The sequence below is a fragment of the Pseudomonas sp. ACN8 genome (assembly GCF_002303925.1).
Taxonomy (GTDB): Bacteria; Pseudomonadota; Gammaproteobacteria; order Pseudomonadales; family Pseudomonadaceae; genus Aquipseudomonas.
Window position 1 is genome coordinate 113,735 of the sequence record NZ_MRCS01000004.1, and the last position, 57,671, is coordinate 171,405.

Consider the following 57,671-nt stretch of genomic DNA (forward strand, 5'->3'; position numbering starts at 1 on the left):
GTGAATCAGGATCTTGCCGTCGGCACCGACGATGAACGCATGGCCGTGACCGCCGAAGTTCAGCGAATTGATGATCGCGCTGACGCTGGACAGATCGATGTCGGCACCGGCGACGCCGATCATCTGGCCCTGATGCTGCACGGGAGTGGCGACGGTGATCACCAGCTTGCCGGAGGAGGCGGCAATGTACGGCTCGGTGACGATGGTCTGTTGTGCGCTATTGGCCGCCTTGTACCAGCCACGGGCGCGCGGGTCGTAGTCCGCCGCGCGGTTGCCCGCCGGGACCGAGAACATCACGCCGTCGGCGCCACCGAAGTAACTCAGCTGGAAGTTGCCGGTGTAGGCGGGCAGGTCGATGATCCGTTTCAGGCCAGCGGGAGCATTGCCGTCGGCGTTGATCTGTTGGGCCATCGACTGCAGCAATTGCATGCGGCTTTCCAGCCAGGTCTGGATGTTGCTGGTGGTCAGGCTGCCGAGTTCCTGCATCGAGGCTTCGGTACTGGTGCGCAAGGTTTCGCGTTGGCGATAGTCGTTGAACAGGATGAAACAAGCGAATGCGACGGCCACTACGAGGGCGGCAGCCAGCAATATCTTGTGGCTGAACTTCATGTTTCTGGTCATGGATGAGCTACCGCAGAGGGGCTGTTCTACAAAATGGGAGGGCAAATGCCACCGACGTGGCTTTGCGTTGCATTTATGTCGACTGAACAGCGCCAAAGATTAGGCGCAATCTCTGAAAAACGACGAAATGCCCGGTAAACAGGCAAAGTGGCTGATTTTCGGCAAAAGGTAGACGAGTGGCCCGATAAATAGCCTGCCGGGCAGGGAACCTGACAGGGGTTTTCTCTTCTAAGCTTCAGCTTGGCAGCCATGCCAATCCCCTACGCCCCCGGAGTTTCACCATGTCGTTGCGTTCCATCGCCCTGCTTTCGTTCTGCGTATTGCTCGCTGCCTGCAGCAAGGTCAATCAGGAAAACTACTCGAAGCTCTCCGCCGGCATGGCCAAGGCCGATGTGGAGACCCTGTTGGGCAAACCCGCCGATTGTTCAGGCGCGCTCGGCATGTCCAGCTGCACCTGGGGCGACAAGAACAGCTTTATCAGCGTGCAGTTCGCCGGTGACAAAGTGCTGATGTTTTCCGGCCAAGGCCTGAAGTAAACCGGGGCGATCGCCCACGGGAGAAAAATAATGAAGCGGTTATTGATCATCCTTTTTGCCGGCCTGGTGTTGGCTGGCTGTGCCACATCTGGCCAGGACCCATTGGCCCCCAAGACGGTCAATAGCGTCAACCTCAAGCGCTACCAGGGCACCTGGTACGAGCTGGCTCGTATGCCGATGTACTTCCAGCGCGACTGCGCGCAATCCGAAGCCCATTACACGCTCAAGCCTGACGGCAATGTCGCGGTGTTGAACCGCTGCCTGACGGCACAGTGGCAATGGGAAGAGGTCAAGGGCACGGCCTATCCACAGGTGCCGGGCAAGAGCGACAAGTTGTGGGTCGAATTCGACACCTGGTTCTCCAGGCTGATCCCGGGTACGGCGAAGGGTGAATACTGGGTGCTGTATGTCAGCGATGACTACAAGACCGCCATTGTCGGTGATCCGAGCCGGAAGTATTTGTGGCTGTTGTCGCGCACACCAACCGTGAACGGTGTCGTGCGTGAGGAACTGCTGAGCAAGGCACGTCAGCAGGGTTATGACACCACGCGGCTGATCTGGCGGGCGTCGGAACAGCAGATGGCCGAGACGTCCAACTAACAACGCATGACCCTGTAGGAGCGAGCCTGCTCGCGATGGAGTGTCAGACACAGCGATGTCGACTGATACACCATCGCGAGCAGGCTCGCTCCTACAGGGTTTTTGCGTTAGTTCAGAAGATCGCGCAGGACCTGAGTGAAGGCGCGGCTGCTTTCTTCCTCATCAGCATGCCGCCCGTCACGCACCACCCACTGGCCATTGACCAACACATCCCGCACCTGGCGATCGCCACCGGCAAACAACCAGCGGTTTAGAATCCCGTCGCCGCTGGCCGTTGCCAGGTACGGGTCGTTGCCATCGAGCACCAGCCAGTCAGCGCGCTTGCCGACTGCCAGGGTGCCAATCGGCTGGCCCAATGCCTGGGCGCCGCCATCCAGCGCGGCATCAAACAGTGTGCGGCCGACCATCGGCTGATCCGCGCCATACAAACGATTACGCCGCTGGTCACGCAGACGCTGGCCGTATTCCAGCCAACGCAATTCTTCCACCACGCTCAACGACACATGGCTGTCGGAACCAATACCCATGCGACCGCCCTGGGCGAGGAAATCCACCGCCGGGAAAATCCCGTCGCCCAGGTTGGCTTCGGTGGTCAGGCACAGGCCGGCAATGGCGCGGCTCCTGGCCATCGACGTGACTTCTTCCGGGTTGGCATGAGTCGCGTGGACCAGGCACCAGCGCTGATCGACGTCGACGTTTTCGTACAGCCATTGCAGCGGACGACGACCGCTCCAGGTCAGGCAGTCGTCGACTTCTTTCTGTTGCTCGGCGATATGGATGTGCACCGGGCATTGCTTGTCGCTGGCCGCCAGCACTTCGCTGATCTGTTGCGGCGTGACCGCGCGCAGCGAGTGAAAACACAGGCCCAGGGCTTGCGCCGGTTGCTGCGCCAGCACCGGTTGCAGGCGCGATTGCAGCTTGAGGTAGTTTTCGGTGCTGTTGATAAAACGACGCTGACCGTCGTTCGGCGCTTGGCCGCCGAAACCGGAGTGGCTGTAGAGCACCGGCAGCAGGGTCAGGCCGATACCGGCGGAACCTGCGGCCTGGCTGATACGCAGGGCCAGTTCGGCCGGGTCCGCGTAAGGCTGGCCATTGGTGTCATGGTGTACGTAATGAAATTCCGCCACCGATGTGTAACCGGCCTTGAGCATTTCGATGTACAGCTGACGAGCGATGACGCCGAGTTGTTCCGGGCTGATTTTTCCGACGAGGCGATACATCAGGTCGCGCCAGGTCCAGAAACTGTCGTTCGGATTGCCCGCCACTTCCGCCAGCCCGGCCATGGCCCGCTGGAAGGCGTGGGAGTGCAGGTTCGGCATGCCAGGCAGCAGCGGACCGCTTAACCGTTCGGCGTCATCTGCGTTGGAATCGGCCTGGATATGGGTCAATACGCCGTCGGCGTTGACCTCAAGACGTACATTGTTGGCCCATCCACTAGGCAGCAGCGCGCGTTCGGCAAAGAAGGCGGACATGGTTCAGCACCCCATCGTGTGTTATTTGTATATACATATACAGACGTTTGCCTGCCCGGTAAACTCCGGCAAGCTAGCAACCCTATCCAAACGACCAAGGATTAACCGTGCCGACTCCGCCTCCAGTCTCTCCGTTGGCCGCGAACATGGGCGACAGTCCGGCGCCCCTGTACGCCCGCGTCAAACAAATGATCACCCAGCAAATCGACAGTGGAAACTGGCCGCCGCACTACCGCGTTCCGTCGGAAAGCGAGCTGGTCAGCCAGTTGGGCTTCAGCCGCATGACCATCAACCGCGCCCTGCGCGAGATGACCGCCGATGGCCTGTTGGTGCGCATGCAAGGCGTCGGTACGTTCGTCGCCGAGCCGAAAAGCCAGTCAGCCCTGTTTGAAGTGCACAACATCGCCGACGAAATCGCCTCTCGCGGTCATCGCCATACCTGCAAGGTCATCACCCTTGAAGAAGAGGCCGCCGGCTCCGAGCGCGCCCTGGCCCTGGACATGCGCGAAGGGCAGAAGGTGTTCCATTCGCTGATCGTGCATTTCGAAAACGATATTCCGGTGCAAATCGAAGACCGTTTCGTCAACGCGCTGGTGGCACCGGACTACCTCAAACAGGACTTCACCCTGCAAACGCCATACGCCTATCTGAACCAGGTCGCGCCGCTGACCGAAGGCGAGCACGTGGTCGAGGCGATCCTGGCCGAGGCGTCCGAATGCAAATTGCTGCAGATTGAAAAAGGCGAACCGTGCCTGCTGATCCGTCGCCGCACCTGGTCCGGTCGTCAGCCGGTGACCGCCGCCCGCTTGATCCACCCCGGTTCCCGTCATCGTCTGGAAGGTCGGTTCCATAAATGAGCAGTCTGAAAGTTCTACGCGCCAAAGATTACCCGCGCATGCCCTGGAAAAACGGCGGCGGCAGCACCGAAGAAATCACCCGCGATGCCGGCACCGGCCTGGATGGCTTTGGCTGGCGCCTGTCGATTGCCGACATAGGCGAGTCGGGCGGGTTTTCCACCTTCGCCGGTTACGAGCGGGTGATCACCGTGTTGCAGGGCGACGGCATGTCGCTGTCGGTTGACGGCCAGGTTACGCGGCCACTGTTACCGCTGGACCCGTTTGCCTTCAGCGGTGAAAGCAAGGTTTCCTGCACATTGCTCGGCGGTCCGATTCGCGATTTCAACCTGATTTACGCGCCGCAGCGTTACGCTGCGCGGTTGCAGTGGTTGAGCGGCGAGCAGCGGTTCTTCAGCTCGGCGGATACGGTGCTGGTATTCAGTATTAGTGAAGCGCTGGAAGTGAAGGTCGGTGACAACGCTTCGCAACTGGGTCGGCATGATTGCCTGCAACTGGACGGTAACACCGGGCTGCTGGAAGTCTCCAGCAATGGCGCCTGCTGCGTGATCGAACTGACAACGCGCTGATCTCCTGTAGGAGCGAGCTTGCTCGCGATGGTCGTGAACGATAACGCGTAAAACCAGATGCCCTGCGGCGCCCATGTGTTTTTCGCGAGCAAGCTCGCTCCTACAGGGTTGGGTTTGCTCGCGATGTCGTTTCCCTTCCAAATTACGTTTCCCACAGCGCACCACGTTGTTACCGAACGCCCCAGCGTGGCGCAAAACCACGCTCAAGTAACAAAATCTCCTCGCCACAAAAATCCCCCTCAAAAAATTTCATCTTCGCCACAACCCTTGTTTCAGGCGCTCTCCAGCCATTTCCGAATTTTTCTTGAATGCTCATCCAACAAGTTGGCCGCTTGATTGCATATGCTTGTATGTACAAGTAAAGACGTATGCGTATGAGTCACGAAGACTCAACCATCGTCCACTGATTCGCCGGTGTGCACTGATGCCCATTGGCTTGCTCGCCCACTGCCTGGGTTGGTTTGGATTGATTGCTGAGGAGTCTTTTTCGTGACTGACATTAAACGTACCAAGTTTCGTGACGTTGAAATCCGTGCCGCACGCGGTAACAAGCTGACCGCCAAGAGCTGGCTGACCGAAGCGCCGCTGCGCATGCTGATGAACAACCTCGACCCGGAAGTCGCCGAGAACCCTAAAGAACTGGTGGTTTACGGTGGTATCGGTCGCGCTGCACGTAACTGGGAATGCTACGACAAGATCGTCGAAAGCCTGACCAACCTGAACGACGACGAGACCTTGCTGGTGCAGTCCGGCAAGCCGGTCGGCGTGTTCAAGACCCACAGCAATGCCCCGCGCGTACTGATCGCCAACTCCAACCTGGTTCCACACTGGGCGAGCTGGGAACACTTCAACGAACTGGACGCCAAAGGCCTGGCCATGTACGGCCAGATGACCGCCGGCAGCTGGATCTACATCGGTAGCCAGGGCATCGTCCAAGGCACCTACGAAACCTTCGTCGAAGCCGGTCGCCAACACTACAACGATGACCTCAAGGGCAAGTGGGTACTGACCGCTGGCCTTGGCGGCATGGGTGGCGCCCAGCCTCTGGCTGCAACCCTGGCCGGCGCTTGCTCGCTGAACATCGAATGCCAGCAGATCAGCATCGATTTCCGTCTGAAAAGCCGCTACGTCGATGAGCAGGCTACCGACCTCGACGACGCTCTGGCCCGCATCGCCAAGTACACCAAAGAAGGCAAGGCGATTTCCATCGCACTGCTGGGCAACGCCGCTGAAATCCTGCCGGAACTGGTCAAGCGTGGCGTACGCCCGGACATGGTTACCGACCAGACCAGCGCCCACGACCCGCTCAACGGGTACCTGCCGGCCGGCTGGACCTGGGACGAATACCGCGCTCGCGCCAAGACCGAGCCAGCCGCTGTGGTAAAGGCCGCCAAGCAATCGATGGCCGTGCACGTCAAAGCGATGCTCGAGTTCCAGAAAATGGGCGTACCGACCTTCGACTACGGCAACAATATCCGTCAGATGGCGCAGGAAGAAGGCGTGGAAAACGCATTCGACTTCCCGGGTTTCGTACCGGCCTACATCCGTCCGCTGTTCTGCCGTGGCATCGGCCCGTTCCGTTGGGCTGCACTGTCGGGCAACGCTGAAGACATCTACAAGACCGACGCCAAGGTCAAGGAACTGATCCCGGACGACGCCCACCTGCACAACTGGTTGGACATGGCCCGCGAGCGCATCAGCTTCCAGGGTCTGCCGGCACGAATCTGCTGGGTTGGCCTGGGCCTGCGCGCCAAGCTGGGCCTGGCGTTCAACGAAATGGTACGCAGCGGCGAGTTGTCCGCGCCCATCGTGATCGGCCGCGACCACCTGGACTCCGGTTCGGTATCGAGCCCGAACCGCGAAACCGAATCGATGCAAGACGGTTCCGACGCCGTTTCCGACTGGCCACTGCTCAACGCCTTGCTCAACACCGCGAGCGGCGCGACCTGGGTTTCCCTGCACCACGGCGGCGGCGTCGGCATGGGCTTCTCCCAGCACTCGGGCATGGTGATCGTCTGCGACGGTACTGACGAAGCGGCCGAGCGTATCGCTCGCGTGCTGCACAACGACCCGGCCACTGGCGTTATGCGTCACGCCGATGCCGGTTACCAGATCGCCATCGACTGCGCCAAGGAACAAGGGCTGAACCTGCCGATGATTACCGGCAAGTAACACCTGATCTGTGGGAGCTGCTTTTATGTGAGAGCGAGTTCGCTCGCTCTCACTGGCCACGCAGCGGCATTACGCAATACCAGACCGTTTGATCCTGCCGTTTCGAGCAGGACGCTGTCACCGAACAAAAGCTGAATGTCGGTCGCGCTGCGGCGCAGGCCTGATTGGACGTGGACAGGGCTGGATGCCTCTTGACTGCCGTAAGCCAATTCATGATTAGGAGCGTCACAACAATGAAATCGAACAAGACCCTGCTGACCACATTGCTTTCCATGGGCCTGCTGGCCAGCGCTGGCGCCACTCAGGCGGCGGGTTGGTGCGAGTCGGGCAAACCGGTGAAGTTCGCCGGTTTGAACTGGGAAAGCGCCATGCTGCTGACCGATGTGATGCAAGTCGTGTTGGAGAAAGGCTACGACTGCAAGACTGACAGCCTGCCGGGCAACTCCATCACCATGGAAAACGCCTTGGGCAGCAACGATATTCAAGTGTTTGCCGAAGAATGGGTCGGCCGCAGCGAAGTCTGGAACAAGGCCGAGAAGGCCGGCAAGGTCGTCGGTGTCGGCGCGCCGGTGGTTGGCGCGATCGAAGGCTGGTACGTGCCGCGCTACGTGATCGAAGGCGACGCCAAGCGCAAGCTGGAAGCCAAGGCCCCGGACCTGAAAAACATTGCTGACCTGGGCAAATACTCGGCGATCTTCAAGGACGCCGAAGAGCCGTCCAAGGGCCGTTTCTACAACTGCCCGGCCGGTTGGACCTGTGAGCTGGACAACAGCGAAATGCTGAAAAGCTACGGCCTGGAAAGCACCTACACCAACTTCCGCCCAGGCACCGGCCCGGCACTGGATGCCGCCGTGCTGTCGAGCTACAAGCGTGGCGAGCCGATCCTGTTCTACTACTGGTCGCCAACCCCGCTGATGGGCCAGATCGACGTGGTCAAACTCGAAGAGAAACCAGGCGTGAACAAGACCGTGACCATCAAGGTCGGCCTGTCCAAGACCTTCCACGACGAAGCACCGGAACTGGTGGCCGTGCTGGAAAAGGTCAACGTGCCAATCGACCTGCTGAACCAGAACCTTGGGCGCATGACCAAAGAGCGGATCGAGTCGCCAAAACTGGCCAAGATCTTCCTGAAGGAACATCCTGAAGTCTGGCACGCATGGGTGAGCGAAGACGCAGCCAAGAAAATCGACGCGGCCTTGTAGGTTGGGCTTTTCCGGCTGTCGGCAACGGCAGTCGGACGCTTGATCGCAACCCCTTGATTGAGAGTCTCTTATGTTTCCCGAAAGCTTTACCTTTTCCATCGCCGACTGGGTCAACGGTTGGGTCGATTCGCTGGTCACCAACTACGGCGACGTTTTTCGCAGCATCTCCGACACCCTGTTGTGGGCCATCGTCAATCTCGAAAGCCTGCTGCGCGCTGCACCCTGGTGGCTGATGCTGGCGATCGTGGCCGGTGTGGCCTGGCATGCGACCCGCAAGGTCGTGACCACTGGCGTCATCGTCGGTCTGCTGTTTCTGGTGGGTGCGGTCGGCCTCTGGGACAAGCTGATGCAGACCCTGGCGCTGATGATGGTGGCGACGATCATTTCGGTGTTGATCGGCATTCCGCTGGGCATTCTCTCGGCGCGCAGCAATCGCCTGCGTTCGATATTGATGCCGTTGCTGGACATCATGCAGACCATGCCGAGCTTCGTGTACCTGATCCCGGTGCTGATGCTGTTTGGCCTGGGCAAGGTCCCGGCGATTTTCGCCACGGTGATCTACGCCGCGCCGCCACTGATCCGCTTGACCGATCTGGGCATTCGCCAGGTTGACGGCGAAGTGATGGAAGCGATCAACGCCTTCGGTGCCAACCGCTGGCAGCAACTGTTCGGCGTGCAACTGCCTCTGGCCCTGCCGAGCATCATGGCCGGGATCAACCAGACCACCATGATGGCCCTGTCGATGGTGGTGATTGCCTCGATGATCGGTGCCCGTGGCCTGGGTGAAGACGTGCTGGTGGGGATTCAGACCCTCAACGTCGGACGTGGCCTTGAAGCCGGTCTGGCGATCGTGATTCTGGCCGTGGTGATCGACCGCATTACACAAGCGTACGGTCGCGCACGGCATGAGGTGAGCAAATGAACAACGCAACCGTGAGCAAGATCGAAGTCAAGAACGTCTTCAAGATTTTCGGCAACCGTTCCAAGGATGCGCTGGCCATGATCGGCCAGGGCAAGACCAAGGATCAGGTGCTGGCCGAGACCGGCTGCGTGGTCGGCGTGAACGACCTGTCCCTGAGCATCGGCAGCGGCGAGATCTTCGTGATCATGGGCCTGTCGGGTTCCGGCAAGTCGACCCTGGTCCGCCACTTCAACCGCCTGATCGACCCGACCAGCGGCGCGATCCTGGTGGACGGCGTGGACATCCTGCAATACGACATGGAAGCCCTGCGCGAATTTCGTCGGCGCAAGATCAGCATGGTGTTCCAGAGCTTCGGCCTGTTGCCGCACAAGAGCGTGCTGGACAACGTCGCCTACGGCCTGAAAATCCGTGGCGAAACCAAAGCCATGTGCGCCGAGCGTGCGCTGCACTGGATCAACACCGTGGGCCTCAAGGGCTACGAAAACAAATACCCGCACCAGCTCTCCGGCGGCATGCGTCAACGTGTGGGCCTGGCCCGCGCCCTGGCGGCGGACACCGACATCATCCTGATGGACGAGGCCTTCAGCGCCCTCGACCCGCTGATCCGCGCCGAAATGCAGGACCAGTTGCTGGAACTGCAAAAGACCCTGCACAAGACCATCGTTTTCATCACCCACGACCTCGACGAAGCCGTGCGCATCGGCAACCGCATTGCGATCCTCAAGGATGGCCGCCTGATCCAGGTCGGCACGCCGAAAGAGATCCTGCATTCGCCGGCGGATGAATATGTCGACCGCTTTGTGCAGCGTCGGGCGGCGGTGGTTTGAGAGATTTGCAGTGAGTGAGCTGGCCCCTTCGCGAGCAGGCTCGCTCCCACAGGGAAATGCATTCCAATGTGGGAGCGAGCCTGCTCGCGAAGGCGGCGGTGAAGCTGCATCAATATTTGGATGAGGTTGAAGATGTCCCAGGCTGAAAAAATCGTTATCACCGAAGCGCAGGTCACTTGGCAGGACGTGGTCGCCGTGGCCCGCGATGGCGCACAGCTTGAGCTGTCGGCACCGATCTGGGCGCGCATCGAAAACGCGCAGGCCATCGTCCAGCGCATCGTCACCAGCGGCGAACGTGCCTACGGCATCAACACCGGCCTGGGTGCGCTGTGCAACGTCTCGCTGCAGGACGAACAACTCAGCCAGTTGTCACGCAACACCTTGCTCAGCCACGCCTGTGGCGTTGGCGCGCCACTGACCAACGAGCAGACCCGCTCGATCATGTGCGCCGCCGTGGTCAACTACAGCCACGGCAAATCCGGCCTGCACCGTCAGGTCGTCGAAGCCCTGCTGGCGCTGCTCAACCGTGGCATCACCCCGCAAGTGCCGTCCCAGGGTTCCGTGGGCTACCTGACCCACATGGCACACATCGGCATCGCGCTGCTGGGTGTCGGCAATGTCAGCTATCGCGGCCAGATCGTTTCTGCGCAGCAAGCGTTGGCCGAAGAAGGCCTGCAACCGGTCAGGCTCGGGGCCAAGGACGGTTTGTGCCTGGTCAACGGTACGCCGTGCATGACCGGCCTGAGCTGCCTGGCGATTGCCGATGCCGCGCGCCTGCTGGAGTGGGCCGACGTGATCGGTGCCATGAGCTTCGAAGCCCAGCGCGGGCAGATCGACGCGTTCGATGCCGAGATCATCGCGCTCAAGCCGCACCCTGGCATGCAGCAGGTCGGGATCAACCTGCGGGCCTTGCTCGACGGCAGCGAAGTGATCGCCAAGAGCAAAGGCATTCGTACGCAAGACGCCCTGAGCATTCGCTCGATTCCGCAGGTGCACGGCGCCGCTCGCGACCAATTGGTACACGCGACCCAACAGATCGAAACCGAACTCAACGGCGCCACCGACAACCCGTTGGTGCTGGGCACCGCGGACAATTACCGCGTGGTGTCCCAGGCCAACCCCCACGGCCAGTCCGTGGCAATGGCGGCGGACCTGCTGGCGATTGCCATGGCGGAAATCGGCTCCATCGCCGAGCGTCGCCTGGACCGCTTGATCAATCCGCACGTCAGCGGCCTGCCGGCCTTCCTGGTGGCCAACCCGGGTGTCAACTCCGGGATGATGATCGTGCAATACGTGGCCGCTTCGCTGTGCGCGGAGAATCGTCAACTGGCGCAACCGGCGGTGCTGGATAACTACGTGACGTCGGGTTTGCAGGAAGACCACCTGAGCCTGGGCACCAACGCCGCGCTGAAGCTGCACCGCGCGCTGGAAAACTGCACGCAGATCCTCGCCATCGAGTACCTGTTGGCGGCCCAGGCGTTCGAGTTCCTCAAAGAACAACGCTTCGGCGCGGGCACCGATACTGCCTGGCGTCTGCTGCGCGAGCATGTTGCCCCCTACGACCAGGATCGCTGGTTGGCACCGGACATTGCCGCCGCTGCTGCGGTATTGAAAGACCCGATTTTGCTGCACAACGCTTTTCCAGAACTGAACTGACTTCCACAACACCAGCGTGCCAAGGCGCGTCTCCCCAAAAGGCAGACGCGACGGACAACGGACATCTCCGGAGCGTCTGGTGAGTTAATAACAACTCTCAAAAGGAGCACAAAATGACTGCGCTAAACCTGATTCCCGGCCAACTGACCCTCGCCCAACTGCGTGACGTCTACCAGCAGCCGGTGAAACTGACCCTCGACCACAGCGCCTCGGCCCAGATCGAAGCCAGTGTTGCCTGCGTGGAACAGATCCTCGCCGAGAACCGCACCGCCTACGGCATCAATACCGGTTTCGGCCTGCTGGCCTCGACCCGCATCGCCAGCGAAGACCTGGAAAACCTGCAGCGCTCGCTGGTGCTGTCCCACGCCGCCGGTGTCGGCCAGCCGATCAGCGATGACCTGGTGCGTTTGATCATGGTGCTCAAGGTCAACAGCCTGAGCCGTGGTTTCTCCGGCATCCGCCGAGTGGTGATCGACGCGCTGATCGCCCTGATCAACGCTGAGGTGTACCCGCACATTCCATTGAAAGGTTCGGTCGGTGCTTCCGGTGACCTGGCGCCTCTGGCCCACATGTCGCTGGTGCTGCTGGGCGAAGGCAAGGCGCGTTACAAAGGCGAGTGGATGGAAGCCACCGAAGCGCTGAAAGTTGCGGGTCTGACCCCGCTGACCCTGGCTGCGAAAGAAGGCCTGGCGCTGCTCAACGGCACTCAGGTGTCCACTGCTTTTGCCCTGCGTGGCCTGTTCGAAGGCGAAGACCTGTTCGCCGGTGCCTTGGCACTGGGCGGCCTGACCGTTGAAGCGGTCCTGGGCTCGCGCTCGCCGTTCGACGCACGCATCCACGCTGCCCGTGGCCAGAAAGGCCAGATCGACGCCGCCGCCGCTTACCGCGACCTGCTGGGCGAGCGCAGCGAAGTCTCCGACTCCCACGAAAACTGCGAGAAGGTCCAGGACCCGTACTCTCTGCGCTGCCAGCCACAAGTCATGGGCGCCTGCCTGACTCAGTTCCGTCAGGCGGCCGAAGTGCTGGCGATCGAAGCCAACGCCGTTTCCGACAACCCGTTGGTGTTCGCCGCTGAAGGCGACGTGATCTCCGGTGGCAACTTCCACGCCGAGCCGGTGGCCATGGCCGCTGACAACATGGCGCTGGCCATCGCTGAAATCGGTTCCCTGAGCGAGCGCCGTATCTCGCTGATGATGGACAAGCACATGTCGCAACTGCCGCCGTTCCTGGTGGCCAACGGTGGCGTGAACTCCGGCTTCATGATCGCCCAGGTGACCGCGGCGGCACTGGCCAGCGAGAACAAGGCCCTGTCCCATCCGCATTCGGTGGACAGCCTGCCGACTTCCGCCAACCAGGAAGACCACGTATCGATGGCGCCAGCGGCTGGCAAGCGTCTGTGGGAAATGGCCGAGAACACCCGTGGGATTCTCGCCGTGGAATGGCTGGCGGCCGTTCAGGGCCTGGACCTGCGCAATGGCTTGAAGACCTCGCCGAAACTGGAAAAGGCCCGTGCCATCTTGCGTGCTGACGTGCCGTTCTACGAGAAAGACCGCTTCTTCGCGCCGGACATCAATGCGGCGTCTGAATTGTTGGCCTCGCGTTGCCTGAACGAGCTGGTGACGGCGAAGTTGTTGCCTAGCCTGTAATGACCCCTTCGCGAGCAAGCCCGCTCCCACATGGATCGTACTGAACCTGTAGGAGCTGGCTTGCCAGCGATTCGATTTTGCGTCGAATAACAATAATTAGGGACGAGAAATGCAACAGGCAGAAAAAGGTTTGAAACGCGGGCTCTCTGCCCGACATATTCGCTTCATGGCGCTGGGGTCGGCGATCGGCACCGGGCTGTTTTATGGTTCCGCCTCGGCCATTCAAATGGCCGGGCCCGCGGTATTGCTCGCTTACCTGATCGGTGGCGCGGCGGTGTTCATGGTCATGCGCGCCCTCGGTGAGATGGCGGTGCATAACCCGGTGACCGGCTCGTTCGGCCAGTACGCCAGCACTTACCTGGGGCCGATGGCGGGCTTTGTCCTCGGTTGGACCTACGCATTTGAAATGGTCATCGTCGGCATGGCCGACGTCACGGCGTTCGGTATCTACATGGGCTTCTGGTTCCCGGAAGTCTCCCGCTGGATCTGGGTGCTGGGTGTCGTTTCCATCGTCGGCGGCCTGAACCTGTGCAACGTCAAAGTCTTCGGTGAAATGGAGTTCTGGCTGTCGCTGCTCAAGGTCGCGGCTATCATCGCGATGATCCTGGGTGGTTTCGGCATCATGTGGTTCGGCATCAGCTCGGCCCCCGGCCAAGCGACCGACATCAGCAACCTCTGGAGCCATGGCGGCTTCATGCCCAATGGCATGAGCGGTCTGATTGCTTCGTTCGCGGTGGTGATGTTTGCGTTTGGCGGTATTGAAATCATCGGCGTAACGGCAGGTGAAGCCAAGGACCCGCAGCACGTGCTGCCCCGGGCGATCAATGCTGTTCCGTTGCGGATCCTGCTGTTCTACGTGCTGACGATGCTGGTGTTGATGTCGATCTTTCCATGGCAGCAGATCGGCAGCCAGGGCAGCCCGTTCGTGCAGATTTTCGACAAGCTGGGGATCAGCTCGGCGGCCACCATCCTCAATATCGTGGTGATCACGGCGGCGATTTCGGCGATCAACAGTGACATCTTCGGCGCTGGCCGCATGATGTTCGGTCTGGCCCAGCAAGGGCATGCACCCAAGGGCTTCGCCCGCCTGTCGCGCAATGGCGTGCCATGGATGACGGTCGTGGTGATGAGTGCCGCACTGTTGCTGGGCGTTTTGCTGAACTACCTGATCCCGGAAAACGTGTTCCTGTTGATCGCTTCCATCGCGACCTTTGCCACTGTGTGGGTCTGGCTGATGATTCTGGTGACCCAAGTGGCGATGCGCCGGTCCATGAGCGCCGAGCAGGTTGCACAACTGAAATTCCCGGTACCGTTCTGGCCCTATGCGCCGGCGGCGGCGATTGCCTTCATGCTGTTCATTTTCGGCGTGCTGGGCTATTTCCCGGACACCCAGGCGGCGCTGATCGTCGGCGTGGTCTGGATCGTGTTGCTGGTGCTGGCTTACCTGACATGGGTGAAACCGGCGGCGGGCCAGGCTGCCCTGGTGACACAGGACCCTGTTTTTTCTCATCGATAACCTAATGGAGGCCAAGGATGAAAACGCTCTGGCAACACTGTCACGTCGCAACCATGGCACAAGGCGTCTACTCGATCATCGAGGACGCGGCCATCGTGACGTCAGGAGCGCACATTGAGTGGATCGGCCCGCGCGGTGAGTTGCCGGCGGGCGAGTACCCGGCCGTCAATGATTTGAACGGGGCCTGGGTCACACCGGGCCTGATCGACTGCCACACCCACACGGTGTTCGGCGGAAACCGCAGCGGTGAATTCGAGCAGCGCCTGCAAGGCGTCAGCTATGCGGAAATCGCCGCCAGCGGTGGCGGCATCGCCAGCACCGTGCGCGCCACCCGCGCGGCCAGCGAAGATGAATTGTTCGCCAGTGCCGCCAAACGCCTGAAAAGCCTGATGCGTGATGGCGTCACCAGCATCGAAATCAAGTCAGGCTACGGCCTGGACCTGGCCAACGAACGCAAGATGCTGCGCGTGGCCCGTCGCCTCGGCGCCGAATTGCCGGTCAGCGTGCGCAGCACCTGCCTGGCGGCTCACGCTTTGCCGCCGGAGTACAAGGATCGCGCTGACGACTACATCGATCACATCTGCGCCGAGATGCTCCCGGCTCTGGCCGCCGAAGGGCTGGTGGATGCGGTGGACGCATTTTGTGAATACCTGGCGTTCTCGCCTGCACAGGTCGAGCGCGTCTTCATCACAGCCCAGGAACTGGGGTTGCCGGTGAAACTGCACGCGGAGCAATTGTCGTCGCTGCATGGTTCGAGCCTGGCGGCGCGTTATCACGCGCTGTCTGCCGATCACCTGGAATTCATGACCGAGGATGACGCCATTGCCATGGCTGAATCCGGCACGGTCGCGGTGCTGTTGCCCGGTGCCTTTTACTTCCTGCGTGAAACCCAGTTGCCACCGATGGACGCCCTGCGCAAGCACGGCGTGAAAATCGCCATCGCCAGCGACCTCAACCCGGGCACCTCGCCGGCGCTGTCGTTGCGCTTGATGCTGAACATGGCCTGCACCTGTTTCCGCATGACCCCGGAAGAAGCCTTGGCTGGCGCGACGATTCACGCCGCCACCGCGCTGGGCATGGCCGACACCCATGGTTCGCTGGAAGTCGGCAAGGTCGCGGATTTCGTCGCCTGGCAAATCGATCGTCCGGCCGACCTGTGTTACTGGCTGGGCGGCGACCTGGAAAAACGCGTCGTGCGCCACGGCGTCGAATCAAGTCTGTAGGAGATCTGTTGTGGATAAGGTTCTGAACTTCAAACAAGGCCGCGTACCGCTGCTGATCAGCATGCCCCACGCCGGCGTGCGCCTGACTCCGGCGGTCGAAGCCGGATTGATCCCTGACGCGAAAAGCCTGCCGGACACCGACTGGCACATCCCGCAGTTGTACGATTTCGCCGCCGAGCTGGGCGCCAGCACCCTGGCCGCCGAGTATTCGCGGTTCGTCATCGATCTGAACCGGCCATCCGACGACAAGCCGCTGTACGTGGGCGCGACCACTGGCCTGTACCCGGCCACGCTGTTCGACGGTATACCGTTGTTCCGTGAAGGGTTGGAGCCTTCTGCCGATGAGCGTGCGACTTATCTGGAGCAGATCTGGACGCCGTATCACAGCACCTTGCAGCAGGAACTGGCGCGGATGAAGGCCGAGTTCGGCTACGCGTTGCTGTTCGACGCGCATTCGATCCGCTCGATCATCCCGCACCTGTTCGACGGCAAACTGCCGGACTTCAACCTCGGCACCTTCAATGGCGCCAGTTGCGATCCACAGCTTGCGACGCGACTGGAAGCGATCTGTGCGCTTCACGACAACTACACTCACGTACTCAACGGGCGCTTCAAGGGCGGCCACATCACCCGCCATTACGGCAACCCGGCCGAGAACATCCATGCGGTGCAACTGGAGCTGGGGCAGTGCACCTACATGGAAGAGTTCGAGCCGTTCCGTTATCGCCCGGATCTGGCGGAGCCGACGCGGGTGGTGTTGAAGGAGTTGCTGCAAGGGTTGTTGGCCTGGGGCGAGAAGCACTACGGGCATTAAGGCTTGGTGCGGTCTCTGTAGGAGCGAGCTTGCTCGCGAAAAACGTCAGGTCAACGTATGCATTCAGGCAGCCCGCGTCATCGTTGTCCTCCATCGCGAGCAAGCTCGCTCCTACAAGTCGCCACCGTGCAAAACACGGTCGCCACAGTTCGCTTCTACCACTCGTCTGCTGCGTAATGTTCTGGCCACGGTGCACAAAGACACCGCCCCGACAATAATCCGCTGCCGCACGAGAATGCTATCCATGACAAGCCCCAAAGGTCTGTTCACCCGCTGTCTCTCAATCTTCTGCGGTACCGCGCTGTTGAGCGCCGGCGCCATGGCCGCGGACGATGCCTCCTGCAAAACCGTGCGTATGGGCGTGGTCAACTGGACCGACGTGATCGCCACCAGTGGCATGGCCGATGTGCTGCTCAACGGTCTGGGCTACGAAAGCAAGCAGACCAGCGCCGTGCAGCAAATCATCTTCGCCGGCATCCGCGACAAGCGCCTGGACATCTTCCTCGGTTACTGGAAACCGGCGATGGATAAAAACATCGCCCCCTTCGTGGCTGCCAATCAGGTCAAGGTCATGGACAAACCGAGCCTGGCCGACGCCCAGGCCACCCTCGCGGTCCCTGACTATGTGGCAGCGGCGGGCTTGAAAACCTTTGCCGACATCGCCAGGTTCAAGGATCAACTCGGCGGCAAGATCTACGGCATCGAGCCGGGCAGCGGCGCCAACACCACGATCAAGACCATGATCGAAACCAATCACTTCGGCCTGAAGGATTTCAAACTGATCGAGTCCGGTGAGGCCGGGATGCTGGCGGCCGTGCAGCGGGCGGTGAATCGCAAGGAGTTCGTGGTGTTCGTCGGCTGGACCCCGCACCCGATGAACATCAACATGAAGATCGACTATCTGACCGGCAGTGAAGACGTGTACGGGCCGAATGAAGGCGCGGCGACCGTTTCCACCGTGACTGCGCCGGATTACGCCCAGCGCTGCCCGAACGTCAATCGCCTGCTGGAAAACCTGACCTTCACCGCCGCCCAGGAAAGCCAGTTGATGGTGCCGATCATGGAGCGCCAGACGGCTCAGGATGTCGCGAAGAAATGGCTGCGTGACCATCCGGAAGACTTGCAGCGCTGGCTGGCGGGTGTCAGCAGTTTCGATGGCAAGGATGGCATGGCGACGGTTCAGGCCAGCCTGAAGAACTGACCCTCGTCTGATCTGTGCAAGACCTGTGGGAGCGAGCCTGCTCGCGAAGGCGGTTTGACAGTCAACATTGATGTTGGATGTGCCGGCCTCTTCGCGAGCAGGCTCGCTCCCACAGGGTGGGGTCCCACACATTTCCCTGAACGAGCACCAGGCTCATGGCTCCTTACCCGCTTTCCAGGCAAATGACAGCATTCGTCGACAAAACCCTGAGTTTCAACAGCACCGACAGCAGCATCACCGGGTTGCGCCAGGCCTACAGCGAGATGTGCCGGGCGTTTACCCCGGCACGCCCCGCCGGGTTGCATGTGGCCGATTTCGAGTTGGCTGGTGTCGCTGTTCGTTCCTATCAACCACCAGCCAGCGGTGCGTCGTGCATCGTTTACCTGCATGGCGGCGGCTGGGTGGTGGGGGACCTCGATTCCCACGATTTCATCTGCGCCGAATGGGCATCGGCACTCGGTGTGCGGGTGATCGCCGTCGATTACCGCCGGGCACCGGAGCATCCGTTTCCCGCCGCGTTCGATGATTGCCTGAAGGTCTGGCGAGCACTGCGCACCGGGCCGTTTCAACTCGATCCTGCGCGTACGCTGGTGGCCGGCGACAGTGCCGGTGGCAACCTCGCGGCGGCGTTGTGCCTGGCGCTACGCGATGCCGGTGAGCCGGTGCCGTGCGCGCAGGTGTTGATCTATCCGGGGTTGGGCGGCGATCACCGCCTGCCGTCGCGCAGTGAGTGCATCGACGCGCCATTACTCGGCAGCAGTGACGTCGATTGCTATCACGCGCTTTACCTGCAAGGCACCCGCCATCCGGACGCCTACGCCATGCCATTGCTCGCCACGGACTTCAGCGGATTGCCACCTGCATTGATCGCCGTGGCGCAATTCGACCCGTTGCGTGACGACGGCGTGCTGTATGCCGAGCGACTGAATGCCGCGGGCGTTGCTGCCACGCTGTATGTCGGCGCGGGTTTGGTCCATGGCTGTTTGCGGGCCCGCGGGCAGGCGGCCGAGGTCGATGCACTGTACGAAACCCTGTTTGGTTATCTTGCGGAAAAACTCTGACTCCGCACGGGCATGCTCATTGACGTAAATCGGGTTTATGATGCCGGACGGCAGAATAATAGAAAGTCCCCCCAGGGATGACCTCGACCCCTTACGGAGTGCGCAATGCAGACTTTGTACCCGCAGATCAAACCCTACGCCCGGCACGATCTGGCCGTCGATGCGACCCACACCCTGTACGTCGACGAAAGCGGTTCACCGGAAGGTTTGCCGGTGGTGTTCATCCACGGCGGCCCCGGTGCCGGATGTGATGCCCAGAGTCGTTGCTTCTTCGATCCCAACCTCTATCGCATTGTCACCTTCGATCAGCGTGGCTGTGGTCGCTCCACCCCCCACGCGAGCCTGGAAAACAACACCACCTGGGATCTGGTCGCCGACCTCGAGAGGATTCGCCAGCACCTGGGCATCGACAAATGGGTGCTGTTTGGCGGCTCCTGGGGGTCGACCCTGGCACTGGCCTACGCGCAAACCCATCCTGAGCGGGTACATGGTCTGATCCTGCGTGGGATCTTTCTCTGCCGTCCGCAGGAAATCGAATGGTTCTACCAGGCCGGCGCCAGCCGTCTGTTCCCCGATTACTGGCAGGACTACATCGCGCCGATCCCGCTGGACGAGCGCGGTGACTTGCTCACCGCGTTTCACAAACGCCTGGTCGGCAACGACCAGATCGCCCAGATGCACGCGGCCAAGGCTTGGTCCACCTGGGAGGGCCGCACCGCGACCCTGCGTCCCAACCCGCTGGTAGTCGACCGTTTCTCCGAGCCGCAACGTGCGCTGTCGATTGCCCGCATCGAATGCCACTACTTCACCAATCACGCCTTCCTGGAGCAGAACCAGTTGATCCGCGACATGGGCAAGATCGCCCATTTGCCTGGTGTGATCATCCATGGTCGATATGACGTGATCTGCCCGCTGGATAACGCCTGGGAATTGCATCAGGCCTGGCCGAACAGCGAACTGCAGGTCATCCGCGATGCCGGTCATGCCGCTTCCGAGCCTGGCATCACCGACGCGCTGGTACGCGCCGCCGATCAGATGGCCCGGCGTCTGCTCGATCTGCCGCCTGAAGAAGCATGAAGGGCCTGCTGCAGCGTGTGCGCGGCGCGCGAGTCGAGGTCGGGGGCGAGATTGTGGGTGCCGTCGATCAGGGATTGCTGGTCCTGGTAGCCGTCGAGCCCGACGATACGCGGGCCAGCGCCGACAAACTTCTTAATAAACTGCTTAACTATCGGGTATTCAGTGACGCCGAGGGCAAGATGAATCTGTCCCTGGCGGATGTGGGCGGCGGGCTGCTGCTGGTCTCTCAGTTCACCCTGGCTGCCGATACCAAAAGCGGGCTGCGTCCGGGTTTCTCGACTGCGGCCCCTCCAGCGCTGGGCGAGGAGCTGTTCGACTATCTATTAAGCAAAGCGAAACAGGTGCATGGCACTGTGGCATCAGGTAGATTCGGCGCGGATATGCAGGTGCACCTGGTCAATGATGGCCCGGTAACCTTCCTGTTACAGACCTGAAAGCGTTTGAAACAAGTTTTTACGCTCATTTCGACTGAAAACAGGGTTTTTTCGCGATAAATACTTTGTTACCCCTGATGCGTTGTAACGCGGCCTACTAGATAATCCCGCGCTACGGGGATCAGCGTTCGTTGGTCCATTTTGACTTAGGTAGAGACTTGACCGTATCCGATTGGGGAATCATTTCGCCCCAGCGGAGTCGGAACAATGCTCGCCAACTTGGCAAGAGTGGTTTGCAAGGGCGGTTTTTTCATACCGTAGACCGTGCAGACCCTTTAACTGGCCGTTGGTTTTTTGATCTGTTTTCGGCGAGGGTTGCTCGTGATTGTTAGTCCCTGTAACGCACCAAAATTGTCTGCCAAACGGTTACGCAGCGCCCTGGTAGCGGGCTCTGCACTGCTCTGCCTGCTCAGCGCCGGTCAGCTTTGGGCATTCAGTCTGGATGATGTATCGGTCAAGGCAAAAGAGCTGGCCGCGCAGAAATACGAAGCGCCGCGCAGTAACCTGCCGAACGAGTTCCGCGACATGAAATTCGCGGACTATCAGAAAATTCGTTTTCTGACGGAAAAAGCCGAGTGGGCTGATCAGAAGACGCCGTTCAAGCTGTCCTTCTATCACCAGGGCATGCATTTCGATACGCCGGTGAAAATCAACGAAATCACCGCGAACACCGTCGAAGAGATCAAATACGATCCGAGTCGTTTCGATTTCGGCGACATGCAGTTCGATCCCAAGGCCACTGAACAACTGGGTTATGCCGGTTTCCGTGTGCTGTACCCGATCAACAAGGCCGACAAGCAAGACGAAATCATGACCATGCTTGGCGCGAGCTACTTCCGCGTCGTCGGCAAGGGGCACGTCTATGGTTTGTCCGCTCGCGGCATGGCGCTGGATACCGCCTTGCCGTCCGGCGAAGAATTCCCGCGTTTTCGCGAATTCTGGATTCAGCAGCCCAAGCCAGGCGACAAGCACCTGGTGATCTTCGCCCTGCTGGACTCTCCTCGTGCCACCGGCGCCTACCGCCTGACCCTGCGTCCGGGCAGCGACACCATCGTCGACGTCAAGGCGCAGATGTTCCTGCGTGACAAGGTCGGCAAACTGGGTATCGCCCCGTTGACCAGCATGTACCTGTTCGGCGCCAACCAGCCGTCGAAAGTACTGAACTATCGTCGCGAGCTGCACGACTCCAGCGGCCTGGCGATCCATGCCGGCAACGGCGAGTGGATCTGGCGTCCGCTGAACAATCCGAAACACCTGGCCGTGAGCAACTTCAGCGTGGAAAACCCGCGCGGCTTCGGTCTGCTGCAACGTGGCCGCGACTTCAGCCACTACGAAGACCTCGACGACCGGTACGACAAGCGCCCAAGCGCCTGGATCGAGCCGAAGGGTGACTGGGGCAAGGGCACTGTTGACCTGGTCGAGATTCCGACCGCTGACGAAACCAACGACAACATCGTTGCCTTCTGGAACCCGGAAAAACTGCCGGAACCTGGCCAGCCGCTCGATGTCGCTTATCGTATGCACTGGACCATGGATGAAACCTCGATTCACGCGCCGGACAGCGCCTGGGTCAAACAGACCCTGCGTTCCACCGGTGACGTCAAGCAATCCAACCTGATTCGTCAACCGGACGGCAGCGTTGCCTACCTGGTGGATTTCGAAGGCCCGTCCCTGGCGGCATTGCCGGCCGATACGGAAGTTCGCAGCCAGGTCAGCGTGGGCGACAACGCCGAGCTGGTGGAAAACAGCGTGCGTTACAACCCTGAAACCAAGGGCTGGCGCCTGACCCTGCGGATGAAGATCAAGGATCCGAGCAAGTCCACCGAGATGCGTGCCGCTCTGGTGCAGAACATCGTGCCGGCGGACCTGGCCAAGACTTCGATTCCGTCGTCGAACTCGTCGGTTGCCAAGGCCGACAAGGTTGCCGCCAAGCAACAAGAGAAAGCGGACAAGGAAGCCAGGCAAGCGGAGGCCAAGCAGGCCGAAGCCAAGCCTGTTGCAGATGCCAAGGACCAGGCCAATAAAGACGCCAAGCAGCCTGTCGCTGCCGACGCGGCCCCAGCCACACCGGAATCGGCGCCGACTGAAGAAGTCCTGACCGAGACCTGGAGCTATCAGTTGCCTGCCGATGAGTAACTCTCAAGTACGGCCAGAAACTCTTTCCGAGTATCTGGCGCATCTGCCGATGACCGACCAGCAGCGCGCGGAACTCGCGGGCTGCCAGTCTTTCAGCGAATTGCATGAACGCCTTTCATCGTCGACGTTCGACGCCCCGACCGAAGCCGCCCAGGCTTCGGTGGGCAAACGCCTGACCCTGAGCACTGCCGAAGAGCTACAGGACGCGGAAATGCTGGTGCTCGACGCCAACGGCCGGGTCTGCCTCAAGGCGACCCCGCCGATCCGGCGGACCAAGGTCGTGCCGGAGCCGTGGCGCACCAACATTCTGGTGCGTGGCTGGCGCCGGATGACCGGTCGTACCAACCCGCCGAAGCCGCCGAAGGACGAGCGTGTATTGCCGGCCGCGCGCTGGCGTACCGTGGGTTCGATCCGTCGCTACATTCTGTTGCTGCTGATGCTCGGCCAGACCATCGTTGCCGGCTGGTACATGAAAGGCATCATGCCGTACCAGGGCTGGTCGTTCGTCGACCTCAACGAAGTGCTGCACCAACCGCTGCTGCAAACCGCCACGCAAGTGCTGCCGTATGCGTTGCAGACCAGCATCCTGATCCTGTTCGGGATTCTGTTCTGCTGGGTATCGGCCGGTTTCTGGACCGCGCTGATGGGCTTCCTGGAGTTGCTGACCGGCCACGATAAATACCGTATCTCCGGCAAAAGTGCCGGCAACGAGCCGATTCCGAAGGATGCGCGCACCGCTCTTGTGATGCCGATCTGCAACGAAGACGTGCCACGGGTATTCGCCGGCCTGCGGGCGACCTTCGAGTCGGTGGCGGCCACGGGTGACCTGGACCGCTTCGACTTCTTCGTCCTCAGCGACAGTAACGACGCCGATATTTGCGTCGCCGAGCAACAGGCCTGGCTGGACGTCTGCCGTGAAGCCGGGGGCTTCGGCAAGATTTTCTATCGCCGCCGTCGTCGTCGCGTAAAACGTAAAAGCGGCAACCTCGACGACTTCTGCCGTCGCTGGGGCGGTGACTACAAATACATGGTCGTACTCGACGCCGACTCCGTGATGAGTGGCGAGTGCCTGACCAGTCTGGTGCGTCTGATGGAAGCCACGCCGGACGCCGGGATCATCCAGACCGCGCCACGGGCGTCGGGCATGGATACCCTGTATGCGCGCATGCAGCAGTTCGCCACTCGCGTGTATGGCCCGCTGTTCACTGCCGGCCTGCACTTCTGGCAACTGGGCGAATCGCACTACTGGGGCCACAACGCGATCATCCGCATGAAGCCGTTCATCGACCACTGCGCCCTGGCGCCGTTGCCGGGTAAAGGCGCGTTCTCCGGCTCGATCCTGTCCCACGACTTCGTAGAGGCTGCGTTGATGCGCCGTGCTGGCTGGGGCGTGTGGATTGCCTACGACTTGCCGGGCAGCTATGAAGAACTGCCGCCAAACCTGCTGGACGAACTCAAGCGTGACCGTCGCTGGTGCCACGGTAACCTGATGAACTTCCGCCTGTTCCTGGTCAAGGGCATGCACCCGGTGCACCGCGCGGTGTTCCTGACCGGCGTGATGTCCTACCTGTCGGCACCGTTGTGGTTCTTCTTCCTGGTGCTGTCGACCGCGCTGCTGGCGGTCAACACGCTGATGGAGCCACAGTACTTCCTCGAACCGCGCCAGCTCTATCCGCTGTGGCCTCAATGGCATCCGGACAAGGCGATTGCGCTGTTCTCGACCACCATCGTGCTGCTGTTCCTGCCGAAGCTGTTGAGCATCATCCTGATCTGGGCCAAGGGCGCGAAAGAGTTCGGCGGCAAGTTCAAGGTGACCCTGTCGATGCTGCTGGAGATGTTGTTCTCCATGCTGCTGGCGCCGGTGCGGATGATCTTCCACACCCGTTTCGTGCTTGCCGCGTTCCTCGGCTGGGCCGCGACCTGGAACTCGCCGCAACGTGACGACGACTCCACGCCGTGGAGCGAAGCGGTCAAGCGCCACGGCCCGCAAACCCTGCTGGGCTTCTTCTGGGCCTTGCTGGTGATCTGGCTGAACCCGAGCTTCCTGTGGTGGCTGGTGCCGATTGTCGGCTCGTTGATTCTGTCGATTCCGGTGTCGGTGATCTCCAGCCGTGTCGGCCTTGGCCTGAAGTCCCGCGACGAGAGCCTGTTCCTGATCCCGGAGGAATACAATCCGCCGCAAGCCTTGCTGGCCACCGACCAATACACCCACGAAAACCGTTACCACGCATTGAACGACGGCTTCGTCCGTTCGGTGGTCGACCCACAGCAGAACGCCCTGGCATGCTCGCTGGCGACCTCCCGGCACAATCAGGCTGAGCCGATTGAGTGGCTGCGGATCGAGCGGGTGCGGCACGCGATGAAGGTTGGACCTGAGGGCCTGACCAACAACGAGCGCGTGCAACTGTTGAGCGACCCGGTGGCACTGGCGCGACTGCATGAGCAAGTCTGGAGCGAGGGTCACCCTGAGTGGCTGGGCGCCTGGCGCAAGTCGGTCAAGGCCGACCCCCATGCGCCACTGTTGCCGCTCAAACCGTTGAGCGTGCAGCCTCAGTTGGCGTAATGAAAAAACCCGCGAAAGCGGGTTTTTTTATGGCTTCAAAGTTATACCGCGCCGTTCCAATCGCGAGCAAGCTCGCTCCCACGGAGCCTGTGCCTGGCACAGGTGTTGTGTTCGAGCAGGTCAGTGTGTGAGCGAGCCTGCTCGCGATGAGGTGCCACTCAAACCCTGAACTTGCCCACCAGCATCTGCAAATGCGTTCCCAACCGTGCCAACTCAACGCTGGAAGCCGCGGTCTCTTCACTCGCCGCCGACGTCTGATCCGACACATCCCGCACATTCAGCACGCTGCGGTTGATCTCTTCAGCCACGGCGCTCTGTTGCTCGGCAGCCGCGGCGATCTGCTGGTTCATCGCCTGGATCGCCGACACCGTGCGGGTGATGCTTTCCAGTGAGCCACCGGCGCGGCGGGTCAACTCTACGCTGCTGTCGGTCAGGCTACGGCTGTTGTCCATGATGGTCGCCACTTGCTGGGTGCCGTTTTGCAGGCCGACGATCAGCTCTTCGATCTCTTCGGTGGACTTCTGGGTGCGCTGGGCCAGGCTGCGGACTTCGTCGGCGACCACGGCAAAACCACGTCCGGCTTCACCGGCGCGGGCTGCTTCGATGGCGGCGTTGAGCGCCAACAGGTTGGTTTGCTGGGCCACGGACTTGATGACGTCGAGCACGCTGCCGATCTTGTCGCTTTCGCGCTGGAGTTCGCCCATGGCTTCGGTGGAGTGGCCGACTTCCTTGGCCAGGCGTTCGATCTGGGCGATGGCTTCACCGACCACTTTGTCACCCTCACGGGCCTGCTGGTCGGCGGCGACGGCGGCTTCGGAAGCTTCTTCGGCGTTGCGCGCAACTTCCTGCACGGTAGCGGCCATTTCGTTCATGGCGGTGGCGACCTGATCGGTCTCGACCTTCTGGCTGTTGACTCCGGCGCTGGTCTGCTCGGTGACGGCAGACAACTCTTCGGCGGCGCTGGCGATCTGCGTGACGCCATCGCTGATGCCGCCGATCAGTTCGCGCAAGCCTTGGGTCATGCTCTGCATGGCACGCTGCAACTGGCCGAGTTCGTCGCGGCGCTGCGACGTCAGGTTGTGGGTCAGGTCGCCACTGGCGACGCGCTGGGCCACGACCAGGGTCTGGTTCAATGGAATGATGATCTGCCGGGTGATCGCCCAGGCGGCCAGCAAGCCGAAGGCGATGGCCAGAGCGGTGGCGAGGGTCAGCATGTTCTTGGCGTGGGCGGCGTCGGTGTCGCGCACGACGGTTTGCGAGACGGTGAGTTTCTGGCTCATGTCCACCAGGATGTCGCCTTGGGCAGACATGCGTGCCAGGGCCTTGGCGCTGGCCACCTGGGAGTCGCGGAACTGGCTGACGGCGGCACGGTAGGCCTTCAGTGAATCAGTCGCCTGTTGCAGGTTGGCGATGTGTTCTTCGGGCAGTCTGGCCGGTAGGCTCTCGAGGTTCTTCAGGGCGTTGTCGATCGCGTCGAGGGCCGGCTGTTCGGCCTCGCTCTTGCCGCTGTAGGTGTAGCCGCGCACCTGGAAGCGCGCTTGCTGGATCAGTTTGCTCAGGTCGATCACGCTGTTGAACGCCGCCACGCTGTCGCCTTGCAGCATGGATTTTTCCACCTCGGCGACACGGGCCACGGCATTGTCGGCGGTGGCGCCGAGTTTGCTGCGGGCGTCTTCACGCTGGGCGCCGGCCTGGGTCATGTCGCTGAAGGCACGACGGTATTCGGCGACAGCGGCCAGTTGTTGATCGACCATGGTCGTATCGGCCGGTTGCTCGATCAGGCCGCGGGCGGTCTGCAGGCCGCTTTCGAGCTTGCCCAACAGATCGTTGACGGCGCCGGGGCCTTGTTCACCGCGACGCATCTCATAATCCAGGCGTGCAATGCGCAGGTCCTTGGTCAGGTCGTTGAGACTGGCGATGAACCCCAGTTTATCGCCACGGCTGGTCACGCCGCTCAGGCCGTTCCAACCGGTGAAGGTGATCAGCAGGGTGAGTAACAGCACCAGGCCGAAGCCAATTCCCAGTTTGCGTTTGACGCTGACGTTTCCCAGATTCTCGGCTAGCCATTGGTACATGCTGAAACTCCCTGGACCACAATTTGGTTTTATGGGGGATGTATCGGCAGGGGTGCGAGGTTCTGTAGGCGCTGCCCGATATATGGGCGGATGATGAAGTGTAGGAGCGAGCCTGCTCGCGATGGCGGCGGATCAGCCGACATTGATGTGGCTGGTACACCGCCATCGCGAGCAGGCTCGCTCCTACAGGGTAAATGTGTGATCTCAGAAAAGTCGTGCGAGCAGCGCGGTCACGGCGGTTTCGACGCGCAGGATGCGCTCGCCCAGTTGCACCGGTTGCAGGCCGGACTTGCCCAGCAGGTCGATCTCGTAGGGAATCCAGCCGCCTTCGGGGCCGATGGCCAGAGTCACCGGTTCGCTGAGCGCGCGAGGGCAGGGCGGGTAATTGCCCGGATGCCCCACCAGGCCGAGGGTGCCATCGGTCATCGCCGGCAGACGGTCTTCGACGAAGGGCTTGAAACGCTTCTCGATCACGACTTGCGGCAGCACGCTGTCCCGGGCCTGTTCGAGGCCGAGGATCAACTGCTCGCGGATCGCCTCAGGCTCCAGGAAGGGGGTCTGCCAGAAGCTCTTCTCGACGCGATAGCTGTTGACCAGGACGATACGCGGCACACCCATGGCCGCCACGGTCTGGAACACCCTACGCAGCATTTTGGGGCGTGGCAGGGCCAATATCAGGGTCAATGGCAGCTTGGCTGGTGGTGGCTGGTCGAGGATGACGCGCAATTCCGCTTCGTCGGCGTCCAGGCGCAGCACTTGGGCCGAACCCATCAAGCCGCCGATCCGCCCGACGCGCATGCTGTCACCGACTTCGCAGCGGTGGACTTCCTGCATGTGCGTCAACCGGCGATCACGCAGGATCACCCGGTCGGCCGCAATGAAATCGGCCTCTTCAAGGAGCAGCAGGTTCACGCTTGGGTCGCTGGCGGCTGGTCGTTGTGATCGTCAGCCGGCTGATCGTCCGGATGCTCGCCACGCTTGCTGATCAGGCTGCCAAACAGGATGCCGACTTCAAACAGCATCCACATCGGTATGGCCAGCAGGGTCTGCGAGAAGATGTCCGGCGGGGTCAGGATCATGCCGACCACGAAGCAGCCGATGATCACGTACGGGCGGATCTTCTTCAGGTATTTGACGTCGACCACGCCGATCCACACCAGCAGCACCACGGCCACCGGGATTTCAAACGCCACGCCAAAGGCGAAGAACAGCGTCATGACGAAATCAAGGTAGCTGGTGATGTCGGTCATCATTTCCACGCCGGCCGGGGTGGCGGAGGCGAAGAACTTGAAGATCAGCGGGAACACCAGGAAATAGGCGAACGCCATGCCGGCGTAGAACAGAAAGATGCTGGAGACCAGCAAGGGCACGGCGATGCGCTTTTCATGCTTGTACAGGCCCGGGGCGATGAAACCCCAGATCTGGTGCAGGATCACCGGGATGGCCAGGAACAGCGAGACCATCATCGTCAGCTTCAGCGGCGTCAGGAACGGCGACGACACGTCGGTGGCAATCATCGTCGCGCCGGCGGGCAGGTACGCGCGCAGCGGCGTGGAGACGAAGGTGTAGATCTGCTGGGTGAAGGCGAACAGCCCGGCAAAGATGATGAAGATCGCCGCTACGCAGCGCAGCAGGCGGGTACGCAACTCGGTGAGGTGCGAAACCAGCGGCATGTGCTGGTCGTTTTCAGGGAGATCGCTCATGGGGCTCGCGGCGGCAAAGTGGTGTCATTAGGCGCCGGCGTTGTCGGCGCGGTGACTGGAGCAACCGGAGTGGCTGCAACAACAGGCGCAGGTTCGACAGGCGCTACAACGGGAGCAGGTGTCGGGTCGACGGCAGCGGCAGGCGCATGAATCGTCTGCGCACCCACATGCTCCACCGGCGTCGGCTCCTGCTGGGTCGGCGTGAAGATTTTCCGCGCCTCCTGCTCAAGCGACAGGATGTGTTCGTTGTGCAGTTGCCGACGAATTTCGTCGGCACCGATTTCACGTTCAACTTCCTGTTTTATCGCGTTGAAGCTGCGCTTCAGTCGCCCGACCCACAGGCCGGCGGTGCGCGCAGCGCCCGGCAAGCGCTCGGGGCCCAGCACCAGCAGGGCGACGAGGCCGACGAGCAGCAGTTCAGAGAAGCTGATACCAAACATTAGTCAGTGCTCACACGTCTTTGCGGATCGGCTCTTCGACTTTCTGTGCCTGCACGTCGATGGTGTGCGGCTGGTTCACGGATGCCTGTGGCTGTACCGGTGGAACCGGTTGGGCCGGGGTCGCATTCGGATCGGCCGGTTTTTCGTCGTCGTTCATGGCTTTCTTGAAGCCCTTGATCGACTCGCCGACGTCGGTGCCGAGGTTTTTCAGTTTCTTGGTGCCGAACACCAGTACCACGACCACCAGGATGACGATCCAGTGTTTCCAGTCAAAAATGCCCATGCTGCTGCTCCTCTCTAATCGTTATTCAGGCGGACGGTCGCGAGGCTTTCTCGGCGTGTCCGGAGAGACCGAAACGACGGTCCAGTTCATCGAGTACAGCCTGTGGATGCTGCCCCAATTGGGCGAGCATGACCATGCTGTGGAACCACAGATCGGCGGTTTCGTAGATCACATCGCTGCAGTCGCCGCTGACGGCGGCGTCCTTGGCGGCAATGATGGTCTCGACCGACTCTTCGCCGACTTTTTCCAGAATCTTGTTCAAGCCCTTGTGGTACAGGCTGGCGACATACGAGCTATCGGCGGCGGCGCCTTTGCGCTCTTCGAGTACCTCAGCGAGGCGGGTGAGAGTGTCACTCATGTTTGTGCCCTGCGGAATAGATGGCGTGCGGATCTTTCAGAACCGGGTCGACGGTTGTCCAGTCGCCGTTCTCATAGATGCGGTAGAAGCAGCTCTGGCGGCCGGTATGGCAGGCGATGTCGCCGATCTGCTCGACCATCAGGATGATGACGTCGGCGTCACAGTCCAGGCGCATCTCGTGCAGGGTCTGCACATGGCCGGATTCTTCGCCCTTGCGCCACAGCTTGCCACGGGAACGCGACCAGTAAATGGCGCGGTTTTCGGCAGCGGTCAGTTCCAGTGCTTCGCGGTTCATCCAGGCCATCATCAGGACGCGCCCGGTCTTGTGATCCTGGGCGATGGCCGGCACCAGGCCGTCAGCGTCCCACTTGATCTCGTCCAGCCAGTTTTTCATCTTCGACTCCGACAGCGGGCTCGACACTTCAATAGCCGAGCTCAGGCGTTGAAACAGTGTGCCAGTCGTTCACACAACTGGCTATCGGCGCACGACCAGATACAAGCCGACCGCCATCATGATTCCCGCCGGCCAATAGGCCAGCTGGTTCAGCGGACCACCCGCGGCAAGGACGGCGCCACCGGCCAGGTGGGCCGTACCGAGCAGGCGCAGGAACCAGTCGTCTCGGCGTCGGTGCCACGATGGCGGCGGGTTAAGGGCATGGGGTTGGGACATGCGCTCGAGCAGGTCGCGGGCCATGTTGGCCAGGTGCGGGATCTGCTCGAACTGGCTGTGCACGTTGCCGAGCAGGGCTTTGGGGCTGACCCGCTCGCGCATCCAGCGCTCGAGGAACGGTTGCGCGGTGTTCCACAGATCGAGGTCCGGGTACAGCTGGCGGCCCAGGCCTTCGATGTTCAGCAGGGTTTTTTGCAGCAGGACCAGCTGTGGCTGCACTTCCATGTTGAAGCGCCGCGCGGTCTGGAACAGGCGCATCAGCACCTGGCCGAAGGAAATATCTTTTAACGGTTTTTCGAAGATCGGCTCGCACACGGTACGGATCGCCGCTTCGAACTCGTTGAGTTTGGTTTCCGCCGGTACCCAGCCCGAATCGATGTGCAACTGCGCCACGCGACGGTAATCGCGCTTGAAGAAGGCGAACAGGTTGCGCGCCAGGTAATCCTGGTCTTCCGGGGTCAGGCTGCCGACGATGCCGCAGTCGATCGCAATGTACTGTGGGCTCCACGGATTCACGGTGCTGACGAAAATGTTGCCGGGGTGCATGTCGGCGTGGAAGAAGCTGTCGCGGAACACCTGGGTGAAGAAAATCTCCACGCCACGCTCGGCGAGCATTTTCATGTCGGTGCGCTGGTCCGCCAGGGTCGCCAGATCGGTGACCTGGATGCCGTAGATGCGTTCCATCACCAGCACTTTCGGCCGGCACCAGTCCCAATACACTTGCGGCACGTACAGCAGCGGCGAGCCATCGAAGTTGCGTTTCAACTGGCTGGCGTTGGCCGCCTCGCGCAGCAGGTCGAGTTCGTCGTAGATGGTTTTTTCGTAGTCGCTGACCACGTCCACCGGGTGCAGCAAACGCGCATCGGCCGAGAGTTTTTCGGCGGCGCGGGCGAGGATGAACAGCCACGCCAGGTCCTGGGCGATCACCGGCTTGAGGCCCGGGCGGATCACCTTGACCACCACTTCCTCACCGGTTTTCAGTTGCGCGGCATGCACCTGCGCCACCGAGGCCGAGGCCAGCGGTTCGACGTCGAAACGACTGAACACTTCGCTGATTTTCTTGCCCAGCTGTTCTTCGATCAGCTTGACCGAAACCTGCGAGTCGAACGGCGGCACGCGGTCCTGCAGCTTCATCAGTTCGTCGGCGATGTCTTCGGGCAGCAGGTCGCGGCGGGTGGACAGGATCTGCCCGAACTTGATGAAGATCGGCCCCAGGTCCTGCAACGCCAGGCGCAAGCGCGCGCCACGGCTCAGGTCCAGGGGCTTGCGCGGGAACCAGCGCCATGGCAAGGCATAACGCAGCGCCCGCAAGAACCAGGGCAGCGGCAGGGCGAACAGCAGGTCATCGAGGCGGTAGCGGATCACGACGCGCTGGATGCGCAACAAACGGCGGACGGCAAGCAGCTTCATGCGTTATCGCTTGGGTCGAGGGATCGGGAAAGGCGCTCGAAACGCGCCTCGAGACGTTCCAGATCGAGCTTGATCTGGTCCAGTTCACTGAATCGGGCTTCGGCTTCGCGCTGACCGACGAGGGTGCGCGATTCTTCGGCCAGGTACTCGCCCAGATTCTGGCCCAGGCTGGCAAAGCCTTGCTGATACCAGCGGGCGCGGCTGCGCAGGTGGCCGCCGACCAGTTGCGTGGCTACCGGGCCGAGCCAGCGCGACAGCTCGTACTCCCAGTCCAGTTCGAGGTCCTGGAGGATCGCCGCCAGTTCCAGCAGCACGCCGCTGTCGCCATCGAGTTCGACTTCAGGTGCGTGCAGGACGGAAGTCTTGTCCCGGCTCATCGCCAGTTTCAGCAGGCTCGAGGCCGGCGCACGCAAGGTGCAGTCGGCGCCGGTTTCCCACTGCGAGGCGAGCATCAAACCTTCGTCGCTGGCCAGGATGAACAGTTGCAGCGCCGGGCTGCGGCAATCGACGGCGATCACTTTGCCGGTCAAGTGCGCCAGCCGCGGCAGCGCCGTGCTGTCGAGGCGCAGCACCCGGTTCAGGCCGAGTTCAACGCTGGCGAGCAGGCCGGCGAGCAGCATCAGGGCTTGATGCCGCGGTGCAGGGCAACGATGCCTGCGGTCATGTTGTGATAGGTCACGCGGTCGAAACCGGCCTCGACCATCATCGACTTCAGGGTTTCCTGGTTCGGGTGCATGCGGATCGATTCGGCCAGGTAGCGATAGCTTTCCGAGTCGTTGGTGATCAGCTTGCCCATCAGCGGCATGAAGGCGAACGAGTAGGCGTCGTAGGCCTTGGACATCAGCGCGTTGGTCGGCTTGGAGAACTCCAGCACCAACAAGCGGCCGCCAGGCTTGAGCACGCGCAGCATCGAGCGCAGGGCGTCTTCTTTGTGGGTCACGTTGCGCAGGCCGAAGGCGATGGTCACGCAATCGAAATGGTTGTCCGGGAACGGCAGTTTTTCCGCGTCGGCCTGGACGAACTCGACGTTGCCGGCCACACCCAGATCCAGCAGGCGATCACGACCGACCTTGAGCATGGATTCGTTGATGTCGGCCAACACGACCTGGCCGGTCGGGCCTACCAGATGCGAGAACTTGCGGGTCAGGTCGCCGGTACCGCCGGCGATGTCCAGCACGCGGTTACCGGTGCGCACACCCGACAGTTCGATCGCGAAACGCTTCCACAGACGGTGCATGCCGCCCGACAGAAGGTCGTTCATCAGGTCGTACTTGGCGGCTACCGAGTGGAAAACCTCAGCGACTTTTTCCGCTTTCTGGCTTTCCGGAACGTTTTTGAAGCCGAAGTGAGTGGTGGGTTCGGCATCGCTGCCTTTGCGCTGATCAGTCATATCGCTGTCACCAAAAGAGAATGCGCGACATTCTAATCCCCAAGGCATGCTTTGTCTTGGCAAGGCTGAAGGTAAGATGGGCAACCATCGGGACGTTTTGACGCAGCAGAGGTCAAGATGCCTCGGGAAAGCATCCATAAAGCAGGAGTCATTCGATGGCCCGTATTAGTGTTGAACGTGCCCATGGCCTGGGTAAGGAAGCGGCTCGCGAGAAGGCCGACAAGCTGGCGCAGAAACTTTCCGATCAGTATGGCCTGGAGCCGCAGTGGTCCGGCGACACCCTGAACCTCAAGCGCTCGGGTGTGAAGGGCGCGGTGCATGTCAGCGAGGATTCGATCAGGGTCGACGTGGAGCTGGGCCTGATGATGTCGGCCATGAGCGGCATGATCAAAGCGGAAATCGAGAAGGCGCTGGACAAGGCGTTGGTCTGATTTCCTGCTGAAATACGGTCCCCCTGTGGGAGCCAGCCTGCTGGCGATAGCATCCTGTCAGTCAGCTTTTTTGTTACTGACACACCGCTATCGCCAGCAGGCTGGCTCCCACATTTGTTTTGTGGTGCACCCGACGGTTCATGTCATTTGTTAGGGTGCCGTTTCTAATTTTTCTCCCTACTTTGTGCCAGAGCCCGACACTTACCCGGGCAGTTCCTCAAACCTTCTGCGCGTGAGGTGCACCATGGCCAAAGTTATTTTGAAGAAAAAAATCGACCCGTCGACCGGCACGCTGGGCGACGTCAAATCCTATGCCCGCAAGATCTGGCTGGCGGGCCTGGGTGCCTACACCAAGGTCGGCCAAGAGGGCAGCGAATACTTTCAAGAGCTGATCAAGGCGGGTCAGGTTGTTGAAAAGAAAGGCAAAAAGGTAGTTGCCGAGAAACTTGAAGCGGCCAATGCCGAGATCGATGAAGCCAAGAGTGAAGTCAGCACTTTCAAAGGCCGTGTCGAAGTTCAACTCGACAAGGTCGAGAAGGCGTTCGACACGCGTGTCGCAAGTGCCTTGAATCGTATCGGCATTCCGTCTAAACATGACGTTGAGACACTCTCTGCTAAGCTCGATGAGCTGACGGCATTGCTCGAACGTGTCGCGCGTAAATCTTAAGGAGAACGGGATGGCTGTTAAAAAGAAAACCGAAAAAGAAGGCAGCTCGTGGATCGGGAAGGTTGAAGATTACTCCCGAAAAATCTGGCTGGCTGGTTTAGGCGTGTACTCGAAGATCGACACTGACGGCAGCAAACTCTTCGATGCATTGGTCAAGGACGGCGAGAAAGCCGAGAAGCTCACCAAGAGCGCTGTTGGCAAGACTGTCGACGCCGCCAAGGACTCCGCTTCTTCGGCCAAATCGCGCATCAGCGGCGTGAAAGATCGCGCACTGGGCAAGTGGGATGAGCTGGAAGGTGCTTTTGACAAGCGTCTGAACAGCGCCATTTCGCGTCTGGGCGTACCAAGCCGCAACGAAGTCAAGGCACTGCACAGCAAGGTCGAAACACTGACCAAGCAAATCGAAAAACTGACCGGTGCCAAGGTTGCGCCTGTTGCGGCGAAAACCGCAGCGGCCAAACCGGCCGCCAAAACCGCAGCCAAGCCACTGGCAAAAGCAGCGGCTAAACCTGCTGCCAAGCCGGCGGCTAAAACTGCAGCCGCCAAACCGGCCGCGGCCAAACCGGCGGCCAAACCGGCGGCCAAGCCGGTTGCTGCAAAAGCCGCCGCTAAACCAGCGGCTAAACCGGCCGCCAAGCCTGCAGCGAAAACTGCAGCGGCCAAGCCAGCAGCCAAGCCTGCTGCGGCGAAAAAACCAGCGGTGAAAAAGCCGGCAGCTCCAAAAGCCGCCGCGCCAAAACCAGCAGTGGCAGCTGCCAAACCGGCAACGCCGGCAGCTCCGGTCAGCGCGTCGAACTCCGCGACCGCGCCAACCCCTGCTGTCACCCCGACTGTCGCGCCAGCTCCATCGACGCCAACCAGTCAGTCCTGATTTTCAGGGCTCAAGAAAACGCCCGGCCTGTGAAGGTCGGGCGTTTTTGTTTGTGCGCGAATCTCTGATCGACACAGACCCAGATCCACTGTAGGAGCGAGCTTGCTCGCGAAAAAGGTACAGCCGACGCTACTCAGTGCCTGAAATACCATCGCGAGCAAGCTCGCTCCTACAGGGGGGGCGTTGTGGCCAGGGTTATTCGTGGTCTTCCAGATACTCCATCGCCATCTGTTCGGTTGCAGCCTTCATCGACGGCAGCAGGTGCGGCGCCACCAGCATCATGATCTGGTAAACCACCAATCGCACCTCGCCCTGACGATCAAGAATCCGCTGGTAATCCAGTGAGAACAGCAGCGTCATGGTGATTTGCTCCACCAGTTGCCCCAGTGCCTGGGTATCGCTGACCAGCAGCCCTTGTGCCTTCAGTCGCGCCAGCAACGACGCCAGTGTGCGCTTGAGTGCATTGAGCAGGTTGCGAATGCCCTTGGCCAGTTTCGGCAGGCGCCCGGCGAGGTTCGACAGGTCCTGGAACAGGAACCGGTAGTGGGACAGGCGTTCGACGATCAGGTGCAGGAACAGCCAGTATTCTTCGGGTGCCAGTTCAGCATCGGCCGGTGGATCGAGCAAGGGCGCCAGTTCGCCCTGAAAGCGCTCGAACAGCCCGAGAATCAGCGGTTCCTTGCCGTGGAAGTGGTAGTAGAGGTTGCCCGGGCTGATGCCCATTTCATTGGCAACTTCCATGGTGGAGACATTCGGTTCGCCCTTTTGATTGAACAACTGCAGGGCACATTCGAGGATCCGGTCGCGGGTTTTCATCCAGTCTTCTTAATGATCGGGTCTTGCCACGGCCAGCAGAGGCCGTGGCTCGTTGAACGTCAGCGCACGCGCACGTAAGTACCGGGTGCTGCCTCCATCGGTGGATAGTTCTGGTTGCCGAGGGCCATGTGGGTTTCCTTCTGCGCGCCGGATCGTTCCTGAATCCAGCCCAGCCATTGGGTCCACCAGCTGCCATCGACACGCTTGGCGTCGTAGTACCAGGCCCGTGGGTCGCTGCTTAGTTTGCCGTTCTCGACGTAGTTGGCTTTCGGGTTGCTCGGCGGGTTGAGGATGCTCTGCACATGACCGCTGTTGGACAGCACGAAGCGGCGCTCGCCGCCGAGCAACAGCGTCGAGCGATACACCGCATCCCACGGCGTGATGTGATCGTTGATGCCGGCGACGCTGAAGCTGTCGACGGTGACCTTCTGCAAATCGATCGGTGTGCCACAGACTTCCAGGCCACCTGGGTGGGTCAGCGGGTTGTGCTTGAAGAAGTCCAGCAGGTCGCCATGCAGGGCGGCCGGCAGGCGTGTGTTGTCGTTGTTCCAGTAGAGAATGTCGAACGCCGGTGGCTCCTTGCCCAGCAGGTAGTTGTTGACGAAGTAGCTCCAGATCAAATCGTTGGGGCGCATCCAGGCGAAGACCTTGGCCATGTCGCGGCCGTCCAGCACACCTTTCTGATAGGAGCGGCGCTTGGCGGCTTCCAGGGTCTGTTCATCGGCGAACAGCGTCGCGGGGCTGTCCATCTGACTGTCGAGCAGGCTCACCAGGTAAGTCGCGCTGGACACCCTGCGCAGCTGCCGCTTGGCCTGCAAGTGACCCTGCAACGCGGCAATGGTCAGCCCGCCGGCGCAGGCGCCCATCAGGTTGACCTCCCGTGCGCCGGTGATCGCCCGGCAGACGTTCATGGCTTCTTCCACGGCTTCCACGTAGGTCGAGAGCCCCCATTCACGGTGGCGCACATCCGGGTTACGCCAGCTGATCATGAAGGTTTGCAGGCCGTTTTTCAGCGCGTACTGAACGAAGCTGTTGTGGGGGCTCAGGTCGAAAATGTAGTACTTGTTGATCTGCGGCGGCACTACCAGCAGGGGCTTGGAGTACTGTTTTTCGCTCATCGGCTTGTACTGGATCAACTCCAGCAGCTCATTGCGAAACACCACGGCACCGGTGGTGGTGGCGACCGTCTTGCCGACCTCGAACGCTTGCTTGGTGACTTGCCGGGGCAGGCCATCGTTGTGCAGCAGATCGTCCACCAAATGGCCGATGCCGCGCACCAGGCTGTTGCCGCCGGAATTGAACAGCTCCTTGACCGCCAGCGGATTGAGCAGGGTGTTGGAGGGCGATACAGCGTCGTTGAGCAGGGCGAAAGCGAAGTGGGCGCGGGCGCGGTCGTCCGGGCTCATGTCGCTCTCGTCGATCCAGCTCTTGACCTGTTTCTGCCAGCTCAGATAGGCCTGCAGGCTGCGCCGATAAAACGGATTGAGGCTCCATGCCGGATCGGTGAAGCGAGCGTCCTGCGGATTGGTCGGGTGCAGGGTTTCGCCCAGCAGCACACGGCCCAGCTGACCGCCGAGTTTGAGGGCATGTCGGGCGCTGTGCACCGGATTGCGCAAGCCATGGGCGGCCACACTGCGCAGGGTCGACAACAGATCCCGGCCGCGCAGGCCGGTAATCGCACTCTGTGCATTGATGAACGCGGCGGGAGTCGGTAAGGAGTCCCTCGCTGGTTTCTCGCGCATGATTCAACACTCCTTCGTCTTCAGGCCAAAAACAAATACACCGAACCAGAACACCATAGACGCTGTAACGGGTTGTTGCGCGGCGTGGCGTCCTGCCAACCGCTGAGGCAGCGGTTTCAGCCGCCCAATGGCGCCGGACGCGGATGCATTACTGCGCGCTGGCGCTCCTCTTCCAGGAATTTCATGATGATCGGGGCCACCGCTTCAGCCCGGGTAATCAGGAACAGATGCCCGTCATCGATGATGTGCAACTGGGCGTTGGGAATCCGCCAGGCCAGCAAGCGCATGTTGACCAACGGGATCAGCGGGTCATCGTCGCCGGCCAGCACCAGGGTCGGCTGGCGGATCTTGTGCAACCAGTGGATGCTGGTCCAGCCGAGGCCGGCGAACAGCTGCCAGTAGTAACCGAGCTTGCCCGCCGAACGCACCTTGGCCGCATGGCTGGCGGCCAGCGTCGGGTCGCGACGGAAAGCGCCGCCGTAGATCATCGGCGCAATACGGATCACGTGGGACGGCTGGATGTAACGTCGAGGGCTGGCCATCATCCACAGCACCTTCGGTTTGCCCGGCACCATCACCGCGCCCGCCGCCGTTGCGGCCAGCACGAGTTTTTTGCAGCGCTCCGGATAGTCGTAGGCAAACTGTTGGGCCAGGGCGCCCCCCCAGGACACACCGATGACGTTGACCTGCCCGTAGTCGAGATAGTCGAGCATCCGCGCCGTGAGTTTCGCCAGGCTCGGAAAACGGTACGGCCGGTTCGGTGTCGACGAACCGCCGACGCCGGGTACGTCGAAGGCGATGACTTCCAGGTCCGGGTCCAGTGCCGCGATGAATGGGAACACCAGCTCCAGGTTGGCGCCGATGCCGTTGAAAATCAGCAGGGGCGTCAAGTGAGGCTTGCCGGGGCGTACCGCCGTGCGGAGCGTCTGGCCATCCAGATCGACGGTACGGAATATGAAGGGTTGCGGCATGCTTCTGGCCCTGTGGGTCGCTTTTTCAAGTTCATCCCCAATCCCCTGTAGGAGCGAGCTTGCTCGCGAAAAACGCAAAGGCAACGCATTTATCCAGACAGCACGCGTTATCGTTGACGTTCATCGCGAGCGAGCTCGCTCCTACAAGGGGCGAGGTGTGTCAGTTACCGCTCGTGCACATAAGTGCCCGGCGCGGCTTCACCCGCTGGATAGGCCTTGTTGCCCAATTTCAGCGGAGCTTTTTTCAGGTTGCCCGAACGCTGTGCCTGCCATGCCTGCCAGTGCAGCCACCAGGAGTCGGCGTGCTTGGTCGACTCTTCCTGCCAGTCATCGGCATTGGCGGGCATTTCGGCGCTGGTCATGTAGCGCGATTTCGGATTGCCCGGCGGGTTCAGAATGCTCTGGATGTGCCCGCTGCTGGACAGCACGAATTCAACGTTGCCGCCGAATAGTTGCGCCGACTTGTAGCAGGAGCGCCACGGGGTAATGTGGTCGCTGGTGCCGGCGAGCGAGAAGATGTCGGCGGTGACCTTCTTCAGATCGATCGGCGTACCGCACACTTCCAGTGCATCGGCACGGGTCAACGGGTTACTTTTGAACATCTCGATCAGATCGCCATGGAACGCGGCGGGCAACCGGGTGGTGTCGTTGTTCCAGAACAGGATGTCGAATACCGGCGGCTCGTTGCCCAGCAGGTAGTTGTTGACCCAGTAGTTCCAGATCAGGTCGTTGGGGCGCATCCAGGCGAAGACTTTCGCCATGTCGCGGCCTTCCAGTACACCGGCCTGGTACGACTGGCGCTTGGCGGCTTCGAGGGTTTGCTCGTCGACGAACAGGGCCACGTCGCTGTCCAGGGTGGTGTCGAGCACGCTGACCAGCAGGGTCAGGGCATTGACCTTGTTCTCGCCTATTGCCGCGTAGTGGCCCAGCAGCGCGGTGCAGGTGATGCCGCCGGAGCAGGCACCGAGCATGTTCACGTCTTTGCTGCCGGTGATGGCGGTGACCACATCGACCGCTTCCTTGAGCGCTTCGATGTAGGTCGACAGGCCCCACTCGCGTTGCTCCTTGGTCGGGTTGCGCCAGCTGACGATGAAGGTCTGCACGTTGTTGCGCAGGCAGAACCGCGCCAGGCTCTTTTCCGGGCTCAGGTCGAAAACGTAGAACTTGTTGATCTGCGGCGGTACCACCAGCAGTGGGCGTTCATGCACCTGCTCGGTGATCGGCTTGTACTGGATCAGCTCCAGCACGTCGTTGCGAAAGACCACCGCACCCTCGGTTACGCCAAGGGTCTTGCCGACCTCGAATGCGCCCATGTTGACCTGGCTCGGCATGCCGCCGTTATGCACCAGGTCCTTGGCCAGATGCGAGAGGCCATCGAGCAGGCTCTTGCCACCGGTTTCGAAGAAGCGCTTGACCGCCGCCGGGTTGGCCGCCGTGTTGGTCGGGGCGAAGGCCTCGGTCATGAGGTTGATCACGAAGTGCCCGCGGCTGACGTCCTTGGCCGGCAGGTTGCTGTCGTCGATCCAGTCGTGGAGCTCCTTGCGCCACGCCAGGTAGGTTTGCAGATAACGTTTGTAGAGCGGGTTCTGGCTCCAGGCCGGATCCGCGAAGCGACGGTCATCGCTGGTCGGCAGCAGCTCGGATTTGCCAAGCAGCACGTTCTTGAGTTCAAGGCCGAAATGAGCGACATGCCTGGCGCTGTGAATCGGTTGCTTGATGGCCTGCCTGAGCACCATTCGAGCAGAAGCCAGTAGATCCTTTCCACGCAGTCCAACGACAGGATTCAGCCCCAAGGTGTTTTCCGAGGCTTGACTCTTCAAGTCATCGTTATTCTTGTTACTCATCTACGACGCTCCATTGTCCTGAGACGAGTACCGGGTCCTGCTGTGTAGTCACACAGCCAATGCCAGGTACTGCTGCTCGGGGTGACCGTTAATTCTGCATCGCTGCTTTTTTAATGCAGAGAGCACTGCAGGGAACTTGCCAGTTCCATTGGTTACCCGAGTTTAATTTTTTTCGCAAGCAGGCCAATCGGCGGCCCTGGAGCGGAGCATTCAAACAGATGAAATTAGAAAATGCCCTCTAAAGAGCAAGAGGCTCGGATTAGAGCATCAGCTTGACGACGGATTCGTTCGGGTCGCGGGTTTTTCCGGCGGCTTTGAGCTCGGCCAGATAATCATCCCAGAGTGCGTCATAACGTCGCCCCAGCTCGTACAGATATTCCCAGGTGAACAAGCCGCTGTCGTGGCCGTCGTCGAAGGTCAATTTCAGTGCGTACTGACCGGCCGGTTCTACCTTGCTCAGCCCTACGTTGATCTTGCCAAATTGCAGGATGGGTTTGCCGTGGCCCTGAACCTCGGCGGAAGGAGAGTGCACGCGCAAGAACTCGGCGGGCAGGGTGTATTCCTCGCCGGACGCGTATTTGAGCGTCAGGGTTTTCGAGGCTTTGTGCAGTTTGATGTCGGTGGGGAGTTGGGTCATGGCCTGAGTTCCGTTATGGGGGGAACCCTGTAGGAGTGAGCCTGCTCGCGATGGTGTGTCAGGCAACATCAATGTGACTGACACACCATCGCGAGCAGGCTCGCTCCTACAAGTATGGCTTACAGGATATAACGGGACAGGTCTTCGTTCTGCGCCAATTCGCCCAGGTGGCTGTTGACGTAGTCGGCATCGATCTGGATGACCTTGCCGTCATGGACGCTGGCCAGGTCGCCGGCGCTGAACGACACCTCTTCGAGCAGGCGCTCGAGCAGGGTATGCAGGCGACGGGCACCGATGTTTTCAGTTTTCTCGTTGACCTGCCAGGCGATCTCCGCGATGCGCTTGATCCCGCTCGGCTGGAACTCGATGCCCAGGCCTTCGGTTTTCAGCAGTGCGCAGTATTGCTCGGTGAGCGAGGCGTGAGGCTCGCTGAGTATGCGTTCGAAATCCTCAGGGCTCAGGGCCTTGAGTTCGACACGGATCGGCAGACGGCCTTGCAGCTCGGGCACCAGGTCGCTCGGCTTGCTCAGGTGGAACGCACCGGAAGCAATGAACAGGATGTGATCGGTCTTGACCATGCCCAGTTTGGTGTTGACGGTGCAGCCTTCGATCAGCGGCAGCAAGTCGCGCTGCACGCCTTCGCGGGACACATCGACGCCACCGGAATTACCACGCTTGGCCACCTTGTCGATTTCGTCGATGAACACGATACCGTGCTGCTCGACCGCTTCCAGGGCCTTGGCCTTCAACTCTTCATCGTTGACCAGGCGGCTGGCTTCTTCGTCGCGCACCAGCTTGAGCGCTTCCTTGACCTTGAGCTTGCGGGCCTTCTTCTTGCCCTTGCCCATGTTGGCAAACAGGCTTTGCAGCTGGTTGGTCATTTCTTCCATGCCTGGTGGCGCGGAGATATCGACGCCGGCCATTTCGGCGACCTCGATTTCGATCTCCTTGTCATCCAGCTGACCTTCGCGAAGGCGCTTGCGGAACAGTTGGCGGGTGTTGGAATCGGCAGTCGGGGCGTCGTCGTTGCTGAAACCCATGCGCGCCGGTGGCAGCAGGGCGTCAAGGATGCGCTCTTCGGCGGCGTCTTCGGCGCGGTGGCGAACCTTGACGATTTCCTGTTCGCGCAGCAGCTTGATCGCGGCATCGGCCAGGTCACGAATGATCGACTCGACATCGCGGCCGACATAGCCGACTTCGGTGAACTTGGTCGCTTCGACCTTGATGAACGGCGCATTGGCCAGTTTCGCCAGGCGACGGGCGATCTCGGTTTTACCGACACCGGTCGGGCCGATCATCAGGATGTTCTTCGGCGTTACTTCAACGCGCAGCTCTTCCGGCAGCTGCATGCGGCGCCAGCGGTTGCGCAGGGCAATGGCGACGGCGCGCTTGGCATCGTCCTGGCCGATGATGTGGCGGTTGAGTTCGTGGACGATTTCACGGGGAGTCATGGACATAATATTCAGTGGACCTCAAGCAAGAATGAGCCGTGGTGCGATGGCTGCACGGGCTTACTCGGCGCAGTCCTGCTCCTCAATGGTCTGGGTGTGGTTGGTGAATACACAGATGTCGCCGGCGATACCGAGGGCGGTTTCGACGATCTCACGGGCCGACAGGTCGGTCTTTTTCAGCAGTGCGCTGGCAGCTGCTTGAGCGTAAGCGCCGCCGGAGCCCATGGCGATCAGGCCGTCTTCCGGTTCAACCACATCGCCGTTGCCGGTGATGATCAGGGAGGCGTCTTTGTTGGCGACCGCGAGCATGGCTTCAAGGCGGCTCAGAGAGCGGTCGGTGCGCCATTCTTTGGCGAGTTCGACGGCAGCGCGCACCAGGTGGCCCTGGTGTTTTTCAAGCTGGCCTTCGAAACGTTCGAAGAGGGTAAAGGCGTCGGCGGTGGCACCGGCAAAACCGGCAATGACCTGACCGTGGTACAGGCGGCGAACTTTTTTCGCGTTGCCTTTCATCACGGTATTACCAAGGGAAACCTGGCCGTCGCCGCCCATGACGACTTTGCCGTGGCGGCGAACTGAAACGATGGTGGTCAAGGGAAGAGTCTCCACGCAGCGGGGCGAAAATGCCTTATGCCCATTCATATGGGGGTGGTGGAGAGGATTTCAACTGTAGGGCGGGAGAGAGGACGAGTGGTGTTTCGCAGGTAAGGTTGTGTTGTCTGGTCTGACGCCATCGCCAGCAGGCTGGCTCCCACAGGGTTCTGCGCCAACCCTGTGGGAGCCAGCCTGCTGGCGATGAACGATGACGCGGTGGTTCTGAAGGAATCAGCGGCTCTGGCGTTGTTGTAACAACAAATTGCTGAAGCCTGCGCCCGCCAATTGTTTCTGCGCGGTGGTCAGTTGTTCCCGGTTGCTGAACGGTCCGACCAATACCCGATACCAGGTTTCGTCTTTCACCGTGCCGGACTCAACCGCCACGGCCTGGCCCAGCAGAATGATCTGCGCCCGCACCTTGTCCGCATCGGTCTCTTTGCGGAACGAGCCAGCCTGCAGGAAAAACTTCGTCACCGGCGCAGCCTTGACCGGTGGCGCAGGAGGCGGAGTAATCCCGGCCAAAGCAGCCTGGGCGCGCGCGGTGTCGATCTTCGCCGCTTCGGCCGGGGTGACCGGCGTGGTCGGGATGGCCGGCACTTGCGGCGTCGGCAGGGTCTTCTCCGGCACGGCATCCGGCGGCACGATGACTTCCGATTCCGGCAGCAAGGTGTAGAAGTCGTACTTCGGCTTCACCGGTTGCGTCGGGCTCGGCGGGGTCTTGTTGGCCTCGGCGATCTTGCTGGCTTTCTGCTGTTGCTCGACTTTCTCACGCTTGACCGTATCGCTGCCCTTGCCCGGTTCCAGCTTCATCAGGAATACGATGAAGGCGCCGACCGTCAGGCCGATGGCCATCCACAGCCAGCCCGGGATCGGTTGCTTTGCAGGAGCTTGGTAACGGCTGGCGCCACGCTTGGGTGCAGGTTTTTTCTTGGCGGCCAACTTACATTCGCTCCAGAGTTTCCAGGCCCAAGAGTTCCAGGCCTTGCTTGAGAGTGCGTCCGGTCAGCGCGGCGAGGCGCAGGCGGCTCTGCATTTGCGCCGGGGTATCGGCGGCGAGGATCGGGCAGTTCTCGTAGAAGCTGGAGAACAGGCCGGCGACGTCGTACAGGTAAGTGCAGAGGATGTGCGGGGTGCCTTTTTCGGACACGTTGTTCAGCACTTCGCCGAACTGTGCGAGCTTCGCAGCCAGTTCGTGTTCGTGCGCTGCTTCGAGGACGATCTGGCCGTCGACTTCGCTGAAGTCCTTGCCCAGCTTGCGGAACACGCCGGCCACGCGGGTGTAGGCGTACAGCAGGTACGGTGCGGTGTTGCCTTCGAAGTTGAGCATCAGGTCGAAGTTGAAGCTGTAGTCGCTGGTGCGATGCTTGGACAGGTCGGCGTATTTCACCGCGCCGATGCCCACCACCTTGGCGATGTTGCGCAACTCGGCTTCGGCAAGCTCCGGGTTCTTGTCCTTGACCAGGGTGTAGGCACGCTCCTGGGCTTCGGTCAGCAGGTCGATCAGCTTCACGGTGCCGCCATCACGGGTCTTGAACGGACGACCGTCAGCGCCGTTCATGGTGCCGAAGCCCATGTGTTCCATTTCCATCGGATGGGTCACGAAACCGGCCTTGCGGGCCACGGCGAACACTTGCTGGAAGTGCAGGGCCTGGCGCTGGTCCACGAAGTACAGCGCGCGATCGGCCTTGAGCTTGCCGCTGCGGTAGCGCACGGCCGCCAGGTCGGTGGTGGCGTAGAGGTAGCCGCCGTCGGCCTTGACGATGATCACCGGCAGCGGGTCGCCGTCAGCGTTCTTGAACTCGTCGAGGAACACGCACTGGGCGCCGTTGCTCTCGACCAGCATGCCTGCGGCCTTCAAGTCGTTGACCACGTTGATCAGGTCGTCGTTGTAGGCGCTTTCGCCCATCACGTCGGCCATGGTCAGTTTGACGTTGAGCAGTTCGTAGATCTTCTGGCAGTGGGACAACGAGATGTCCTTGAACTTGGTCCACAGCGCCAGGCAGTCCGGATCGCCAGCCTGCAACTTGACCACCAGGCCACGGGCGCGGTCGGCGAACTCTTCGGACTCGTCGAAGCGTTGCTTGGCGGCGCGGTAGAAGTTCTCCAGATCCGACAGCTCGTCGCTGGTGATCGGGTTTTCCTGCAGGTAAGCCATCAGCATGCCGAACTGGGTGCCCCAGTCGCCGACGTGGTTCTGACGGATCACGGTGTCGCCAAGGAATTCCAGCACACGGGCCACGCCGTCGCCGATGATGGTCGAGCGCAGGTGGCCGACGTGCATCTCTTTGGCCAGGTTCGGTGCCGACAGGTCGACCACGGTGCGCTGCACCGGACCGGCCTTGCGTACGCCGATGTGGGCGTCGGCCAGGGCGGCGTCCAGGCGCGAGGCCAGGGCGTCGGTGTTCTGGAAGAAGTTCAGGAAGCCGGGGCCTGCGATTTCGGTCTTGGCGACGTTTTCGTCGGCCGGCAGCGCGGCGATGATTTTTTCCGCCAGGTCGCGGGGCTTCATGCCGGCCGGCTTGGCCAGCATCATGGCGATGTTGCTGGCGAAATCGCCGTTCTTCTTGTCGCGGGAGTTTTCCACCTGGATCGCCGGCGACAGGCCTTCAGGCAACACACCTTCGTTGACGAGTTGGGTGATGGCTTGTTGGATCAGCTGGCGAATGGTGTCTTTCATGGTCTTCTCTTTCGACCGCAGGCGCGGCGGCGCATCATGCGCTGGTGGAAAAACTGGGCATTATCCGTTGCGAAGACGGGCTTGCCAACCTTAGCAGGCAGGATGTGGATGTGTGGTGACAATTCGACCGCTTTCGCGAGCAAGCTCGCTCCTACAGTGGATCTCGGATGTGCATAAATTCTGCATTCACCACCAAGCCCCTGTGGGAGCGAGCCTGCTCGCGATGGCAATCTTCAAATTAATACAAATCGACCGGATCGACATCCAGAGACCAGCGCACCGCCCGCCCGCTCGGCATCTGCTCCAGCACCAGCAACCAGCTGGCCAGCAATCGATGCAAGGGGGCCCGCGCCGTAGCCTGTACCAACAGTTGCGCACGATAACGCCCGGCCCGGCGCTCCATCGGTGCGGGGACCGGTCCCAATAACTCGATCCCGGTCAGATTCTGCTCGGCCAGCAAACGCTCCGCCTCGCTGCAGGCCTCATCCAGGAAACCTTCGGCCTGACCCGGTTTATGCGCCTCGGCCCGCAGCAGCGCCAGATGCGCAAACGGCGGCAGCCCGGCCGCACGACGTTCGCTCAAGGCCTGTTCGGCGAAGGCGAAATAGCCTTGCTCGGTCAATTGCACCAGCAGCGGGTGGTCGGCCAGGTGCGTCTGGATAATCACCTTGCCCGGCTCTTCGGCGCGACCGGCGCGGCCGGCGACCTGGACGATCAGTTGAGCCATGCGCTCGCTGGCGCGAAAGTCACCGGAGAACAGGCCGCCGTCGGCGTCGAGGATCGACACCAGCGTCACCCGTGGAAAGTGGTGACCTTTGGCAAGCATCTGCGTGCCGATCAGGATGCACGGCTGGCCTTTTTGAATGGTCGCGAACAGCTGGTTCATTGCGTCCTTGCGCGATGTGCTGTCGCGGTCGACCCGCAGCACCGGATAGTCCGGGAACAGAATCGCCAGGCGCTCCTCGGCCCGTTCGGTGCCGGCGCCCACGGGGCGCAGATCGACCTTGTTGCACTTCGGGCACTGGCGCGGCACGCGTTCGACGTAGCCGCAATGGTGGCAGCGCAGCTCGCCATAACGCTGATGCACGGTCATCCGCGCATCACAGCGCTGGCACTCGGACATCCAGCCACAGTCATGACACAGCAGGGTCGGGGCGAAGCCGCGGCGGTTGAGGAACACCAGAACCTGCTGCCCGGCGGCCAGGGTCTGGCCGATGGCTTGTTGCATCGGCCCGGAAATGCCGCTGTCCAGCGGGCGGCTTTTGACATCCAGGCGCAGGAAACGCGGCTGTTTGGCACCGCCGGCGCGCTCGTTCAAGCGCAGCAGCCCGTAGCGGCCGGTGTAGGCGTTGTGCAGGCTTTCCAGAGACGGGGTAGCGGAGCCGAGGACAATCGGGATGTTTTCCTGTCGCGCCCGCACCAATGCCAGATCGCGGGCGTGGTAGCGCAAACCTTCCTGCTGTTTATAGGAACCGTCGTGCTCTTCGTCGATGATGATCAGGCCGGGGTTCTTCATCGGTGTGAACAGGGCCGAGCGGGTGCCGATGATGATGTCGGCCTCGCCGTCCCGGGCGGCCAGCCAGGCCTCGAGGCGTTCGCGGTCATTGACCGCCGAATGGATCAGCGCGATACGGGCATTGAAACGCTGTTCGAAGCGCGCCAGGGTCTGCGGGCCGAGGTTGATTTCCGGGATCAGCACCAGCGCCTGCTTGCCGGCCTCGAGGGTTTCGCGGATCAACTGTAGATAGACTTCGGTCTTGCCGCTGCCGGTGACGCCGGCCAGCAGGAACGCGTGATAACTGTCGAAGCCGGCGCGAATAGCCTCATAGGCGGCGCGCTGCTCCGGGTTCAGCGCAAGTTCCGGTTGCGCCAGCCAGTGTTCGTGGCGTGCGCCCGGGGCGTGCCGGCGGATCTCGACCTGCACCAGATCCTTGGCCAGCAGCAAATCCAGGCTGTCCTTGCTCAGCATCAGTTTGCTCAGCAATTGATGAGCGACGCCGTGGGGATGCTGGGCCAGCGTGGCCAGGGCTTCACGCTGGCGCGGGGCGCGGGCGATGCGCGGATCATCGAGGCTGGCCCCCGGCGCGGCGGACCAGAAACGCTCCTGGCGCGCTTCGGCCAGCTCGCCCTGGCGCAGCAACACCGGCAGCGCCCAGCTCAAGGTGTCGCCGAGGCTGTGCTGGTAATACTGGGACGTCCACAGGCACAGCTTGAACAGTGCCGGTGGCAGCGGTGGCGTAGCGTCAAGCAGGGCCAGGGCCGGCTTGAGCTTCTCGGCCGGCACTTCGCTGGTGTCGGTGACCTCCACCAGAATGCCGATCATCTCGCGCCGGCCGAACGGTACCCGCAGGCGCATGCCAGGGTGCAGATGGACGCGCAGGACGCCGGCCGGAGCGCGGTAGTCGAACAGGCGGCGCAGCGGCGAAGGCAGGGCGAGGCGCAAAATGGCGTTGGGCACGCGGGGGGATCTCGATCAACAAACAATAGTGGGCATGACATATAACCTGTAGGAGTGAGCCTGCTCGCGATAGCAATCTTGCAGTCAACATTGCGGCGACTGGCAGATCGCTATCGCGAGCAGGCTCACTCCTACAGGGGATCGCGTATTGGGCCGGGAGCCTAGCAGACGGTCGGTCTCAGGGACAGCTTGCGTGATTGGCATTGTCTGGTAGAATCCGCGGCCTAATTACGTGCGGTATTCAACAATAGTGTTGGGTGGCGGCACGCTAGCCTGAGGAAGACACCATGAAAGCTGATATCCATCCAGAATACCCAGCAGTTGCTGTTACCTGCAGCTGCGGCAACAAGTTCGAAACCCGTTCGACCTTCGGCAAAGCCCTGGCGATCGACGTTTGCAACGAATGCCACCCGTTCTACACCGGTAAGCAGAAGACTCTGGACACTGGCGGCCGCGTTCAGCGCTTCGCCGACCGTTTCGGTGCTTTCGGCGCGAAAAAGGCCTAAGGCCAATCAACTTGGGAAGCCGTTCCGGTTTTTCCATGCTGATGAAAAAGGCGTCCCTCGCGGGCGCCTTTTTTATGTCCGCGATTTGGCTATCGGGCGCCCAGGCATTTTGTCCGGCACCCAGCGGTCTGACGCCTGTCGCGGTACAGCGGGTGGTGGACGGCGACACCCTGCGCCTGAGCGATGGCCGCAGCGTGCGCATGATCGGCTTGAACACGCCGGAGCTGGGCAAGAATGGCCGTTCCGACGAACCGTTCGCGGTGGTCGCGCGCAAGCGACTCGAAGCCTTGGTGGCGGCGAGCGATGGGCAGGTTGCTTTGCTGCCAGGTAAAGACAGCCAAGACCATTACGGCCGCACCCTGGCCCATGTCTACGGTGCCGATGGCGCCAACCTCGAAGCGCAAATGCTCGCTGAGGGCCTGGGTTTTCAGGTGGCCGTGGCGCCGAATGTCGATCTGGTCACCTGTCAGCAAGCCGCAGAAAGCAGCGCTCGACAGGCGGGGCTCGGTGTATGGCGCCAGTCGCCTGTACTGAAAGCGGAGCAGATCAGCACTTCCGGTTTCGCGGTGCTCAGCGGTCGTGTGAGCAAGGTTCAACGCAATCGCGGCGGGGTTTGGATCGAATTGCAGGATTCGGTTGTATTGAAGGTTGCGCCCAATCTCCTGGGGCGGTTCGATGCGGCCTCGCTGGAAAGGCTCGAAGGCAAGCAGATCGAGGCGCGCGGCTGGGTCCTGGATCGTTCGCGACGTGGCGGACTGAAAGAAGGGCAGGCGCGCTGGATGTTGCCCTTGACCGACCCGGTGATGCTTCAAGTCGTGCAGTGATAAAAAGTTGTAGACATTTTTTCCGTATATTGTGAACAGTCTAGCCCTTGTGTGCCGTGGCTCTTGGCCCAAAGTCGTAGGGCCGGGCGCTTGACAGGGGTGACCGGTCAGTCTTGTGGGGACTTTGCGAGGCGCGTATCCTCGCTCACCAGTCTGTCCAACAGTAAAAGCGGAATGCCAAAATGTCTGATCTGAAAACTGCCGCTCTCGAATATCACGCCAATCCTCGTCCAGGGAAGCTGAGTGTCGAGCTCACCAAGGCCACTGCTACCGCTCGCGACCTGTCGCTGGCCTACAGCCCGGGCGTAGCCGAACCAGTCCGCGAGATCGCCCGCGATCCTGAACTGGCCTACAAATACACCGGCAAAGGCAACCTGGTTGCAGTCATTTCCGATGGCACCGCGATTCTCGGCCTGGGTAACCTCGGCCCATTGGCCTCCAAGCCAGTGATGGAAGGTAAAGGCGTACTGTTCAAGCGCTTCGCCGGCATCGACGTTTTCGACATCGAAGTCGATTCCGAAAGCCCGCAAGCCTTCATCGACACCGTCAAGCGCATCTCCATCACCTTCGGTGGCATCAACCTGGAAGACATCAAGGCACCAGAGTGCTTTGAAATCGAACGCGCTCTGATCGAGCAGTGCGATATCCCGGTATTCCACGATGACCAGCACGGCACCGCTATCGTAACCGCCGCCGGCATGATCAACGCCCTGGAAATCGCTGGCAAAACCCTGCCGGAAGCCAAGATCGTCTGCCTGGGCGCCGGCGCCGCCGCTATCTCCTGCATGAAATTGCTGGTGAGCATGGGCGCCAACATCGAAAACATCTACATGGTCGACCGTACCGGCGTGATCCACTCCGGCCGTGACGACCTGAACCAGTACAAGGCTGTGTTCGCTCACGCGACCGACAAGCGCACCCTGGCTGACGCCCTGCAAGGCGCTGACGTGTTCGTTGGTCTGTCCGGCCCGAACCTGCTGAGCGCTGAAGGTCTGCTGTCGATGGCGCCGAACCCGATCGTGTTCGCGTGCTCGAACCCTGATCCGGAAATCGCCCCGGAACTGGCGCACGCCACCCGTAACGACGTGATCATGGCCACCGGTCGTTCCGACTACCCGAACCAGGTCAACAACGTACTGGGCTTCCCGTTCATCTTCCGTGGTGCCCTGGACGTTCGCGCCAAGCGCATCAACGAAGAAATGAAAGTAGCTGCGGCCAACGCCCTGCGTGAACTGGCCAAGCTGCCAGTCCCTCAGGAAGTGTGCGACGCCTACGGCGGCATCAAGCTGGAATTCGGTCGTGAGTACATCATTCCGAAGCCAATGGATGCCCGTCTGATCACCCTGATCTCCGATGCCGTGGCCAAAGCCGCCATCGAGACCGGTGTGGCGACCCTGCCGTATCCGAAGAACTACCCGCTCAAAAGCGTGGATGACGTGTTCAACGGCTAAGCCGTTGTAGCGCTTCAACGAAAAGCCCCGGCTTGTGAGAGTCGGGGCTTTTTTTGTGTCTGACAGTTTTGCGCCACCTGTCAGGGCCTCTTCGCGAGCAAGCTCGCACACATTGGAATGCGTACCCCTGTGGGAGCGAGCCTGCTCGCGATGGCGGTGTTACAAGAAACCCGGATATCAAAAAGCCCCGCCTTCAAAAGAAGAGCGGGGCTTTTTGCCTTGCGTCATCCAATCAGAACAAATCGATCGGTGCCGCTTCATCCGCCGGCAGCGGGCTGCCAGGTGCCAGGCCGTTGCCCAGTTCGTTCCCCGACGGTGGCGTATCTTCGACCTTGAACAGTTCGAAGTAGGCCCCCGGGGTGCCCGGGCTGGCCGCGCGGCCGCTGATCGGATCGACTCGCAGGCTGAGGATGCCTTCTGGCTCCGGTTGCGTATGTGGCGGTTTGCCTTTGAGCGCGGCGCCCATGTAGTTCATCCAGATCGGCAGCGCGACGGTGCCGCCGAATTCCTTGCGGCCGAGGCTTTCCGGTTGGTCGAAACCGGTCCACACGGTCGTCACGTAATCGGCGTTGTAGCCGGAGAACCAGGCATCCTTGGATTCGTTGGTCGTACCGGTCTTGCCGGCAATGTCAGGGCGACCCAGGGCCAGCGCACGGCGGCCGGTGCCGAGCTTGATCACGTCCTCAAGCATGCTGTTGAGGATGTACGTGGTGCGCCCGTCAACGATGCGTTCGGCCACGGCGGGAGCTTGTGGCGTCGACGTAGTGCCCGGGGCTTCGCCCGGTGTTGCGTTGACCGTGAAGGCTTGAGGGGCGGCTGGCGCGGCAATGCCATCGCTGGCGGCGCCGCCCTGAGGCACGCTCGGCGGGTTGGCGACGAACAGCGTGTCGCCGTTGCGGCTTTCGATCTTGTCGATGATGAACGGGGTGATTTTGTAGCCGCCGTTGGCGAAGGTACTCCAGCCGGTGGCGATTTCCATTGGCGTCAGGGTCGCGGTGCCCAGCGCCAGGGACAGGTTGGGCGGCAGGTCCTGTTTGTTGAAGCCGAAGCGCGTGATGTAGTCGATGGTCTTGCCGACGCCCATCGCCTGCAGCAAGCGGATCGACACCAGGTTGCGTGACTTGTACAGCGCTTCACGCAGGCGGATCGGGCCGAGGAAGGTGTTGGTGTCGTTCTTCGGGCGCCAGACCTTGTCCAGGTACTCGTCGACGAACACGATCGGTGCGTCGTTCACCAGGCTGGAGGCGGTGTAGCCGCTATCCAGCGCAGCGGCGTAGACGAAGGGTTTGAAGCTCGAGCCCGGTTGGCGCTTGGCCTGCAATGCGCGGTTGTAATTGCTCTGCTCGAAGGCGAAGCCGCCGACCAGCGAACGAATGGCGCCGTTCTGCGGATCCAGGGACACCAGCGCGCCCTGTGCCTGCGGGATCTGGCTGAACTTCAGCGAGTTGTCCGGCTGACGCTGCACGCGAATCAGATCGCCGACCTGGGCCACGTCCGAGGGTTGTTTCGGGTTGGCGCCCATGCTGTTGGTGTTCAGGAACGGCCGGGCCCACTTCATGGTGTCCCAGTTCACGTGTTCCTGGCCGGTGCGGGTCAGCACTTGCAGGCCGTTCTTGTCGACCTGGGTCACGATGGCCGGTTCCAGGCCGCTGATGATGCGTTGTTTGGTCAACTCGGTTGCCCAGGCTTCGCGAGTCTTGCCCGGCAGCCGCGACTCAGGCCCGCGATAGCCGTGGCGCTGATCGTAGGTCATCAGACCTTCGTGGACCGCCGTGTTGGCCAGTTCCTGGAGGTCGCTCGGCACCGTGGTGGTGACGCGGAAGCCCTCGGTATACGCATCGCTGCCATAACGCCCGACCATTTCGGCACGGGCCATTTCGGCGATGTACGGGGCGTTCACTTCCGGCGTCGGCACGTGATAGCTGGCGTTCAGCGGCTCGTTGATCGCCGCGGTGTAGTCGGCCTCGCTGATTTTTCCGAGCTTGTACATGCGCCCCAGGATCCAGTCGCGACGCTCCTTGCTGCGCGCTGGGTTGGCCAGCGGGTTGAAACGCGACGGCGCCTTGGGCAGGCCGGCGATCATTGCCATTTGCGCCAGGCTGACATCGCGGATTGATTTGCCGTAATAGACCTGCGCCGCCGCCTCGATACCGTAGGCACGGTTACCCAGATAGATCTTGTTGACGTACAGCTCGAGGATCTCGTCCTTGGTCAGCTGACGTTCGATCTGCAGGGCCAGGAGGATTTCGGTGGTCTTGCGCGAAAAGCTGCGTTCGCTGGTCAGGAAGAAGTTCTTCGCCACCTGCATGGTGATCGTGCTGCCGCCGGACTGGATGTGCCCGCTTTTGACCAGCTGGGTCGCGGCACGCATCAGGCTGCTCGGATCGACGCCGTAGTGGTTGGCGAAATTGTCGTCTTCAGCACTTAGTAACGCATTGATGAAATTGGGGGGAATGTCGGCGAAACGGATCGGCGTACGGCGCATTTCGCCAAACTCTGCGATCAACTTGTTATCGCTGCTGTAGACCCGCAAAGGGATCTGCAACTGGATGCTTCTCAGCGCCTCCACGGACGGAAGTCCGGGACTAAGGTAAAGGTACGCCCCGCTCAGACCCAGAAGGAGTCCGCAGAAAACCGCGACGATGGACCAACCGAAAAACTTCAGCAGACGAATCAAGGCTTTTGGATATCCAGGGTAAAAAATGAATTGGGCAACAGGGTTCAGGCTAAATGAGAACGACCCGCGCTTGAGCAAATGCGGAAAAAAACGCTGGGCATTATAAGCATTTTTCTGATCGGGAGCGTGGCTGGCGCTGCTGTCAAGACGGGCGGATTGAACGCAATGGACATTGCAGAGTCCGTAACTCACGGAAAGTCATAGGGAATTGGTAGTGCCAGGACTCTTCAACAAAAAATCCAATACGCTGCTGGGAATCGACATCAGCTCCACCTCGGTGAAACTGCTTGAGTTGAGCCGTCAGGGTGAGCGCTATCGGGTCGAGGCCTATGCGGTCGAGCCGTTGCCGGTCGGCGCGGTGATCGAAAAGAATATCGCCGAGCTCGAAGGCGTGGGGTTGGCCGTCGCACGCGCACTGGCCAAGGCCAGAACCGGCCTCAAGAACGTGGCCGTGGCCGTGGCAGGCTCGGCGGTGATCACCAAGACCATCGAGATGGAGGCCGGTCTTTCCGAGGACGAGATGGAAAGCCAGCTGAAGATCGAGGCCGATCAGTACATTCCTTATCCCTTGGACGAAGTCGCGATCGACTTTGAAGTCCAGGGCACCTCCGGGCGCAATCCTGAACGTGTCAACGTGCTGCTCGCCGCCTGTCGCAAGGAAAACGTCGAATTTCGCGAGGCAGCCCTGGCCTTGGCGGGGCTGACCGCCCGCGTGGTCGATATCGAGGCCTACGCGCTGGAGCGTTCATTCGAACTGCTGGCCGGCCGACTCGTGGTTTCCGGGAAGCCTTCGACGGTCGCCGTGGTGGACATTGGCGCGACCATGACCACCCTGAGCGTGTTGCACAACGGGCGGATTATCTACACCCGCGAACAGCTGTTCGGCGGTCGGCAACTGACCGAGGAAATCCAGCGTCGCTATGGCCTGACACTGGAGCAGGCGGGGCTGGCGCAAAAGAAGGGCGGTCTGCCGGAAGGCTATACCGATGAGGTCTTGCAGCCATTTCGAGAGGCGCTGGTGCAGCAGGTGTCGCGCTCGTTGCATTTCTTCTTTGCCTCAGGCCAGTACAACGCCGTCGATCATGTCCTGCTGGCCGGCGGTACGGCGTCGATCCCGGGGCTGGACCGTTTGATCGAGCAGCAATTGGGCACGCCGACCCAGGTTGCGAACCCTTTTTGCGAAATGATTCTGGGCAGCAAGATCAACGGTGCTGCCCTGGCGAGTGATGCCCCGGCGTTGATGATCGCTTGCGGTCTGGCCCTCAGGAGCTTCGACTGATGGCGCGGATCAACCTTTTACCCTGGCGCGAAGAGCGGCGTGAAGTTCGCCGCAAGCGTTTCCTGCTGGTCCTGGTGGCGGCAATGATGGGCGCGATGGGTGCGGTGCTGGTCGCGAACCAGGTCATCAGCGGTGCCATCGACCGGCAAGTCGCCCGTAACGATTACATAGGCAAGCAAGTCGCCGTGATCGATGAGCGGATCGCACAGATCAATGATCTCAAGGCGCGCCGTCAGCAACTGGTCGAACGCATGAGCATCATTCAGGAGCTGCAAGGCAATCGCCAAATCAGCGGGCGAGTATTTGATCAGTTGGCGCGAGCCCTGCCCGACGGCGTGTATTTCACCGAAGTGAAAATGACCGCAAAGACCTTGTCCATCACCGGCGCCGCGCAATCCAACAACCGTGTTTCAGAGTTGATGCGCAATATCGAGGCATCAGACTGGTTCGATGCGCCGAGCCTGACCGAAGTCAAGGCTACGGCTGCGGGTCAGGTGGAGCAGGCCAACATCTTCCGGTTGACCGTTCGCCAGGCTCAGCCTGCAGCGCCGGAGGGTGGCAAATGAGCCTGTCCGAATGGTTCGAAGGGCTGCGCAAGATCGACATCAATGATCTGGATACCAGCAACGTGGGTTCCTGGCCGCCGGCGATCAAGTTTCTGGTGGCTGGATTGCTCGTGCTTCTGATGCTGGCCTTTGGCTATGGCTTTTCCACCCGCGACCTTGTGAGCCAGCTCGACCTCAAGCGCGAGGAAGAGTCGACACTCAAGGAACAGTTCGCCGGCAAAGCCCGCATGGCGGCGAATCTGGATCTCTACACCCGGCAGTTGAAGGAGATGGAGAACGCCTTCGACGTACTGCTGCGACAATTGCCCAGCGACACCGAAGTGCCCGGCTTGCTCGAAGACATTACGCGTACGGGGCTGGGCAGCGGCCTGGAGTTCGAAGAGATCAAGCTGTTGCCGGAGGTCGCCCAGCCGTTCTACATCGAGCTGCCGATCCAGATCACGGTCACCGGGGACTACCATGACCTGGCCACGTTCGTCAGCGGTGTGGCCGGGTTGCCGCGAATCGTCACCTTGCACGATTTCGATCTTGCCCCCGTCAACCCCGAGAGCGCTCCGAAGCTGCGCTTGACCATCCTCGCCAAGACCTACCGCTACAACGACAAGGGACAGCATCAATGAGTCCGGCACGTTGTTTTTCGGTGGTGGTGTTGCTGTTTGCCCTGTCCGGTTGTGACGCAGGCGACGACTACACCGGTCTGGATGCGTACATGAACGAAACGCGCCTGCATGGGCCGGGGAAGATTGAACCAATGCCGGTCTTCCGGTCTTACCCGGCATTCACTTACAACGCGGCGAATCTGCGCAGCCCGTTCTCGCCGCAGATCAGCACAGATCTGGCGACCCGTCGGCGGGGCTCGCATAACGTCAAACCCGACCCGGGTCGGGTTAAGCAATACCTCGAAGGCTTCAACATCGAGCAGTTTGAAATGGTCGGCACCCTTTCCAATGCAACAGGCTCCTATGCCCTGCTGCGCGGGGCGGGTGGGGTGCACCGTCTTAAAGTCGGCGATTACCTGGGGCGTAACGAAGGAAGGGTCGTTGCGATCAGCGGCTCTCAAGTCGATGTGGTTGAAATTGTCCCTGATGGTCAGGGTGCCTGGCTGGAGCGTCCCCGGACCATTTCCTTGAAAGAGCACTCATAGTGGAACTCCAAAAATGAACAGGATTTTTTCCACCGTCGGCCTTTCGCTATGGATAGCGTTGTTGTCGCCGATGGTACAAGCGGCCAATCTCAAGGCGCTGGATGTCGCTGCGCTGCCGGGTGACCGTGTCGAGTTGAAGTTGTCGTTCGATGCGCCGCCCCCGGTGCCCCACGGCTACACGACGGATTCGCCGGCCCGGATTGCTCTGGATTTGCCGGGTGTCGCCAGTCGGCTGGCCAGCAAGACTCGCGATCTCGGCAGTGGAAATGCCCGTAGTGCGACGGTGGTGGAAGCCCGGGACCGTACGCGATTGATCATCAACCTGGCTCAGCCGGCCCCGTATGATTCGCGAATTGAAGGCAACAATTTGCTGGTCGTTGTCGGGCAGGGAGTCAAACCGTCGTCATCCAGGCCGGCGGCCACAGCAATGCCGGTTCCGGTTCGAGCCGCCACGGCAGGCAAAGCCATTCGGGGTGTGGATTTCCAGCGGGGAACCCAGGGCGAAGGCAACGTGGTGATCGACTTGTCGGATCCATCGATTGCGCCCGAGATACAAGAGCGCGAGGGCAGGATCATCGTCGGATTTGCCAAAACCCGATTGCCCGAGCGATTGCGCGTGCGGCTGGACGTGAAGGAT

Annotated in this window: 52 protein-coding genes and 2 pseudogenes (2 of these 54 running past the window's edge); 30 read left to right on the forward strand and 24 right to left on the reverse strand. The window is 61.1% G+C overall.

The window, feature by feature from the left end:
• Nucleotides 1-621 (reverse strand): annotated as a pseudogene (locus BSF44_RS30975) (cache and HAMP domain-containing protein); its annotated part reaches 414 nt to the left of the window's first position; the annotation flags it as partial.
• 281 nt (nt 622-902) lie between these two features.
• Here BSF44_RS30975 and BSF44_RS03670 point away from each other — a divergent pair.
• Entirely contained in the window at nt 903-1,157 is a 255-nt protein-coding gene (locus BSF44_RS03670; RefSeq protein WP_007975531.1) for a hypothetical protein, read from the forward strand.
• A 30-nt stretch (nt 1,158-1,187) separates the two neighbouring features.
• Nucleotides 1,188-1,757 carry a lipocalin family protein gene (locus BSF44_RS03675; protein WP_095942322.1) on the forward strand — a complete coding sequence of 190 codons (570 nt, stop codon included), beginning with the start codon at nt 1,188-1,190 and terminating at the stop codon, nt 1,755-1,757.
• A 107-nt stretch (nt 1,758-1,864) separates the two neighbouring features.
• Here BSF44_RS03675 and BSF44_RS03680 read toward each other — a convergent pair whose 3' ends face one another.
• Nucleotides 1,865-3,229 carry a formimidoylglutamate deiminase gene (locus tag BSF44_RS03680; protein WP_095942323.1) on the reverse strand — a complete coding sequence of 455 codons (1,365 nt, stop codon included), beginning with the start codon at nt 3,227-3,229 and terminating at the stop codon, nt 1,865-1,867.
• Between the two features lie 146 nt (nt 3,230-3,375).
• On the opposite strand from BSF44_RS03680, the gene hutC reads away from it, so the two are divergent.
• From hutC to mdoH, 17 genes are all read left to right on the forward strand, one after another.
• Nucleotides 3,376-4,086 carry a histidine utilization repressor gene (hutC, locus tag BSF44_RS03685; RefSeq protein WP_172435301.1) on the forward strand — a complete coding sequence of 237 codons (711 nt, stop codon included), beginning with the start codon at nt 3,376-3,378 and terminating at the stop codon, nt 4,084-4,086.
• Complete coding sequence (locus BSF44_RS03690) at nt 4,083-4,652, forward strand: HutD family protein (protein WP_095942324.1); 570 nt, start codon at nt 4,083-4,085, stop codon at nt 4,650-4,652. The genes hutC and BSF44_RS03690 overlap by 4 nt, the downstream gene beginning before the upstream one ends.
• Before the next feature lie 489 nt (nt 4,653-5,141).
• Nucleotides 5,142-6,824, forward strand: coding sequence for a urocanate hydratase (gene hutU / locus BSF44_RS03695; RefSeq protein WP_095942325.1), 1,683 nt, complete (start codon nt 5,142-5,144; stop codon nt 6,822-6,824).
• 233 nt (nt 6,825-7,057) lie between these two features.
• A complete protein-coding gene (locus BSF44_RS03700) occupies nt 7,058-8,026 on the forward strand; it encodes an ABC transporter substrate-binding protein (protein WP_095942326.1) in 969 nt (322 codons plus the stop codon).
• A 70-nt stretch (nt 8,027-8,096) separates the two neighbouring features.
• Nucleotides 8,097-8,948 carry a proline/glycine betaine ABC transporter permease gene (locus tag BSF44_RS03705; RefSeq protein ID WP_095942327.1) on the forward strand — a complete coding sequence of 284 codons (852 nt, stop codon included), beginning with the start codon at nt 8,097-8,099 and terminating at the stop codon, nt 8,946-8,948.
• On the forward strand, nt 8,945-9,775 hold the full coding sequence (locus BSF44_RS03710) for a glycine betaine/L-proline ABC transporter ATP-binding protein (protein WP_095942328.1): 831 nt from the start codon (nt 8,945-8,947) through the stop codon (nt 9,773-9,775). The genes BSF44_RS03705 and BSF44_RS03710 overlap by 4 nt, the downstream gene beginning before the upstream one ends.
• 132 nt (nt 9,776-9,907) lie before the next feature.
• Nucleotides 9,908-11,431, forward strand: coding sequence for a histidine ammonia-lyase (hutH, locus tag BSF44_RS03715; protein ID WP_095942329.1), 1,524 nt, complete (start codon nt 9,908-9,910; stop codon nt 11,429-11,431).
• Between the two features lie 113 nt (nt 11,432-11,544).
• Entirely contained in the window at nt 11,545-13,077 is a 1,533-nt protein-coding gene (gene hutH / locus BSF44_RS03720; RefSeq protein WP_095942330.1) for a histidine ammonia-lyase, read from the forward strand.
• A 109-nt stretch (nt 13,078-13,186) separates the two neighbouring features.
• Nucleotides 13,187-14,593, forward strand: coding sequence for an amino acid permease (locus tag BSF44_RS03725; protein ID WP_095942331.1), 1,407 nt, complete (start codon nt 13,187-13,189; stop codon nt 14,591-14,593).
• A 17-nt stretch (nt 14,594-14,610) separates the two neighbouring features.
• Complete coding sequence (gene hutI / locus BSF44_RS03730) at nt 14,611-15,816, forward strand: imidazolonepropionase (protein ID WP_095942332.1); 1,206 nt, start codon at nt 14,611-14,613, stop codon at nt 15,814-15,816.
• A 10-nt stretch (nt 15,817-15,826) separates the two neighbouring features.
• Nucleotides 15,827-16,630, forward strand: coding sequence for an N-formylglutamate deformylase (gene hutG, locus BSF44_RS03735; protein ID WP_095942333.1), 804 nt, complete (start codon nt 15,827-15,829; stop codon nt 16,628-16,630).
• A gap of 244 nt (nt 16,631-16,874) precedes the next feature.
• Nucleotides 16,875-17,831: a choline ABC transporter substrate-binding protein gene (locus BSF44_RS03740; protein ID WP_095942334.1), complete on the forward strand. Its 957-nt coding sequence runs from the start codon at nt 16,875-16,877 to the stop codon at nt 17,829-17,831.
• Nucleotides 17,832-17,986: 155 nt separating this feature from the next.
• Entirely contained in the window at nt 17,987-18,892 is a 906-nt protein-coding gene (locus tag BSF44_RS03745; protein WP_095942335.1) for an alpha/beta hydrolase, read from the forward strand.
• Nucleotides 18,893-18,997: 105 nt separating this feature from the next.
• Nucleotides 18,998-19,969, forward strand: a complete 972-nt coding sequence (gene pip, locus BSF44_RS03750) for a prolyl aminopeptidase (protein ID WP_095942336.1) — start codon at nt 18,998-19,000, stop codon at nt 19,967-19,969.
• Nucleotides 19,966-20,403 carry a D-aminoacyl-tRNA deacylase gene (gene dtd, locus BSF44_RS03755; RefSeq protein WP_095942337.1) on the forward strand — a complete coding sequence of 146 codons (438 nt, stop codon included), beginning with the start codon at nt 19,966-19,968 and terminating at the stop codon, nt 20,401-20,403. Before pip ends, dtd begins: the two co-directional genes overlap by 4 nt.
• 321 nt (nt 20,404-20,724) lie before the next feature.
• Entirely contained in the window at nt 20,725-22,539 is a 1,815-nt protein-coding gene (locus BSF44_RS03760) for a glucan biosynthesis protein G (RefSeq protein WP_095942338.1), read from the forward strand.
• Nucleotides 22,532-25,102, forward strand: a complete 2,571-nt coding sequence (gene mdoH / locus BSF44_RS03765) for a glucans biosynthesis glucosyltransferase MdoH (RefSeq protein ID WP_095942339.1) — start codon at nt 22,532-22,534, stop codon at nt 25,100-25,102. Before BSF44_RS03760 ends, mdoH begins: the two co-directional genes overlap by 8 nt.
• Before the next feature lie 158 nt (nt 25,103-25,260).
• Here mdoH and BSF44_RS30980 read toward each other — a convergent pair whose 3' ends face one another.
• The 11 genes and pseudogenes from BSF44_RS30980 to ubiE form a co-directional block, all read right to left on the reverse strand.
• A complete protein-coding gene (locus BSF44_RS30980) occupies nt 25,261-26,133 on the reverse strand; it encodes a methyl-accepting chemotaxis protein (protein ID WP_371918216.1) in 873 nt (290 codons plus the stop codon).
• A pseudogene (locus tag BSF44_RS30985) lies at nt 26,116-27,177 on the reverse strand (methyl-accepting chemotaxis protein); the annotation flags it as partial. The pseudogene BSF44_RS30985 and the gene BSF44_RS30980, both read right to left, overlap by 18 nt.
• Nucleotides 27,178-27,381: 204 nt before the next feature.
• Nucleotides 27,382-28,089, reverse strand: a complete 708-nt coding sequence (locus tag BSF44_RS03775) for a 16S rRNA (uracil(1498)-N(3))-methyltransferase (RefSeq protein WP_095942341.1) — start codon at nt 28,087-28,089, stop codon at nt 27,382-27,384.
• Nucleotides 28,086-28,880: a twin-arginine translocase subunit TatC gene (gene tatC / locus BSF44_RS03780; protein ID WP_095942342.1), complete on the reverse strand. Its 795-nt coding sequence runs from the start codon at nt 28,878-28,880 to the stop codon at nt 28,086-28,088. Before tatC ends, BSF44_RS03775 begins: the two co-directional genes overlap by 4 nt.
• Nucleotides 28,877-29,320 (reverse strand): Sec-independent protein translocase protein TatB, encoded by a 444-nt coding sequence (tatB, locus tag BSF44_RS03785; RefSeq protein WP_095942343.1) that lies wholly within the window; start codon nt 29,318-29,320, stop codon nt 28,877-28,879. Before tatB ends, tatC begins: the two co-directional genes overlap by 4 nt.
• 10 nt (nt 29,321-29,330) lie before the next feature.
• A complete protein-coding gene (locus BSF44_RS03790; protein ID WP_007989280.1) occupies nt 29,331-29,603 on the reverse strand; it encodes a twin-arginine translocase TatA/TatE family subunit in 273 nt (90 codons plus the stop codon).
• Nucleotides 29,604-29,628: 25 nt separating this feature from the next.
• Complete coding sequence (locus tag BSF44_RS03795; RefSeq protein ID WP_007975564.1) at nt 29,629-29,961, reverse strand: phosphoribosyl-ATP diphosphatase; 333 nt, start codon at nt 29,959-29,961, stop codon at nt 29,629-29,631.
• Nucleotides 29,954-30,355, reverse strand: coding sequence for a phosphoribosyl-AMP cyclohydrolase (hisI, locus tag BSF44_RS03800; RefSeq protein ID WP_095942344.1), 402 nt, complete (start codon nt 30,353-30,355; stop codon nt 29,954-29,956). Before hisI ends, BSF44_RS03795 begins: the two co-directional genes overlap by 8 nt.
• Before the next feature lie 81 nt (nt 30,356-30,436).
• Entirely contained in the window at nt 30,437-32,041 is a 1,605-nt protein-coding gene (ubiB, locus tag BSF44_RS03805) for a ubiquinone biosynthesis regulatory protein kinase UbiB (RefSeq protein ID WP_095942345.1), read from the reverse strand.
• Nucleotides 32,038-32,661, reverse strand: coding sequence for an SCP2 domain-containing protein (locus BSF44_RS03810; protein ID WP_095942346.1), 624 nt, complete (start codon nt 32,659-32,661; stop codon nt 32,038-32,040). The genes ubiB and BSF44_RS03810 overlap by 4 nt, the downstream gene beginning before the upstream one ends.
• The gene (gene ubiE, locus BSF44_RS03815) at nt 32,661-33,431 is read right to left on the reverse strand and encodes a bifunctional demethylmenaquinone methyltransferase/2-methoxy-6-polyprenyl-1,4-benzoquinol methylase UbiE (RefSeq protein ID WP_007989286.1); all 771 of its coding nucleotides are present in this window, start codon (nt 33,429-33,431) and stop codon (nt 32,661-32,663) included. Before ubiE ends, BSF44_RS03810 begins: the two co-directional genes overlap by 1 nt.
• A gap of 155 nt (nt 33,432-33,586) precedes the next feature.
• Here ubiE and BSF44_RS03820 point away from each other — a divergent pair, with 155 nt between their 5' ends.
• From BSF44_RS03820 to BSF44_RS03830, 3 genes are all read left to right on the forward strand, one after another.
• Nucleotides 33,587-33,862: a polyhydroxyalkanoic acid system family protein gene (locus BSF44_RS03820; RefSeq protein ID WP_008047826.1), complete on the forward strand. Its 276-nt coding sequence runs from the start codon at nt 33,587-33,589 to the stop codon at nt 33,860-33,862.
• A gap of 244 nt (nt 33,863-34,106) precedes the next feature.
• The gene (locus tag BSF44_RS03825; protein WP_008047828.1) at nt 34,107-34,529 is read left to right on the forward strand and encodes a phasin family protein; all 423 of its coding nucleotides are present in this window, start codon (nt 34,107-34,109) and stop codon (nt 34,527-34,529) included.
• A 10-nt stretch (nt 34,530-34,539) separates the two neighbouring features.
• Nucleotides 34,540-35,400, forward strand: a complete 861-nt coding sequence (locus BSF44_RS03830) for a phasin family protein (RefSeq protein WP_095942347.1) — start codon at nt 34,540-34,542, stop codon at nt 35,398-35,400.
• 195 nt (nt 35,401-35,595) lie between these two features.
• On the opposite strand, the gene BSF44_RS03835 is transcribed toward BSF44_RS03830, so the two are convergent.
• The 10 genes from BSF44_RS03835 to BSF44_RS03880 all read right to left on the reverse strand — a co-directional run bounded on the left by BSF44_RS03835 (nt 35,596) and on the right by BSF44_RS03880 (nt 48,587).
• Complete coding sequence (locus BSF44_RS03835) at nt 35,596-36,216, reverse strand: TetR/AcrR family transcriptional regulator (protein ID WP_057712365.1); 621 nt, start codon at nt 36,214-36,216, stop codon at nt 35,596-35,598.
• Between the two features lie 59 nt (nt 36,217-36,275).
• The gene (phaC, locus tag BSF44_RS03840; protein WP_095942348.1) at nt 36,276-37,958 is read right to left on the reverse strand and encodes a class II poly(R)-hydroxyalkanoic acid synthase; all 1,683 of its coding nucleotides are present in this window, start codon (nt 37,956-37,958) and stop codon (nt 36,276-36,278) included.
• Nucleotides 37,959-38,074: 116 nt separating this feature from the next.
• Nucleotides 38,075-38,929: a poly(3-hydroxyalkanoate) depolymerase gene (gene phaZ / locus BSF44_RS03845; protein ID WP_008047834.1), complete on the reverse strand. Its 855-nt coding sequence runs from the start codon at nt 38,927-38,929 to the stop codon at nt 38,075-38,077.
• A 164-nt stretch (nt 38,930-39,093) separates the two neighbouring features.
• Nucleotides 39,094-40,773: a class II poly(R)-hydroxyalkanoic acid synthase gene (gene phaC, locus BSF44_RS03850; protein ID WP_095942349.1), complete on the reverse strand. Its 1,680-nt coding sequence runs from the start codon at nt 40,771-40,773 to the stop codon at nt 39,094-39,096.
• Nucleotides 40,774-41,032: 259 nt separating this feature from the next.
• On the reverse strand, nt 41,033-41,410 hold the full coding sequence (locus BSF44_RS03855; protein WP_095942350.1) for a gamma-butyrobetaine hydroxylase-like domain-containing protein: 378 nt from the start codon (nt 41,408-41,410) through the stop codon (nt 41,033-41,035).
• 119 nt (nt 41,411-41,529) lie between these two features.
• On the reverse strand, nt 41,530-42,867 hold the full coding sequence (hslU, locus tag BSF44_RS03860; protein WP_008047842.1) for an HslU--HslV peptidase ATPase subunit: 1,338 nt from the start codon (nt 42,865-42,867) through the stop codon (nt 41,530-41,532).
• Between the two features lie 54 nt (nt 42,868-42,921).
• Nucleotides 42,922-43,452, reverse strand: coding sequence for an ATP-dependent protease subunit HslV (gene hslV / locus BSF44_RS03865; protein ID WP_007975582.1), 531 nt, complete (start codon nt 43,450-43,452; stop codon nt 42,922-42,924).
• Nucleotides 43,453-43,683: 231 nt separating this feature from the next.
• The gene (locus tag BSF44_RS03870; RefSeq protein WP_095942351.1) at nt 43,684-44,391 is read right to left on the reverse strand and encodes an SPOR domain-containing protein; all 708 of its coding nucleotides are present in this window, start codon (nt 44,389-44,391) and stop codon (nt 43,684-43,686) included.
• A gap of 1 nt (nt 44,392) precedes the next feature.
• Complete coding sequence (gene argS, locus BSF44_RS03875) at nt 44,393-46,129, reverse strand: arginine--tRNA ligase (protein ID WP_095942352.1); 1,737 nt, start codon at nt 46,127-46,129, stop codon at nt 44,393-44,395.
• A gap of 238 nt (nt 46,130-46,367) precedes the next feature.
• On the reverse strand, nt 46,368-48,587 hold the full coding sequence (locus BSF44_RS03880; RefSeq protein WP_095942353.1) for a primosomal protein N': 2,220 nt from the start codon (nt 48,585-48,587) through the stop codon (nt 46,368-46,370).
• Nucleotides 48,588-48,874: 287 nt separating this feature from the next.
• Here BSF44_RS03880 and rpmE point away from each other — a divergent pair, with 287 nt between their 5' ends.
• The 3 genes from rpmE (at nt 48,875) to BSF44_RS03895 (ending at nt 51,368) form a co-directional block, all read left to right on the forward strand.
• Nucleotides 48,875-49,093 (forward strand): 50S ribosomal protein L31, encoded by a 219-nt coding sequence (rpmE, locus tag BSF44_RS03885; protein WP_008047849.1) that lies wholly within the window; start codon nt 48,875-48,877, stop codon nt 49,091-49,093.
• Between the two features lie 35 nt (nt 49,094-49,128).
• On the forward strand, nt 49,129-49,917 hold the full coding sequence (locus BSF44_RS03890; protein ID WP_095942354.1) for a thermonuclease family protein: 789 nt from the start codon (nt 49,129-49,131) through the stop codon (nt 49,915-49,917).
• Between the two features lie 182 nt (nt 49,918-50,099).
• The gene (locus BSF44_RS03895; RefSeq protein WP_095942355.1) at nt 50,100-51,368 is read left to right on the forward strand and encodes a malic enzyme-like NAD(P)-binding protein; all 1,269 of its coding nucleotides are present in this window, start codon (nt 50,100-50,102) and stop codon (nt 51,366-51,368) included.
• Nucleotides 51,369-51,600: 232 nt separating this feature from the next.
• Here the strand turns inward: BSF44_RS03895 and BSF44_RS03900 are convergent, their stop codons facing one another.
• On the reverse strand, nt 51,601-54,042 hold the full coding sequence (locus BSF44_RS03900) for a penicillin-binding protein 1A (protein ID WP_371918217.1): 2,442 nt from the start codon (nt 54,040-54,042) through the stop codon (nt 51,601-51,603).
• Nucleotides 54,043-54,259: 217 nt separating this feature from the next.
• Between BSF44_RS03900 and BSF44_RS03905 the strand changes: the two genes are divergently transcribed.
• The 5 genes in view from BSF44_RS03905 to pilQ are tightly spaced (at most 13 nt apart) and all read left to right on the forward strand, a layout consistent with a single transcriptional unit that may run on beyond the window.
• Nucleotides 54,260-55,324 (forward strand): pilus assembly protein PilM, encoded by a 1,065-nt coding sequence (locus BSF44_RS03905; protein WP_095942357.1) that lies wholly within the window; start codon nt 54,260-54,262, stop codon nt 55,322-55,324.
• Nucleotides 55,324-55,890 (forward strand): PilN domain-containing protein, encoded by a 567-nt coding sequence (locus tag BSF44_RS03910; protein WP_095942358.1) that lies wholly within the window; start codon nt 55,324-55,326, stop codon nt 55,888-55,890. The genes BSF44_RS03905 and BSF44_RS03910 overlap by 1 nt, the downstream gene beginning before the upstream one ends.
• Nucleotides 55,887-56,510, forward strand: a complete 624-nt coding sequence (pilO, locus tag BSF44_RS03915; protein ID WP_095942359.1) for a type 4a pilus biogenesis protein PilO — start codon at nt 55,887-55,889, stop codon at nt 56,508-56,510. The genes BSF44_RS03910 and pilO overlap by 4 nt, the downstream gene beginning before the upstream one ends.
• A complete protein-coding gene (locus tag BSF44_RS03920; RefSeq protein WP_095942360.1) occupies nt 56,507-57,034 on the forward strand; it encodes a pilus assembly protein PilP in 528 nt (175 codons plus the stop codon). Before pilO ends, BSF44_RS03920 begins: the two co-directional genes overlap by 4 nt.
• A gap of 13 nt (nt 57,035-57,047) precedes the next feature.
• Nucleotides 57,048-57,671: the start of a type IV pilus secretin PilQ gene (gene pilQ / locus BSF44_RS03925; protein WP_095942361.1), read on the forward strand. The gene runs 1,443 nt beyond the window's last position; only the first 624 of its 2,067 coding nucleotides appear in the window; the start codon lies at nt 57,048-57,050; the stop codon falls past the right edge of the window.

Coding starts and splice junctions, on each gene's coding strand:
- BSF44_RS03910 (WP_095942358.1), top strand. CDS start 55,324: ATGGCGCGGATCAACCTTTTACCCTGGCGCGAAGAGCGGCGTGAAGTT.
- phaC (WP_095942348.1), bottom strand. CDS start 37,958: ATGCGCGAGAAACCAGCGAGGGACTCCTTACCGACTCCCGCCGCGTTC.
- argS (WP_095942352.1), bottom strand. CDS start 46,129: ATGAAAGACACCATTCGCCAGCTGATCCAACAAGCCATCACCCAACTC.
- BSF44_RS03670 (WP_007975531.1), top strand. CDS start 903: ATGTCGTTGCGTTCCATCGCCCTGCTTTCGTTCTGCGTATTGCTCGCT.
- hutI (WP_095942332.1), top strand. CDS start 14,611: ATGAAAACGCTCTGGCAACACTGTCACGTCGCAACCATGGCACAAGGC.
- BSF44_RS03920 (WP_095942360.1), top strand. CDS start 56,507: ATGAGTCCGGCACGTTGTTTTTCGGTGGTGGTGTTGCTGTTTGCCCTG.
- pilO (WP_095942359.1), top strand. CDS start 55,887: ATGAGCCTGTCCGAATGGTTCGAAGGGCTGCGCAAGATCGACATCAAT.
- BSF44_RS03790 (WP_007989280.1), bottom strand. CDS start 29,603: ATGGGCATTTTTGACTGGAAACACTGGATCGTCATCCTGGTGGTCGTG.
- BSF44_RS03675 (WP_095942322.1), top strand. CDS start 1,188: ATGAAGCGGTTATTGATCATCCTTTTTGCCGGCCTGGTGTTGGCTGGC.
- BSF44_RS03705 (WP_095942327.1), top strand. CDS start 8,097: ATGTTTCCCGAAAGCTTTACCTTTTCCATCGCCGACTGGGTCAACGGT.
- mdoH (WP_095942339.1), top strand. CDS start 22,532: ATGAGTAACTCTCAAGTACGGCCAGAAACTCTTTCCGAGTATCTGGCG.
- BSF44_RS03680 (WP_095942323.1), bottom strand. CDS start 3,229: ATGTCCGCCTTCTTTGCCGAACGCGCGCTGCTGCCTAGTGGATGGGCC.
- phaC (WP_095942349.1), bottom strand. CDS start 40,773: ATGAGTAACAAGAATAACGATGACTTGAAGAGTCAAGCCTCGGAAAAC.
- pip (WP_095942336.1), top strand. CDS start 18,998: ATGCAGACTTTGTACCCGCAGATCAAACCCTACGCCCGGCACGATCTG.
- BSF44_RS03825 (WP_008047828.1), top strand. CDS start 34,107: ATGGCCAAAGTTATTTTGAAGAAAAAAATCGACCCGTCGACCGGCACG.
- BSF44_RS03810 (WP_095942346.1), bottom strand. CDS start 32,661: ATGCTGCTCGCCGGCCTGCTCGCCAGCGTTGAACTCGGCCTGAACCGG.
- BSF44_RS03700 (WP_095942326.1), top strand. CDS start 7,058: ATGAAATCGAACAAGACCCTGCTGACCACATTGCTTTCCATGGGCCTG.
- BSF44_RS03795 (WP_007975564.1), bottom strand. CDS start 29,961: ATGAGTGACACTCTCACCCGCCTCGCTGAGGTACTCGAAGAGCGCAAA.
- BSF44_RS03745 (WP_095942335.1), top strand. CDS start 17,987: ATGGCTCCTTACCCGCTTTCCAGGCAAATGACAGCATTCGTCGACAAA.
- ubiE (WP_007989286.1), bottom strand. CDS start 33,431: ATGACTGATCAGCGCAAAGGCAGCGATGCCGAACCCACCACTCACTTC.
- dtd (WP_095942337.1), top strand. CDS start 19,966: ATGAAGGGCCTGCTGCAGCGTGTGCGCGGCGCGCGAGTCGAGGTCGGG.
- BSF44_RS03830 (WP_095942347.1), top strand. CDS start 34,540: ATGGCTGTTAAAAAGAAAACCGAAAAAGAAGGCAGCTCGTGGATCGGG.
- BSF44_RS03895 (WP_095942355.1), top strand. CDS start 50,100: ATGTCTGATCTGAAAACTGCCGCTCTCGAATATCACGCCAATCCTCGT.
- hslU (WP_008047842.1), bottom strand. CDS start 42,867: ATGTCCATGACTCCCCGTGAAATCGTCCACGAACTCAACCGCCACATC.
- hutH (WP_095942329.1), top strand. CDS start 9,908: ATGTCCCAGGCTGAAAAAATCGTTATCACCGAAGCGCAGGTCACTTGG.
- BSF44_RS03740 (WP_095942334.1), top strand. CDS start 16,875: ATGACAAGCCCCAAAGGTCTGTTCACCCGCTGTCTCTCAATCTTCTGC.
- BSF44_RS03690 (WP_095942324.1), top strand. CDS start 4,083: ATGAGCAGTCTGAAAGTTCTACGCGCCAAAGATTACCCGCGCATGCCC.
- hutC (WP_172435301.1), top strand. CDS start 3,376: ATGGGCGACAGTCCGGCGCCCCTGTACGCCCGCGTCAAACAAATGATC.
- tatB (WP_095942343.1), bottom strand. CDS start 29,320: ATGTTTGGTATCAGCTTCTCTGAACTGCTGCTCGTCGGCCTCGTCGCC.
- rpmE (WP_008047849.1), top strand. CDS start 48,875: ATGAAAGCTGATATCCATCCAGAATACCCAGCAGTTGCTGTTACCTGC.
- BSF44_RS03725 (WP_095942331.1), top strand. CDS start 13,187: ATGCAACAGGCAGAAAAAGGTTTGAAACGCGGGCTCTCTGCCCGACAT.
- BSF44_RS03855 (WP_095942350.1), bottom strand. CDS start 41,410: ATGACCCAACTCCCCACCGACATCAAACTGCACAAAGCCTCGAAAACC.
- BSF44_RS03820 (WP_008047826.1), top strand. CDS start 33,587: ATGGCCCGTATTAGTGTTGAACGTGCCCATGGCCTGGGTAAGGAAGCG.
- phaZ (WP_008047834.1), bottom strand. CDS start 38,929: ATGCCGCAACCCTTCATATTCCGTACCGTCGATCTGGATGGCCAGACG.
- BSF44_RS03890 (WP_095942354.1), top strand. CDS start 49,129: ATGCTGATGAAAAAGGCGTCCCTCGCGGGCGCCTTTTTTATGTCCGCG.
- BSF44_RS03835 (WP_057712365.1), bottom strand. CDS start 36,216: ATGAAAACCCGCGACCGGATCCTCGAATGTGCCCTGCAGTTGTTCAAT.
- BSF44_RS03710 (WP_095942328.1), top strand. CDS start 8,945: ATGAACAACGCAACCGTGAGCAAGATCGAAGTCAAGAACGTCTTCAAG.
- hutH (WP_095942330.1), top strand. CDS start 11,545: ATGACTGCGCTAAACCTGATTCCCGGCCAACTGACCCTCGCCCAACTG.
- ubiB (WP_095942345.1), bottom strand. CDS start 32,041: ATGAAGCTGCTTGCCGTCCGCCGTTTGTTGCGCATCCAGCGCGTCGTG.
- tatC (WP_095942342.1), bottom strand. CDS start 28,880: ATGAGCGATCTCCCTGAAAACGACCAGCACATGCCGCTGGTTTCGCAC.
- hisI (WP_095942344.1), bottom strand. CDS start 30,355: ATGAAAAACTGGCTGGACGAGATCAAGTGGGACGCTGACGGCCTGGTG.
- BSF44_RS30980 (WP_371918216.1), bottom strand. CDS start 26,133: ATGCAGAGCATGACCCAAGGCTTGCGCGAACTGATCGGCGGCATCAGC.